The organism is Candidatus Harpocratesius sp. (genome assembly GCF_054039255.1).
Window position 1 is genome coordinate 57,672 of record NZ_JBPLBG010000030.1, and the last position, 50,742, is coordinate 108,413.

The following is a 50,742-nucleotide window of genomic DNA, read 5'->3' on the forward strand; positions in this document are numbered from 1 at the left end:
CCCTATGGTATCCATACGAATCTTCCCAATAATTAGTTACGATTTTTAAGATGAGTAAAATTATGTAGCCTTGATGAACATTCTGATATAAGTTAAGCTTATTAATTAAGATGTGCGAATAAATTTTGCAGGTTCTTTTCTATTAGATATATATAGCAAGCGTTACTTGATGAACTCATCTTGATAATGTTTAAAAAAAAAGTAAGGTACAATTATTTTTGGACCTTTTTTAATACTGCATCAATAACTTGAGCAAATTGAGGTTTTGGTGCCATTCCAACTTGTCTATGCACTAATTTCTTATTATGAATGAATAATGTTGTAGGAATTCCAGTTACCTGAAATTGTGCAGCAATCTCTTGATGATGATCAACATTTAATTTTGTAAATAGAACACCTTTTGAATGATATTCTTTTTGAAGATCGTGGTATGTTGGAGCAAAGGCCAAACAAGGTCGGCACCATTCTGCCCAATTATCCACGATTACGAGGTTATCTTTATAGTCATTAACAATTTGATTAAAATGATCAACAGATGTAATGTCGATCACTTCATTTGGGATAGTAGTTTGATTCATTTTCATCATTTTTTCCATTTTTTTTCTGCGAATAAGTTCTAATTCCATATCATCTGCCATAGTATTCACTACACTAGTTTTTATTTGCAGTTGGAATTCCAACTCTAATAAAGTTAAAGTAACCAATATATAAAAAGGTTGTGCAATTTTTTGACCATACTATGTATTAGTTTAATTATTTCTTATAATTTTTTTTAATTGTTAATTAAAAATGTATAAGTAAATTGAAGCTTAGTTAAATATAAAGATTAATGAAGGAATGGCTTAAATTTTTATTGGATGAAGTTGTTGGATCAATAGGTAATTATCATGAAGTTCTCTGAAGAAGCAATACAATTTATTAAAGAAAAAATGGAAGGAATTTCTTTCCCGATTGTATTAATTACAGAAAAAATTTATAGAGGTTGATGCGGGGAATCAAGAGTGGCGCTGACAAGCATTCTTTCACGAAATAGTATCAAAAATGATGATGAGTTCGCTAAAAATTTCACTGAAAAATTTCATGAAAAATGTTCAATTCCAATTTTAATTCAGAATTCCCTATTAGAATGGTGGAATGAGGCACAAATTGTATTAAGTGGTTGGGCTGTTTATCGAAATCTTTTTTTAATTCCGCCAAAAAATCAAAGGAAGAGGTCCCGCGCATCTGATACATAACTCCAAAATTCCCTTTAAGAATGAAATATATTCCAAAACTTTACAACACAAAAGGAGAATATATTTACACAAAGCCGATTGTCTGGGAATTTAATATTTCAGCACTTTCAACTTTTTTTTTCTAATAAAAAGAGGATAAATTTATCTTTTTTTTTCCTTTACCTATTTTGACTGTAAATGGATAAATACAAAATAGAAGATCTCCCTCTTGAATACAAAGGAAAAGATGATAAAGTGATATTCGAACGAGGGCTCTCATTATACAGTAAAGGGCAGTATCGTGAAGCCTTACTCTTTTTTCATCATATAACTTCACCGAATTTTGAAGTTTTAAAGTTTTATCATTTAGGATTGACTTATGTACAATTAGGAGAATTAAATAAAGGATTAAGTTACTATAGAAAAATACGAGAAATTCCTTCTGATGTACAAGGGATCGAATATGATAGAATAATGTACGGCTTATATCTAAATATGGGTTCAACCATGCAGGTTTTGGCAAAAAAGAAAGGAAAATCGCTTTATCGTGAGGCTATTGAATGTTATAAGTTAGCATTACAAATTAATAAGACCGATTCACGTGTTTGGAATAATTTAGGAAATGCTTATATTGAGATTGACTCTAATTCTGAAGCAATAAAAAGTTTTGAGGAAGCTCTTAAATTGGATCCGGAATATTCTGAAGCACATTATTCTATATCATTAGCATATGAATTTTCTGCACAATATCGAAAAGCATTATACCATCTTCGACAGGCTTTGAAAGAAAAACCGAATAACAAATTAATATTAAATAGAATTGCCGCTTTAGAATTTGGAACAGGAAATTTTGAAGAAGCCAAGCAATTTGCTGAAAGAGTACTTGTTTTAGATGAAAAAAATATTACCGCTTTAAAGAATATTATTCTAATTCTATATAATATGGGAAGATATTCAACTGCTTATGAATATTATTTGAAATTTAAACGTTTAGCTCCAAATTTTTCAGATAAAGAGGTTATAGGAATTTTTCGTGATTTAGAGAAGCGAATTCAATTTTCTAATAAATAGGACAGCAACTTTTTAAGGTTGAGTTTGTGATTATTCAAATATGGAGAGAGAAAAACTGGACAATTTAGATTCAATACTCCCTCCATTAGTAAAATACTTAAAAAGACGACGAATTCTTCGAAAATTTCTATATTCTCATGAAAAATTCCGTGATATTGAACGGATGGAGATTATTGAACAAAATGCTAAGAATGCGATAATCGATCTTAATATTTTATATACAACATCAGATCGTATTCCTGACAGTCGGAAATATAAATTAATTCTTTATTTGCAAGCAAAAAAACATAATCAAATGGCATTAGATTTACGACAAATAAAGACAATCAAAGATTTAGATATCTATCCTTTAGGAAAAATTTTGGTAGAATCTTCATTTCAAGTATTGGGCTTTCCTTTTTTATTATTAGAAGATCTTCCAAATGAAAATATTATTCATCATCTGAGAATTTCCTTAGGGTTAAGAAATTCGAGAGCTGTTGGAAAACGGGTAAATAAATATCTTCAACACAGAGTTTGGTTTCGTAGACGTGGTCAAGTTTTAATGGAACCAGGGGAGAAATTTATCGAAATTCTAAATTGTAAAGAATTAGCATTTGGACTAAACAATGCAGTTTTTGAAATCGTAGTTCATTATTTTAATGCTGAAAATCAAGAAAGTACTCGAATTTATATTTTACGTATTTATCCCCGTAATGAAAATCTCATCAAAGCTCAAAATGAATCGCAGAATCTACAAAAAATTCAAGATTTGGATATTCCGAAAGCTAAATTTTATCTCTATGAAGAAGATCCTTCTTATATTGGCTATCGTTTTCTTATTTTAGAAAAGTTACCTGGACAACCAGTGCTTGAAACTATTCATACATTTACACAAGAAGAAACCCGACAATTCTTGGCTGATTTGGCTAAAATTCTTGGCAAATTACATAATATCAGAACAAAAAAATTTCAATCATATTATCTTAATGTGAAATCTACCCGACGGATGATTTTTTCTGATTATATTTTCAGCGAAGTTGCCCAAGTACTAAAATCTTTTAAGGATATTAAGTTACATGAAGAATTTCATACTGATATAAAATTCTTATGGAAATGGTTTAAAGGACATAAACCATTATTACGACTTTCAGGATATTCTTTTATACATGGAGACATGCGTCCAAGTAATATTATTGTCAACGGTACAAAAATTGCAGGACTAATTGACTGGGAGATGAGTTGTTATTCTGATCCAGCTCAAGATCTTGGATGGACTTTGTTTTTCTTTAAACTCTATAAGAATTTAGAAAAGGAACGAGGATTTTTCTTTGAAGAATATTGGAAATTTTGTGAAAAGTATGATTTTGAAGCAAGAGTCTTTTTCTATGAATTTCTTGCAGCTATGAAATTATACATTTACGCACGTGCGAATAGGAGAGATAATCCTGAAAAATATGAATCAAATAAGAATTTTTTCAGTCGTGTTGAGAAAGCTTTTCCTCAGTATTTACAAACTGTCACCTATAAACTAAGTGAAGATCCTACTTCCATGCCTGAAATAATTTTCGATGAAGATACTCAGAGAGAAGTCATATTTCATATCAAAAATATTCTAACAGAATCATTACAATCTGATCTTGAAGTTTTTTCCCCAGATTTTCAAGAAAAGCTTGATAATATTGCAGAGAAAATTCTGCAGCTTTTTAAAGAATATATATAAATCAATAATCAAAGCATTTATATCTTTAAAAGATGAAATAAACAACTAAATCACAATAAAAAATATACATAAATTAATAAAAAAAAATTAAACAATACTTAAAAGGGGGAGAGTAATAATGAAAAGAGACAATTTTAGAGATTTTTCATTTAATGAATTGGTACAAATGGTGGATACAATTGCACGTACAAAACATCGTTCGAGACAAGGTGTGTGGACCGAAGGTTTCGGTTTACAATCAATAGATCATTTGGAATCGCATGTAGATGAAATCCTTGAAGAATTAGCCCATCGCATTCGACAATCATTTAATATTGCTCGAATCCAATCTAATTTTCGCCACAATAAAGAGAGTTTACCACACGATATTCTTAATTTTAATAATTTAAACGCAACCCAACTAAACGCTATGCTTTTCAAAGAAAGAGGATCTATTGGGGCTGAAATTAATGAAAATGGTGAAGAAGAAATTTTTATTTTTATTAAAGGAACTAAATATAAAATGAAGAGTAATGGTGTCATAATAATTGAAAGATAGGTTAAGGTTAAATATTGTGGATTAATATAGAAAGAAAAAGATGCTGAAGTAAAACTTCTTCACACCTAAAAAAAAAGGTATAGATTAGTTTTTTTTTTGTTGTTATTGTAATTACAATTATTTAATTGAATAATTTACTGATTAATTTCGCTAAATTTTACTGCTGATTGAATTATAGGAAGAAATTTCTCTTTAGAAAGTGATGCACCACCAATTAAACCTCCATTAATATCTTGTAATGAAAGCAAACCATCACAATTGGCTGGTTTCATTGATCCACCATATTGAAGTGGTATTTCATTTCCTATTTCTCCATATTTAGAGACTAACCATGATCGAATAAAAGAGTGGGCTTCATTTGCTTGTTCAGGTGTGGCTGTTTTAATTTCAACGTTTGGGTTTAGAAATGGGTTATTTATTGCCCAAACAGGTTCATAAGCAATTACAATATTTTTCATCTGTTCTGGTTCAATATCAGCTAAAGATTCTTCTAATTGTTCTTTATTTACTTCTTGCATTTTACCATCTATTCGTTCTTGAGCAGTTTCACCAATGCATAAGACTGGTTTTAATCCTTTTTCAAGTGCTTTTTTTACTTTTTGGTTAACTTGGGCATTCGTTTCACCAAATATTCGTCGACGTTCACTGTGTCCAAGAATAACATATTCACAACCAGAATCGATTAGTGAATCTGGAGAAATTTCTCCTGTAAATGCGCCTTTATCGCGAAAATACATATTCTGCCCTGCCAATTTAAGTTTACTCCCTTTAATTGCTTGTCCAACTGAATAAAGCGCATTATATGAAGGTGCGATAAAAACATCAACGTTTTTTAGAGTAATATCATCTAAGGCTTGCGCAATTTCCTTAGCAATGAAAACTGCCTCTTCAACCTTGATGATTTGCATTTTCCAATTACCACCCAGCACAAATTGATTCATTTTTACTTTCACCGTAATAATTACTTTGGGTTACATACAAATTATGTTGAATTCCAATAAAATTTTTCATATTCGCAATAATAGCAAGAAGAACTTATTTGCACTAAAGCAAAGGAAATTCTATTTTCTAAATTATGAAAAATGGGATAATAAAGGGTAAAAAAGAGAAAGAAATGAAAAAAGTTAAGAAATTATTATAATTCAATTCTGAATTTGCTCCGGTTGAGCAATAGGAGGTTTCATAAGTAAACTTTCTCTTAACTGATCAATTTGTGGTATTTCTTCAAGTAATACTGTGATAGGAATTGCTATTAGTGTACCCATTCCGACTTGGATAAGATTTGGGATTATTTCTGCAGCTGCACCCCATCCTAAGTTAAAGATAAAGAATTCTGCTAGAAAATATCCTCCTACCATAAAAGGAGCACCACAAATTATTGCAATAAATTTAATTCCAAATCGTTTGGTTTTATTTGGATTTTTTCGTATTTTATCATATACCCAACCAACAAAAAAACCTTCCAAACCCTTAACGATTAATGTTATTGGCGCAAACGAAAAGTAACCTAAAAACACATCTGCTAAACTAGCGCCTACTCCTCCAACAAATCCGCCTATATAGGCTCCGAAAAGAATTGCTGTAATAAAAATAATGCATTCACCTAAATTGAAATATCCATTAGTTTGAGGTATATTAACACTGAGAATGCTTGTTGCAACAGTTTCTAATGCAGTCATAAGTGCCATTATTGCGACCTTAATTGAATCATTAGCACCAATAACCTTGAAAATTGTTCTTTCTTGTGCTAAGTCTTCATTATATGGATGAGAATCATAGTTTTCAGTCATTGATTTTCACTTCATCTTCCCTATTTTGATCTTGGGAATCATGATATTAAAGTTACAACTATATATTAAAGTTTCTACTTGAGTATTGTAAAAAGTAGCAGAAATATAGTTGTTATTAAGATGTGCTATTTTTGACCATGAACTTCAATTAATTCTCTCATTCTTAGAAAAGTTTCTTTACCCTTATCGGTAAGTACGAAATTTGCTCTTTTTTTGTTAGGCTGAGTATTAACAATTAAGTTTTCTTTTTCGAGTTGAGTGATATGCTGGTAGATTGATTGAATTGAATTTCTTTTTCCCAATACGACCCAAATTCCATATCCATGCTGAGCTTTTCCTTCAGCAATTACCCTAAGTATTTCAAATTTTTTAGTAGAAGTAGCGGTTACTCCCCACAACACTTTTTTTACATTCCGCATTTGTGAAGCAAATAAATTCATTGCATTTATTCCAGAACCTGTTAATAATGTCAAGGTACGGGATAATTCAATTCCTAAATTTTCCTTCATTCTCCGTGCTCCTGCAAGTACTGATGCTGAAGCAGGTTCTATAAATATTCCTTCATTTTTTGCTAATTCAATGGCTTGTTCTGCCATTTTTTGACCAGAAATTAGTATTTCTTTTCCTCCTGTTTCCTGTAATATACGACTAACTTCAGATAGCAGCATAGGGTCATTGATATCTAAAGATTCAACCAGATGAGAATCTGCTGATTTTTTTAAAGCTACAGCAAAGATCCTTGGAATTTGATGAATCCATCCTGATTCTCGAGCATCTATAAATCCTTTATATAATGAATAAAGAAGAGTGCCAGAACCCCTTGGAACCACTACATTCTCAATATCTGGATTTTGAAGGGCAATTTCCAATCCAATTGATTTTTGACCTTCAATTGTTAAAATATTCTGATTGGGTAGTGGAACATATAATTCTTTTGAGTAGTGTTTTTTTAAATATTCTTGGGCATCTTGCATAGTTTCACCTAAATTCTTACCTTGAAATCGCACTTCTGAACCATAAATCTTCATTTGTTCAATTTTGGTCAATTCAATATTTTCTGGAATAAAATTGATCGATTTAAGTCCAGCTCGAGCAGTATATGCTGCAATACTGATGCTAAACGAACCTGTACTAACAGTAAGAATTTCTGAAAATTTTCGCGAAAATGCATCAGAAACAAGGAGTGCAGCTGCTCGATCACGAAAACTACCTGTAGGATTACGAAATTCCAATTTCATTTTGAGTTTTTTCAAGTCCGGAATATTCTTAATATCTATAATAGATGTGAATCCTTCATTTAATGTGATGCATCGCGAAAAATTAGGGAAAAATCCTGAAAAAGCCCATAATGAGTCCATTTTCGGGGTTTTTTGTGCATTAATTGGAGGAATTTCGAGTAATGAATTGCATTCTGGACACCATAAGAAAGGTTCCTCCCACTCTATTTTACATTGATTACAAAATGGTTTGCTCTTCCAAAATACTCTATTGGGTTGTCCAAGATTTTTTTTCATTTCAACATTCTCTGTTAAATATAATAAGATTAAGTGATCAAATTTACTTTAATTAATAAAGCCAAATAAAATAAATTAGAATTTTCATATTTCCTTGTACTCAATACATGTTTGCAACACTTAATAGATCTCGGAAGTACTTCTCATGACAGACGATTCTCCATTATCTGAATATACTCGCAAGGCTTTAGCCACAAAACGAATGGGATTCAATCAAATGCGCAATGCCTTATATTGGTTGCAAAGAATTATGAAACGCTTTGATCTATCCGATGAAGAAATATTTCGGAATCTAAAAATTATGGGAACCAATATAGGTGCCACTTTCTTTTTAGAAATTTCTCCTGTTTCAACAAATTTAAAAGATTTAATTAAAGAATTATATAAACTTACATTAAGTAGTAAAGTGAATGTATTTGAAAAAGGAAAACATATTTATGTTGAAGATAAGAATTGTGCCTTATGTAAATATAAATATCAAGATGTTTCAATTCCAGGGTGCAATATAAGTATTGCAATGATTCAAGAAATTTTAGAAAGACTGGGATATCAAATTGAAAGTAGTGAAGTAATAGAAAGCAAGGCATTGGGAAATAAATCTTGTATTCATGAGTTCAAAATTAAAATGGAGGATAAAATAGATGAGTAATACTTTTAAATGGATTGCATTAAAAGCAGGAACTGCTTTGGGTCGACATGTTCCATCATTATTTTACCAATTATTTTATCGTGAAATTTATCGACAACTTTATGAGATTACAAATGATCCCAAGATGGTGGTCGATTTAAGCTATAAATTAGGATTTACCGCCGCAGATGAGAGTGCTCAACGTCAAGCCGCTGTTTTCCGAATGTTTCCCTCAAATCCAGAGAAAGTACTGGAATATATTCCTCTTATGTGGCAAATTTATTTTGGAGCTCCAATGCAATCATATACAACTGAATGGGATCGTTCTGATCCAGAACGACCAATTTTGAATTACAAAATTAAGGTAGATCCCATGAGTTTTGACATCGGAAAGGATAAGGCGCGCGATAATCTGCCTTGGAACAAATTTTTCTATAATGAAAATTGTTATGGATCATTAATGGCTGGGCTATTAACCCAATGTAGCAGCTTTGTTTTAGCACTTAAAGGAAAAGATCAGCGCATTGTTTTAAAAAATACAAAAAACTCTTTACATGGTGATTCATATTTTGAATTTCAATGTCAGATAATTCCTCAAGAAGAATTTCCGGATTTTGAATTAATTGAGGGATTTGACAAAGAAAAGTATTTCCAACAATTTTTAGATCAGAAAACTGAATTTGAATCAAGAGCAGATGATCTTTGGGCAAAAATTACCGATCAAATTGATATCGATCAACTAGATGAAATGATGGAAGATTCTGCTGGATTGCTTCGGGTTCCCTTAAAAAAAATTATTCAAAAAGCAGCAAAAATGACTCCATATGAATTATTCGATCATTTCACTAATGATGAAGCAAAATTCCTGCAAGTTCTCGGTTTTATTAGTCTTCATCTTTTAAATGAGCGAGGACAATATCTTGAGAAACTACTCAAGAATGATGAAATTAAGCGCGTTTACGGTCATATTTTTCTATTTATAAAAGAAAATTCAACTAAGTTTGTTCCCTTATCTGTTATTCATGATCTAAAGGATTATATCCTAGATGTTTTAACTGGAATGGCTCCAGAGTCGTTCATTCAAAACTTTCAGAAATTTTCAGAAGAAGAAATATTAACTCAATTTTATCTTGGAACACAAAAAGCTCTATCAGATTTGGGAATCCCTTTTAATGAATTAAAATCAAATCTGTATGAAGAAATTTCACAATACGGAAAGCAATCTAACAATGAAATGACTCAATCATTCTTAGATCAACAATTATCAAAGCGAGATCAACTATATGGTCAATTAAGTCAGCAGATGATGATTATTTCAGGAGCAATTTTTAGTGTTCCTATGCAATTTAGTCTAATGCTTTTATATAAGACACTAGCAGGATCAACTGAGTTGTTAACAAGATTATTTAAAACACTGAGGGAAAGTGGCCAGAAAATTGTTGATATTCTTGATGCTTTAAAGGATTTATAATCACATTTTCTTTTTAATTCCCTTGATCTTTGCATTTTTTTATAATTTGTTTCTTTATCGTTTTACTTTTTTTAGCGTTTACTTAAAAATCCAAAAATTTTTTTTAAATCAGACTTTTAGCATAATATGGCTCAAGAGGATAATGAAGAATACGAATTTTACGAAGAAGATATTCGTGAAAAACGACAATTACCTTACACAATTACAGTAGAAAAAATCGAAGGTGATATTATTTATACCCATAATCAATGGGGGAACAATGTTGTTTATCGTCATCTTGAAAATGGAGAATACGAACTAGTGTTAGATAAAGAGTAAAAATAAATTTATTATCTTATATTTTTCATTGCTTCTTTTTTAGAAATTCATCAAAGATTTTTAATATTATTTCCCTATTTTGAATTTCATGTTGAATTAATGCATTTTCTATTGACGAAAGATTTGTTTTCTTAATTTGTTTTAGTACCATAAGAATATAGATAACAATTGCAAGAACATTGATTACAATTACAAATAAAATCATAAAACTAACTGAGATATTGGTAGATTCATTATTATTTAATGAAAAGAATAGAATGTCAAAGGTAAAATTAGATGTTTCGAGATTATTCGATTTAATTATAATTGTATGTAAAAAATATGTTAAAAATGCAATAAGTATTATTCCAATTAATAAACATATAACCAAAATAATGGATGTGTTTCGAATAAAAATATATAATATTGTATGGTTTTTTGATTGATTTTTTGATTGATTTTTTGATTGATTTTCTGGTTGATTTTTATATTTGGTTTTAAATTTTTCTTTTAGTTTTTGAAATAATTGTTTTTTTACATGTTTTTTATTTTCATGCTTAAGATACTTATTATGATTTGATTTTTTAAAATTTAAATTCTTTATTCCATTTTGGGTCTCTTTTTCAAATAATACGTAATCTGGATAATTAAAAACTTTAATTTCTTGACCAAAAAGTGAGAATATTAGAGTAATGACTATACCTAGAGAGAAAAATAGTGCTTCTAATACAAAATAATAAAAACCATACATGTTATAGAAAGATTGAAACGTAGATAACTTATTATTAAGAGAATGTTCAAAAAAATCATTAATCCATATTAAAACAATAATCTCTTGTAATATTGAACTGATAATATTAAGGCGGGCATATAGAATTATATTACCAAAAGGGTTATATGAAAAAACTGGTGATTTTAAAATTGAATAAGAGAAATTTTCATTTAAATTATAGAAAAAACTTGCAATTGTATATGAGAAAATTGGAAATATATATACAATTTTAGCTTTTACCCCATTAAAGAGCAAAAAGAAAAATCCTGATACAAATAGTATAGATAAAAGAAAAAATTCACTTTCTTTAAGTTTTTTTTTAAAATTCCCCAATTTTCTATCATCCTTTCGGTAATCTTTTTTTTTCTTGAAATTTGCAAAAAAAAATAAGTTAATCTACAAAATAGATTTAATAAGTAAAAATACCTATCTTTTTTTTTAAAAATATCTTTTTGTAAAGTTATTATAAAATTTGAATTAATAAAATATTTTAAAAAATCTTGTATTGAATATCCATAAGAAAATCATGAAGTGTGAATAAGTTTCACGTTAATCCTTCTCCCTCACCTAACATTCCGATATAATAACGCTCATTTAGATGGCGAAGATTAATGTGAAAGGTCATGATAAAATTGAATTTAAATAAAATAGGGCTTGACTTTCTGAATTAATCAATTTTCTGCAGTGAATACAAATTATTCTTTTTTTTGTTGTAATTTTTCATAGATCTATTAACTAACAGAAAAATTTTTAAAATTATAAATTTACAATTATGTTATTAAAATTATTTTGTTTTAATCTTTACTAAAATGAGGTTATCATATGTTAAATAATAGTATTATATTAAAAAAAAAAAAGTTAAGATTCAAAAGAGCGGTATTTTCTTACACAATCATTTTTCTTTTATTAATTAATGGAACTTCGCAAATAATAATGAATTCTTTGAATTCTTCTCATAAATCTGAAAGATTGTTGGATGATTCAACAAATATGGCTGATTTTTTTTCATCAAAAGATATTGATAGAAATTACAATAAAAACAATGTAGATGATAATATTATTTCTATAAATCCATCAAGTAGTAGCAGTGAACAGAATAATTCAGAAAAATTAATCCTAAATCATATCAAAAATCCAGGATTTGAGGATGTTTCTGATGAGGGTTATCCAAATTCATATAATCGAAAATATACGAGTGGATATATGAATCAAAATTTCTCGTATTCAGATATGTATTATAAAGGAGAATATTCCTGCTTGATTCAAGCTCAAGGTACTAATGTCTCTCAGGCTAATTCATATTTAAGCCATTCTTGGAATGCAAATCAAATTTTTCTATCTGATAGTATTATATTTGATTTAGATTTTTTTCTAAAACCTAATTTTTGCAATTATTCAGGCAGTTCTTTTTTTATAAGTTTTTCACTGTCAAATGGTGTAAAAAATTATTATTTTAATTATTATCTCCATTCCTATTCTTATTCCGCTTCAAATACAACTGAAACATATTATATATTTCAAAATTATTCTCTAAATCAATGGAATCACTTTAATGTAAACATTACTGATTTTTTTGTAAATAACATTGAATCTTCATCTGGATATTATCTTTATTTTTTAGAATTCCGATGTGTTTCTCCCAAATTAGCAGAAAGTATCAATGAAGTGGTTATAGATGAATGTTATCTAAATGACACTACAAATGTAAATTATATTAGTAATTATGATTTTGAATCTCCAAATACTTGGTGGTATTCAATGAGATATTCACCAGGAAAAATAGAAACATCTGAAAAAAAATTTACAGAAGGTAATAGATCCTTAAATATTTCTATTGCTAATTGCTATAATAATGTATTTTCAAACGGAATTGTCTATTTTGGAGATTATTTTAGTATTCAAGATGAAATTTCTCCAACAAAATTAAATGAAGTTATTATTTCATTTGATTGGTTTTTTCATCAAGAATTTGGGGACACTAACCAAATTTCTTATGTTTCTATGTATATGCTGAATAATCAAGGTTATCGATATATAGATATTATATTAGGAAATTATAATTCTCAAATTCAATATCTAAATTTATCCAATCACATTTATTACTATCCTTCAAATTTTGGTATTCAAGATCAATGGGTGCATGATACATTTGATTTATTTAAACTAATAGATGATGCTGGTTGGAGTAATTGTACTATTTATTATATCGCTTTTGAAATGTCATTAGGTCATCAAGTTAACTCAAGGATCGAATTATTAGTTGATAATTTTCAATTACTAATCTCTCCAATTATAAATCCAAGCTTTGAATATACTTGGGATCTTTATTCACCATTTGTCGGTTGGTTTGAAAGTCAATCTACAAATTATATTGATAAAACTTCTGATGCTTTTGAAGGGGATTGGGCATTAAATATTACTTCTCATTCTAGCATTGGAGTAGTATATGTATATCAAACATTTAATTATGCAATATTAGATTTTCCCCTTTCGACTAATTTTTGGTGGCGATTAGATGATTTTAACGATCCAAATGGATATGCTTACATTCGCCTCACTTTTAATGATACATATGAATTATATTATGTAATTGCTAAAGGATCTAATCACAATTTTGTAAATTCTTCAACGAAGAGTTATGTTTTTATAAATAATATGAATAATACAGGAAGTTGGCAACATCTTGTAAGAAATTTAACTAATGATTTAAACGCATCTTTTGGGAATTTTGTTTGGATTTTATCAAATGTTGCAATATATGTTTTTAGTACTTCAGGAAATAGGGTAAGTTTAATAGTTGATAATTTGTATTTTATAGAAAAAGAACCTCCCCAAATACATGATATCGTTTTTAGAAATATACCTTCTTATTATAGACCAGCAAAATTGCAAATCAATTGTTCCGATAATCATTCTGAAATTCTTAATGTGACACTTTTTTATCGTGTAAATACAACTTGGAATTATGTTATTGCTACCGTAAATTCGACTTATCAACAAATATATGATGTAGAATTGCCTCTTTTTAATTATGGAGTATCAGTAGAATATTATATCGAAGTTTTCGATTCTTCTTTAAATAAAAAAGTAGATAACAATGGAGGAAATTTCTATACATTCATTCCAATAGATGATATACCTCCAAATATTCAAATTATGGCTCCGATGAATAATTCTATAATTAGCGGAAACTTGGATTTAAAGGTAATTTCTTCAGATGAAGGAAGTGGAATAAATAGGATTGAGTTTTATATTCAAGATGAATTAATTGGAATTGATTATTCTTTTCCATTTGAAATTAATATTAATACTCGAATTTATGAAAATGAGATGCAAAATTTAACCGCGAAAGCATTTGATAATGCAGGTAATACTTTAATGTCTGAACCTATAATTGTCTTCTTTGATAATGATTTTGATACACCTATCTTATCAGATATCATTGTAAATAATACAAATCCTGAAGCGGGTCAAGATGTAATGGTTTCTGTAGTAGCAATTGATATTTCACAAATAATAAATGTTACATGCTTTTATTCAGTTAATGATAATCCGTGGACATATAGTTTAATGAGCGGAGACCAAAATCTTTATTCAATAATATTTACAAATCGAATTTTTGGTGATATAATTAGTTTTTATATTCAAGCAACAGATATTTTCAATCAAACAACATTGTCTGGTTCACAATTTAGTCCTTATCAAATTGAATTTGGAGATTTAACTAAACCTTCAATTAAAATCGATGGTCCATCCACCTCTGAAATTCTTGAGGGTAATCAAAGTTTTTTAATTGAGGCACAGGATGAAGGAAGTGGAATTTCTCATGTTGAAGTTGTTTTGAATGGAACTATCTACAATATAACTTCAAATCCATATTTATTCATCTGGAATACTCAAAATTATAAAAATGGTGAATATGTCATTATTTTCCGCGCTGTTGATAAAGCAGGAAATTCAATTGAGTCAACTTATACATATAATATATCCAATCCTAAAGGAATTATTCAAAATGCTGTAAGTTCTATAGATTCAATTTTGCAAAGTTATTATGGAATGTTGGTTGGTGCAGGAAGCGTTGTAATGTTAATTACAATTTTTGAAATAATAAAAAAAGCAAGAAAAAAGAAGTAAAATAGATAAAACAGAAAAAAATTGAAGAAACAAGTAAAAATGGAGAGATTTAGAAATATTAATCGAAAAGGATGAAAAAATCAATCAACAATTAATTAAGGTGCGAATTAGTTTATTTTTTTCTGAATTTTTTTTTATTAAATTTTTATTATATGTATGTAAATTAGTGCGAATTAGTTTACTTTATTGCAAATAAATGTCACTTGCACTATAATGCACTCTTCATTTGCAACATGGGTTAATTACTCTATTTATATGTGAGAAATTTATTCGCACTTAATTTCTATTATATGTATGATTTACCTTTTAGGAATTTTCTAACTTAAAGAGCATCAATTTCCATAATTGCTGGAATTATTGAATAAAGATCTTGATTTTTCTTAATTATTTTTAAGATTTTCTTAAAATCAAATAACGTAGTAAATCTATTGGTAGATTACTCAAAGATTTTAAAAATATTCTTTGATAGATTATGATAATTATTTCAAATGAAGAAATCTTATTTTTAATATAAAATATCATGGTCATTCAGGGGGATTTTTAATATTAGGTAAAAAAGAAAAAAAAAAAGAATCAACTAAATTAACTAAAAATATTTTTAGCGACAACCAAAAAAAGATAATTGATATAAATAATGATTTAAATCAGAAGGGAATGAGAACTTCTGAAGGATACATTCTTGGATTTAGAGATTTTTTCCCATATCCGAAATATCGCTCAAACCAAGAGCGTGTAATAGGACAATTGTCCGAATCAATTGCTTTAGGAAAGAATTCTATTTTAATTGCCACAAATGGAACTGGAAAAACAATAATGGCTCTTTCTGCAGCTCTCCCTATTGCTATGAAAAATAAAAAGAGAAAAATATTATTTTGTTCCCGTACTTTTACTCAGAATGCACGTGTTATTCAAGAAACCCGAAGTATAACTCAACATTTTGCTAAGAATGGTATTTCTCAAACAATTGGTGCCCTTTCTTTACGGGGTAGAAATGAGATGTGCCCCCATAAGACAATTCAACGTCTGCACTTGCCTCCAAGTGAGAGTATGTCTGTGTGCTCCCAATTACGTAAAAATAAACGATGCCATTATTTCAATAATCTGTTAAAAAAGCGAAAAACAGCCCATTTTCGAGAAGAAATAAAAAATCTCTCTTCTATGCCTTTGGACGCTAAAGAATTAATTGAATTTGCAGAACAAGATGATCTTTGTCCATATTTTTTAAGTAAATTTCTAATGGAGCATGAAAAAATCATAGTGTGTAATTATCAATGGATTTTTGAACCAAATATCAGAGAAAATTTTTTGGAAACGATAGGGGTTGAATTATCTGATTGTATAATTATAATGGACGAATGTCATAATCTTCCAGAAATGGCAAATGGAATAAACTCTTTTCGAATTACTCCATTTACATTACGACAAGCTATTAAAGACTTGGAAATTACTCGAGCGACCTATAGCCTAATTAATTTCGTAAAATTTTGTAGAGATCTTCTAAGTAAACTAAAAGATCGAATTGAAGATGAGATGAAATTTGATGTTCCAAAATTTATTCAAAGGATATTGAATGGGAATCATTTAAAATCTCTTAAAGAATTAAAAGATCTATTGGATGACTTAAGAGAATATGGAGAAGCAATTAATCAAGAAAAGATTGATCAAGGAAGAACTCCTCGTGATTATATTGCCCCAATAGTCTCTTATTTTACAAAATTAATTCAGACCATTGATGATCCTGCGTATTTTTCATGTTTTACTAGTAAATATTCTAAAAGAGGCAAAACTATTGCATTAGAGCTGAAATGCCTTTCCCCTCGTTATATTACAGATCCTATTTTTAAGGAAAGTTTTGCTACTTTATCTTTATCTGGGACTCTCCATCCATATACCTATACTCATTTACTTGGTTTGCATGAAAGCGGTAAAACTTTGAAAATTTTGAAAATGTCCCCTCCTTTCCCAAAAGAAAATGTAAAAGTATTAATTACTAAATACTTAACTACTCGAGGCGAAGATCGCACACCCACAATGTATAGAGACATACTTTCTGCATTAGTTCCTATTATCAAAAATACTCCAAAAAATGTCGGCGTATTTTGTGCTTCTTATGAAGTCGTTGAAGGTCTATGGTATGAAGGGTTTGCTGATATTGTAAATAAATGTAAAAAAAAACCGTTTCGTGAAGAAAAAGAAATGACTGCTTCAGATAATGATATCATGTTAGAACAATTTAAAGAATGCAGTCATCATGAGAAATTTGATGGAGGTGTCTTATTAGGTGTCTGTGGGGGGCGAAATAGTGAAGGTGAAGATTTTCCAGGAGATTTCATGAATACTGTTGTAATTGTTGGTATTCCATTTCAACGTCCTACTCCAAGTGGAAACGCTAAAATCGATTATTATAACAAAATTTTTCCGGGACAAGGAAGGAATTTTGGTTATACAGTTCCAGCCATGCAACGATCAAACCAAGCATGTGGTCGACCAATCAGAAAAATGAATGATAAAGGACTAATTATTTTAATGGATTTTCGATTCTTACGATATAGGAATTATCTTTCTGATTGGATAAAACGAGAAATGAGATTGATTCCATTTAATCTTCAACTACTGGAGCAAGAAGTGAATTCTTTTTTTTAAGTTAATTTTATAATTGAAAATATAGAACAAAGAATTATTTGAAAGAATAAGAGAAATTTGATGATTTCAGTTCAAAAAGTAACTGTAGGGCTTTAATTTTTATACAAGATACAATTACAAAAATTTTTCAGATACAATATCAAAGGATCTTATAATGAGTTTTCAAAAAAAACATACCTATGCAAAGAAAATATGGGTTTTTGCCTTTGAATTTTCTGGAATTGCCAAAGTTGGTGGTTTGGGAGAAGTATCTGCGAATCAATGTATTAATCTTGCCAAATCTCCAGAAATTAATCTGACAGTATTTCTTCCTTCTCATGGGCGCCATGAAACAATGAAAAATAGTTTATCCCTCCATCCTATCCTTCGTTCTAATGGTGAAACTTATATTGCTTCTGGTTCAATAAATCAGGATTATTTTAATATTTCACCAAATGATGTTAAATCGAATAATTGTTCAGATGAAGATTTGTTTAAAGTTGAATTTTGGAAAGGAGAATTTAAAGGAGTTCCTGTAATTCTTTTAGTTGGAACTAATCCATTATCTGATTATATTTTAAATTGTCATGAAGTTTACAGTGCTAAAACGCTAAATGCAAAATTAGGTCTATTTGCTTTGGCAATGAAGGAGTTTATGAGATTTTGCATTAATGAAAGGCCTGAAGATCTTCCAGATATAATTCATATTCATGATCATCATCCAGTTGCCGCCTTGTTTAACTGTCGTCAACAATTGATTCTTTCTCAACGTGATGTTCATACAGTGATTACTATGCATTTACTGACTTGGCCTCGAAAGAGTCTTCAATTTTACTGGGAGTCTGGGGTAAATAATGAAAAAATATCTGCTTATATTGGAGATTCTCGAATAATGTTAACAATGCGTGAGTTTTACAAACTTGCTCAAAATGGTTCTTCAGAATATCCGACTTTAGAAACAATTGGTTGCCTTTTAGCAGATAAAGTCATTGCTGTAAGTGAGAGTTTTCTACATTCTGATATTATACCATACTGTGGTGGAGATTTAATTAAAGATAAATGCGATTTCACCTGGAATGGATGTGATTGGTCTTATGATAATCTTTTAACCCGTGTATTCAATAAATTTCAGAAAGAATTGCCACAAGTCGATATTGGTAATTTGAGATCATGGGATTTTCGGAAATTTCTTTTAACAAAAAAAATGGGAAGATTACCAGCATCGGAACCAAAAATCAGTGATAAAGAAATATTAAAAATCATAAAGGAACAATTTTTCAAAGACCCTTATCATCCTGATGGCAGGGTTGATAATTTTTTAGAAGATGGACCTTTAGTTCTAATAACTGGAAGAGTTTCAAAACAGAAAGGAATTGAGACATTACTGTCTGCCATACCGAACGTTTTAGAACACTTTCCTAATGCGAAATTTCTGTTTCTAATGGTTCCATCTGCTTTTACTTTGGATGATATTCCCTCTTATATGAAAGTGGCTTATCAATATCCAGAAAACATTCGTTTCATATTCGGAATAGCAGGAAATATTTATTATTTATCTCATTTAGCTGCAGATGTGTACTGCTGTCCCAGTCGCTGGGAACCTTTCGGAATTGTGGCTTTAGAAGCAATGGCTTCTAAGATTCCTGTTGTCGCCACAAATGCAGGAGGATTAAAAGAATCCATTGTTTCTTTAGATCAAGATCCTGTTCATGGAACTGGATTATTGGTCCCAATTGATCAACCTAAAGAATTGTCCTACGCATTGGTTTCCTTATTGAGTGCTATGCAAATCACAGAAAAAGCTTATTTAGATCCACTTTTTACTGAAACAGAAAAAACAGTATACTTAAGTAAGATTATCTATGCCCAACTTCGAGAGCAATTTCAGAATGACTCATTTTACGCAGATAAGCTCAGGATAAATGCAGAAGCTAGAGTTGCAAATCACTTTAGGTGGAATATTGTATCAAAAAAGCTGAAAAAAATCTATTTTAACTTTTTTTAAGCAATGATGGCTTTTTAATGATAAATTTATAGCCCTCATTTTTTTAATACCTTATAGGTGAAAAAATGTCTAATCAACCAAATAACGAAAATGAAAAGTTGGAAAAAGAAGAAGTGGATATTCGATGCGCTGATCATTTAGAAGGAAAAGCATCTCGTGTGGTCATATTTAATGAACATTGTGATTTCTTAAAAAATATTGGCAAACCTCCATTATTTATTCTTGGATTTACAGGAGTCGGAATGATTGGAACGATTGTAACAAACGAAATGATTAATCAATTAAAAATGACTCAAGTTGGATATGTTCTCAGTGAGGATTTGCCCCCAATTACGCTTTTTTATGATGGAGTCCTTAAACACCCATTTCGCCTCTATTGGAGTTCTGAACATAATGTGGTAATTTCAATTTGTGAAGTTCCGTTTAATCAAGGTTCATATAGAGATTTGGCGCGCACTCTCATGGAATGGGCCCTTCTCCAAGACATCAGCGATGTCATATGCCTTCAAGGTATGGCAGATAATAATATTATTCGAACTGGTCCTGTTGAAGTATATGCTGCTGCTGAGAAAGGAATAATGAAAAAAATTCTTAATCATGATGTACAAATTCCACCACGTGGGTTGATAATGGGTGCAGAAGCAGCTATACTAAATGAGTGCTTAAACAATCAACTTAATGGTGCAGTATTTTTGACACCAGCTAATCCTCAACTTCCAAATCCAGAAGGTGCAGCAGCGATATTAGAAAAAATATCTGAAATTTATAATATTCCAATGACTTTACAACAACTTCATGAGCAAGCAAATCAGATTAAGCAGAATTTAATGGAAATCGCGAAGAAAACAGATGATGTTCATCACCAACGGGTATCTCCTGCACGGGATCTCTATTCTTAAAAAAATCTTCTATTATTTTAAGAATTATTAACTTTATATCAAGATATTTTTTTTTAGTTATTTTTTTCTATATACTTTTGTTATTGCAACTTTTTTCATGTTCATCTTTGAAATTGCTGAAAAATACCTTAATTCACAAAATTTAATATATATGGAGATTTGATCTTCTTAATTCTAACACTAAATAAAGGTCTTACGTATGTCTGAAGATATTGTTATTGGAAAAAAAGGATATATTGTTAATTATCGAAAATCAAAAAAGATTATTCATCCCCGTTTCACAGTCTTACAATTTCCTGGAATCGAAACTCGAAAAGAAGCTGCTCGAACTTTACTTGGACACACCATTGCATGGGAAACTCCAACAGGAAAGCTTAAAACCGCAAAAATTACCCGAGTTCATGGAAATAATGGTGCTGTATGCGCTCATTTTAAGAATGGTGGTCTACCTGGGCAAGCTTTTGGAACTTTTGTAAAAATTATCCGATAAACTTATTCGCACTAAAGATAAAATACTTATAATACAAAATTAATCAAATATTTTCTTTTTTTGCTAATTATAGTTAATAATATTAATATTCCAAACGAAAAATCTTGAATAATTTTTCTGAATTTAAAATAAATCTCAGAAATTAAAGAATTTAACCTCGTTCTCTAATTGCTATTCATCATCTTTTACATTATCATTGATGTGATATTATCACCGTCTTATCCTAATAATTAACACTCTTTTTATTCATCATGAGTGTTTTTATTATAGATCTGCTAGAGAATAGGTTGTCAAATCATATGCCCATTTATCCGAATGAAGTATGCCCAATTTGCAATGAAAACCCTAATCTTCAATATATCTGTGAAAGCTGTCATGAGGTTTTTTGTGAAGATTGTGTTGAATTGCGGACAGAAGAGCAGTATATTTGTTTAACCTGTGGGAGTAAAAATATTTCATTCAATAAATATGATCATCCTTATTGCGATGACTGTGGTGGGCATGAAGTTAGAATGGCTAATAAAGTTTTGCCTACATGTCCAAACTGTGAAAGTACTCAAGTTGTTCGGATAGTAGATAAACAAAGAAGTCTTATTGATACCTATAAGCAGATAATAAATAATACGCGCCAATTTTTAGCTCCGTTTGAATCTATTTTAAATAAACTTCAGACTTTTCGCAATAAAATCTTTGAAATTCGCCAAGAATATCCCCAATGTTATCACCATCCTACCTTGGAATCTGATTCTCTTCTGCTATTTAAGCTATTTGATAATGGAAAAAACAGAGTATATGATCAAGCAAACCGTTTTTTTCAAGAAATTCAACGAAATATTCATTATATTAACGAGATTCAAATAACTCATCCATCAAATCTTGCATATATTTCAGAAATATTAAACCATTTTGAAAGAGAACGTCTTAAAGTTGAAAAATTGGCTAAGAATGAAGTTGAACCTTTACTAAATCGATTAGAACCTTTGGAAGATAAAATTGGCTTCATGGAAAGGATGCAGTCCTTATTTAATAAATTTCTTCCTAAACTGCATTTAGATAATGATGAAAAAATTGTCTATGGCTTAAACTGCAAACTTTCTTCAGGTGTGAATGATAAACAAGGATATTCAAATAAAAATGGAACTATTTTGATAACCAGCAAGCGGATCTATTTTTATCACGAACAAGGGGTTTTCAAAAAACGCACAGTCTTATTATTTTCAGTCCAATTGAGTGATTTACAAGCTGCAGAAGTAAAAGGTAGGTTGAAAAAGAAAGTTTCTCTTCAATTCCTTAATTCTATGTATGATTTCTCTATTTCAAAAAATAAAAGGGAAATTATGGTTGATTGGATCGAACGCGCTCAAGAATTTGAAGTAAAAAATATAATTAATGAGACTCACTTTAAACAACTAATAAAATATCGACTAACAACTAAACTATTTAGTGAAGAATTGGAAAATGCAATTTATAATTTAGTGGGTTATCATGGAATCTTTCAAAATCGAGGTCAAGTCCGATATGACAGTCAATCAAACACAAATTTCTTCAATTCTTCAATGTTTCGCGCTAATCAGTTTACAAATCAATATGGAAATAACAACTTCTTTAACCGTCATGCATCAAAATTTCAGAATTATGACAATAATTACAACAATAACAGCAATAACAGCAATTTCCACAATCCAAGTTTTACACAATATCAAATGAATAAAGAATGGGAACCAAGAAGAGAATTTTACCAACAAAATCCAATTCATTCAAGAGGAACCTCCAATCCTTTTACTCAGAGGGTTTATCCTGGACAAACCGCTTCTTCTTCATCGCGAGATAATTATTTTTCAAGTGGGGCAAACTATTCTCAATTTAATCAAAATAACACATCATTTTACTCCGATCCTTTCTTTCAAAAAGGAATTAGAAGAGATCGTTCACAACCAGATCCAAGAGCTAATAATTATGGAAATACATATTTTGGTTCTTCAGATAAATTTAGTAAATTCAGTAAATTCAGTAAATCTGCTAATTTCGGTAATTTCAATCATTCTCGTAATTCCAACAATTCCAACAATTATAGTAATTTGAATAATTCCAATAATACCAGTAATTCCAGTAATTTCAAAAATTCTCCATTTACTTCACCAGGTTCATTTTCTCAACAATCACAATTTTCTCAAAATTCACCTTTTCGTAAAAATTCATCTGCTCCATTTGGTACATCTGGATTCAGTGCATCATCATTTCAGAGTTTTGATCAATCAATGAATAATGATCCTTTTTCCTCTGAAGAAATGAATATTCGGGCAGAATTGGAACGTTTACGAAGTGATCAATATGCTTTTCAAAATACTCTTCAAAAGCTGGAATATCAATATGATCGTGGTGTAATCAGCAATCCAGAATTTGTTAAGTCGTATCAAGATTTATTGCGTGAATATTACATTATTACAAATAAGATTCAGCATTTAGAAGGATATTTGCATGAAAACTATGAAATATAAAATTGTGAAATAGAAATTAGTGAAATAGAAATTAGTGAAATAGAAAATTATGATTTAATGTTGAAAAAAGCTTAAATTTCACGTAATGATTCTGGGCTTTCCATTATTAAATATTGGAACAGAATAGATTGTAATTCTGATAATGTTACGCTATCTTTTTCTTCCTGCATTAAATTTATGTACATTTCGAGTAATTTTTTCTTTGAAAAATGAGTCTTATTTTGATGATGCGATTTTAATACCATATCTAAATATTGAATATCTTGTGTCAATTGTGTTTGAAGTTCTGAATCTGTAATTAATTTTTGTTGATCTATGAATGGATGCAATTTTTCTCCATAAACTTTACTTAGATTCCGCATAAAATCAAGAAAATACTTCCATATACCTTGATCCATTTCAATTCGATCTATTAGGAAAATTCCCATTAAATTTTGATAGGATCGTGAAACGATACGTAGATTATGTCCACTTAAATAAAAAGAATTTAATCCTTTATAATCCATGGTTTGACCAAATTGCAGAATTTGAGCAAAAAACATAGAAATAATACCGGGCTCAGATGCACTTCGTTTATCTGTAATTAAAGAATTAAAGAATCCAGGAGAATATTCATATGTATAGAAGGGTATTCCACTTTTCTCTGCTAAAATTACGCCCTTTATGTAATTCTTTTCTGCTAAAATAACTTCTTTCACATTTGGAATAAATGCATTATCTATTTGTTCAAGTATTTCTAAGCCTTTCTCGGTAACATTAATTGTTTTCAAATTCTTATTTTGCTTTAAAAGGCCATCTTTGTACAAAACATTAATAAAAGCTAAAATTTCTAGTGGTTTTATATGTAAACGTTCTTCTATTTCTTTATATTCTGCTTTATCATGAGTAATGAAGTAGCGTATTAATTCAACTTTAATAAAAAAATCATAGTAATCTAAATTTCTTATTTTATATAATGAAGCTTTTAATGCACGAATGAATGCATAAAATGTATCATAAAGATATTTTTGTTGAATGCTTGTAGTAAAGAAATCTGTATTAAATTTAGCAGTTTTGCGAAGTTCAACAATTTTTTTTTGGAGTGACGTTAATTGATTCGCTGTTAAAAGATCGATTTTATGGAAAAAAACAGCAATTGTAGTTGATATATGTTTGTTTCGAAAAATTTCTTGTACACTATCAAATAATTCCATATTTTCTTCCCATTCATCTGTTGCAGCAAGTACTAATATAAAAACATCTGTATCTTCTAAAATATAATCATCAGTTGTTAACCATCTTTTTAATTCTTGTCCAGCCAAATCATGTACTGCAATTTCCATTCCAAAATTATATACTTGTGTTTCTGCACCAAGAGTCGGTTCAAAGGTTTGTTTTAGTAATTTAAGTGGATTTTGCTGGTCAAAAAAGATTTTACGTAATGTAGTTTTCCCAACTCCGGGTCTACCCAGAAAGATTACTTTTATTTTAGGAGATTCCATCTTGTTATATATTTCTTAATGCACCTAAAAATATTTGTAAATATAAGGGAATTCAAAAACTAATTTACACTGAATTAAAAAAAAATAAGATTAAGATTCGATCATTTGATCACAATTAGGACAATAATCTTCTTCATATTCACATCCGCAATATGGACAAATTTTCTGTTTAGGCTGTTCTTTTAATTGTGATGGGGGATGGGAATGAGTATATGTATATTTCATTATTTTACATATCCAATTCTCTTTTCAATTTTTCAATCTCTTTCTTTAATGCATCAGAATCTTTTGTTTCTTTCTCTGGTTCTGATTCTGAACTGTATAATGAAATACTTTCCATCTTTTCTTCGGGTGTTTCTGGAAGTTGACCAGCATCTTCTAGCATCAACTCTGTTTCCAACTGAGAAAGATCATCATCAATATCAATTCCCATATCAACTTCAGGATCTCCAGCAAAAAGTTCTCCTGCTTCATTAATTTGCTCAATGCTTTCTTCTGCTTCTTCTGTAATCTCTAAGGCGCGTTCTGCATTAACTGTGGTAGCTGCTGTTTTCAATTCAACTGCAGCACTTTCCATAGTTCCTGCAACATCTGAAATAACATTGGCTTGTTCTAAAGCATCTAATTGTCGTTCAGCCCGCATTATCATAGCATTATATTGTAAAATTTTATTTTGGAATTGTTTATAACGAATGAGCATTGTTTTAGCTGCTTTTTGGTTACCCGATTTAAGAAAACTCTTTGCTTTAGAACGGCATAATTGTGCTTTATTTTCGTAATCTTTAATTTTCATATCTAAATTATGCGTTAAGTTCTTTAATCGAGCTTCTGTTGTCAGTTTTTCACTTTGGGCTTTTTTGCTGGGAAATAATTTACGAAATACCATAAGATTTTTCTACCATTTTTAGTAAATTTCTGTTATATTATAATTAATTATATGCGTTTCTAAATATAATAATGTCTAGGAGTCCATTATTTATAATAAGGAGAAGATAATAATTGTATTTTTGTCAATAATTTTATTTATTATCCAATTCTTTTATTCCTATGAAAAGAGAAATTCAATTTAATGAAACACTATTAATATTCAGAGAATATGATTTTGAGAATGATCCTTCCAAAATTGTTAAATATTTATATGATAAAATGAATTCGCCAGAGGGAATTGATATTTTAAAAAAAGGAAATCTATTGTTGAAAAATAAATCGTAAAGGAGAAGGTTATTTGGATGAAAATCTATATTATATGAATCTTTAGAAGAATTTACTCTTTAAAATTAATAATATTCCAAAATGAATTTTAGAATACTAAAAAAAATATAAAGAGTATATTTATCCAGGAGAATAATGGAATATTATTTAGAACGAATTTTTATACATAATTCGTATAAATATTTTATAGAAATAATTTATAAAGGTAATTTATAGAATAATATATTTAATATACTGAAAAAATATATAGATTTCAAGATGGACATATTTTATTAATTATTGCATATTGCACAAGATTAAATTGAAAAAAATATAAAATGATGGCACATTCCTCGAACGAATCTCAAAAAAAAATTATTGTGAAAGTCTCACAAATTGACAACGAAACCCGATTGCAGACTTTTGTTCAAGCGGCTCTAAATATGGGGCTCATGCATTTTCTAATAAACAGCAGCCAAATAGCAAAATTCAAGCATTATTCTCATCTGATCTTATATGAATTTTCCGATTATCCTGTTCACTCTCAATTTGTTGAACTAAAAGTTTTTAATTCTTCTTCTTTACCTTCCTCAAAAGATTCAAAACAAGATAAAGCAATCTATGTAGAAATCGATGAACAAGGCTTGTCGGTTCAATTAGAGACTATTCAGAAGGCTATTAAACAAAAAATATTTGCAGTATTTATTCATTTTAAAGATTGGAAGGTAATTCCATTGGAAAATTTAATTGCTCTCTTTCAGCAATCTCAATCCAGAGCCCCTTTGCTTTTTGTTGATATTGACTCTCAAATCGAAGATTTTACTTTGGTAAGTAAAACATTAGAAAGAGGTGCGGATGGTGTAATATTTGCTCCTGAAACACTTCAAAATCTAAAGAAACTTGTTGATCTTACGAGAGAATCCTTTAAGTTGTCTTTAATTTCTGGTAGAATCACCAAAATTACACCTATTCCTTCAGGAGATCGAGTATGTGTAGATACATCATCTCTTCTAAATCGAGGAGAAGGTCTTTTAGTTGGAAATACTGCTCGTGGATTTGCCTTTGTGGAAGCAGAGGTGTATCCATCTGAATTTGTTGCTGCCCGCCCGTTTAGGGTTAACGCTGGCGACGTCTCTGAATATGTTCTTCTTCCTACGTTAAATGAAAACGGGAAAATGGTACTATCTACTAAATATTTAATTGAAATACAATCCGGCGATCGTATTTGGATTGCAAATACTCAAGGAAAAGGACGATTTGTTTCTGTTAGCAGAGTAAAAATCGAACGTCGACCACTGCTCTTATTTGAAATAAGCGTCCATTATGAGAATTCAGACATTATCGAATCTTTTTCAGTTACATGTCAACATGCTGAAACGGTTCGTTTTTTAGATAAAAATTTAAATTCCCGTTCTGTTTCTGAAATACGTGTTGGAGATGAAATTTTAGTATGTATCGGGCCATCTGCTACACATTTCGGAATGCCTATACAAGAAACAATTGTTGAGAAATAAAAAAAATCTACAATTATTACTTTTTTTCTATTTTTAATTTTTCAATAATCTTATCTGTAACTTGCTGGGTGTATTCATCAATTTTATCTGTAATGGGGGGTTCTATATGGTTTTCTGATACAATTTTAAACAGTTCATGTGGAGGTATTTCTAGCAATTTTCCAATGGTTTTTAGTTGTATTTCACCATTTTTATACTCTTCCAATAACTGAATTAGTATTTTTTCCTTTAAATTTTCCAATAAAAGTTCCTTTACAAAGGTAGCTTTTGCGATTTTCCTTTTATTTGCTAGATATTGAAAAAGTTGATCTGTTTGCTTGTTTATTCTAATATTTATTTGAGTCATAATTTTTAACTCATAATTTTGATTTATAATTATTGATATATTTCAATCGCTACAATAAGTATCTTACTAAATTTAATAAATTTAATATTTTTGATACTAAATTATTATTTAATGAAAATTTTTATAGATACTTTTTCCTGGGCAAAAATCGATCTTTTGATTTCAGATTCATTATTCGATTTTGAGTCCATTTACGATACTTTTGAGGTATGTATTACTCATTTTGTTTCTGAAGAACTTAATCACCGAAATTTATCTTCATATATATCTTCCAAAGTATCAATTTTACCAGTAAAGAATAAAAGGATCTATGAAGATGCAATTAGTCAAGGATTCGATAAAGCGGATGCCAGTATTTTAAGCTACGGTACAAAAAGCGATGATGTAGCCATAATTACTGAAGATAAACCATTATTACTTCTCGGAATGTGTTATAGATTTGCAATTATGCAATTAATTGATTTTTGCCGTCTACTAAACGCCATGAAACTTATTACAAAAAGGGAATTATATCGAATCAATCAAAAGTTACGCTTTCTCAAAAATATAACAAAAAAAAAAGAGAAAGAAATAAAATTCTACCTTCAACGTTGAGAATCTGATTAAAAGAATTCAGAGATTTTAAGATTCAGATATTAGTAAATTTATAGAATAGAAGACTAGAAAAAGGAAAGAAAAAGGAATAAAGAAAAACAAAAAAAATTACTTCTCTATCAATTTTTTATATTACTTTCGATAGACCGTGACAGTAATCAACCCGTTATCAGCTTTTATATCAACCTTTTTCTTAGGTTCAAAGGGAAGATGGACGCGTTTTTCATAGAAGAGTTTGTTTTTCTTTCCTGTGATTGTTAGGATCTTATCGTAAATTTTAGTTTCAACATCATTCTTTCCAATTCCAGGCATTTCAAATGTATAACTTTTTTCAGATGTGATTTCTTGCTTATCTTTCTTTGAATCTTTCTTTTTAGATTTTCCTGCAATCAAGCGTTTTATTCTATTAGTGGGAAGTGTTTTAAAGCTACGGCCAAATCGATTTTCAATGTTCTTCACGAAGTTATTTATGGTTTCATCGTCAACATTTCCTTCAATTGTAATTTCTGGTTCATCCATGCCTGTTTCATATTTATAGGTCAATGAGTAACTTTTGTTTTCATCACTGGAATCGTAGAAGTTTTCATAGTGAGAGGTAAATTGATAAGTATTTTCATCATTTTTGCTTTTTTCAATCATTTTTTCAAATTCTTCATCGAATTTATTCCATTCATCGAATATTTTGTTGAAATGAGAGTCGAATTCTTCAAAAATGTCTGGTAATTTCATACTATCACGCTCCTTCTTTCTTTTTATTTTGATTTTATTTCGAATTGAATGTTTGTTAACTTTATGTTAACAATTAGTCGAATTCATGTAAATTATATTAATACACCTATTTAAATATTTTGTAAAAAACAAATGTAAAGATTATGATTGATTTTTTCAACACATAATTGATATTTAGACAATTATGGTATGAAATGTTAATATTTTTTTGGATTTTCTATATGTTTTTGAACACATACGGTAGAAATACTCTATTTCAGCCCATCCCATAATTTTAAGAAGAACGCTTCTTTTCCATCAGTAGGTTTGCATATTATGTATTTAAGTCAACTCTATTCCATCAAGCATCCAGTATTTTCATTTGAAATTTTTCCACCAAAAAAGAATTTTCCGATCAGTCAATTAATCGATCAATTGGAATCTTTCAGTAAATTAAAGCCTGATTATATGAGCGTTACATATGGGGCCGGTGGAAGTACTCGAGATCGAACAATTGAAATCGCAGGATTAATTAAAGAAAATTTTGGGATAGAACCACTCGCTCATTTGACCTGTATTAGTTCAACGAAAAATCAAATACATCGTATTGTTCGAGATCTTGAACATCACAATATTCAAAATGTACTGGCTTTACGGGGTGATATGCCTACTGATCCTAATTTTGTTTTTCCTACTCCATTACATTTTGAATTTGCCAGCGATTTAATTCAATTTTTAAAATCCGAGGGAAAATTCTGTATTGGTGCTGCTTTTTATCCTGAAGGACATATTGAAGCTGTTAATCAAGAAACAGATTTTAAAAATGTTGCTTATAAAGTTAAACAAGGAACAGATTTTCTTATTTCACAGATGTTTTTTGATAATGCATTTTTACTTGATAGCATCGAAAAGCTTCAAATACTTGGGGTTAATTTGCCATTTTCAGCTGGAATAATGCCAGTTACAAATATAAAACAAATTAAACGAATTGCTTCGCTATGTGGTGCCACTTTTCCCCCATATTTACTTCAAGAGTTAAGTAAACGAAAAGATGATCCTCTTATGGTGGAAGAATTTGGAATTGAATATGCAGTAAAGCAAATTCAAGCCCTAATTCAAGCTGGAATCAATGGAATTCATATATATACCATGAATAAACCCCACATTGCCCAAAAAATAATTGAAAAGATCCATGATTTGCTATAAAAAATATTGTATCTTGTCATTATATTATGTTATAAATTAATAATTTAATGAGGAAAAAACTCAAATGGTTTCATCACAAATGCTATTATCTGAAGTTAAGCGCTATATTGAAGGGTTAAATTCTATAAATCAAGAAGTATTAGAAAAAAAAGGAAAAAAACCAGAAAAAAGTCAAAATCAGAGCATGGCAGAAATTAGAAAAAAAAAAAAAAATAATAAGATCAAAAATGAAATGGATCAAGAGATTTTGGAAATAATTGATGAAGTAATTTCTCATTCACGCCCACAATTTCTTTTATCATTTTTTCCAATTAATGTTTCTATGGAACTATCTCAAATTGTCTTAAAAAATTCTGATATAGTGTTTAAATCTCAAGATTTAACTAATCTATTAAAAAAAAGCACTCAATGTGGCATTGTGGCGGTGACATTGGGTTATAAAATTGATCAACAAATTGCTTATTATAATAAATTCGATTTAGCTCATGGGATAATTTATGATGCAGCTGCCAGTGCATATGTTGAAGCAGTATGTGATGAAAAACAACGTTCTGCAGAAAAACCTTATAATGATAAGGGAATGCAGTTTACTTTTAGATTTTCTCCAGGTTATGGGGACTTGAGTTTAAATGTACAGCCAATAATCCTTTCCCTATTGCAAGCTCCTGTTAAGATTGGCCTTTCTGTATCAAAATTTTATACTCTTTTTCCACGAAAGTCTATGACGGGTATTTTTGGAATCATCCCGATCAAAGTATCGGATGATAATACAGATTCTGATTCTATATCAGAATTAATTCAACGTCCTAAAAAAATTGATCACCCAAAATGCCACACATGTTTAAATTATTCTCATTGTATTTATTTAAGTGAGGGAACTTATTGTGAATATCGAAAACGAAATCTATAAACGCCTCTGCTTTTTTGACGGGGCAATGGGAACCACTCTGCAGAAAAAAGGTTTAAAAACAGGAGAAGTTCCAGAAAAGTTGAATTTTACCCACCCTGAATTGATTCGCAGTATTCATCGTGAATATGCAGAGGCAGGGGCTGAAATGATTAAAACGAATACATTTGGAGCAAATCGTTACAAGTTGCAACCAGCAGGATTAGAAGTTGAAGATGTAATAAGCCAAGCTATTAATTTAGTTCGAGATGCTGCACCAGGAAAGTTAATTGTTTTGGATATTGGACCAATCGGTCAAATGCTGGCACCTGTTGGACCCTTAAGTTTTGATGAAGCTTATTCCATGTTTCAAGAGCAAGTGCAAGCTGGAGTAAAAGCTGGCGCTGATTTAATTCTTATTGAAACTATTTCAGATTTATATGAAGCAAAAGTAGCAATTTTAGCTGCTAAAGAGAATTCTCAACTCCCTATTTTTTGCACTATGACATTTCAAGAAGACGGTCGAACATTGACAGGAACCGACCCAGAAACCTTAGTTACAGTATTAGAAGGATTGGGTGTTGATGCATTAGGGGTAAATTGCTCACTTGGTCCCGCAGAAATTTACCCCATTGCAAAACAAATAATGCAATTTGCATCAATTCCGGTTATTGTGCAACCAAACGCAGGATTACCTGTATTAAAAGACGGAGAAACTGAATTTCTCATTACTCCGGAAGAATATACTTCTGATATGGCTAAGATTCTGGAACTTGGGGTTCATATTATTGGAGGATGTTGCGGTACCACACCTGAATTTATCCAGATGATCGTTCAAGAATTTCATGATTTTATTCCAAAACCCATTACTTCCAAAATTCGGACAACATGCGCTTCTGCGGGGCATACTGTTGAGATTGGAAAAGATATTGTGATTATTGGTGAACGTATTAATCCAACAGGTAAAAAACGTATAAAAGAAGCATTAAAAAATGGCGATCTTGATTATCTACTCCAAGAAGGTATTATCCAGAAGGAAGCTGGGGCTCATATTCTTGATGTAAATGTTGGTCTACCAGAAATCGATGAATATTCTATTCTTCCCCGAATATCTCGAGAGCTACAAGAAATTATAGATATTCCACTCCAATTTGACAGTTCTAATGTGGATGCTCTTGAAAAAGCATGTCGATATTACAATGGAAAGCCGATTATTAATTCAGTGAACGGAAAAACAGAAAATATGAAAAAAATTTTTCCTATTGTAAAAAAATATGGATGTTTAGTTGTTGCTTTATGCTTGGACGAACGAGGTTTACCCAAATCCGTACAAGATCGAATTGAAATTGCAGAAAAAATAATTAACATTGCAAAATCGTATGGAATTCCTAAAGAATCACTGTTAATGGATTGTCTTACTTTAACAGCTTCTGCTCAGCAGCACTCAGTCCAAGATTCATTGGAGGCTTTGCGAATATTAACCAAAAAATATCAAATTGCCACTGTATTGGGTGCAAGTAATGTATCTTATGGATTACCTGCTCGACCTCTTATTAATCGCACTTATTTAGCTATGGCGTTACAAAGTGGATTAAAAGCTCCTATTACAGATCCATTATCTGCTGATATTATGGAAACCATCGCAGCGTTTCGTGTATTAGCCAATTTAGATCGTGATAGTAAGGATTTTATTAAAAAATATAAGGAATATTCACCTGTTTCTGCATCTGTTAAATTAAGTCAAATAAATCAATCCAGTCGATCTGGTAAATCAAATCAATCTGGTAAATCAAATCAATCTGGTAAATCCAATCAATCTGGTAAATCCAATCAATCTGATCAACCAGGTGAGTCAGAAGATGAAAGTCTACAAAGTGTTATTCTAAAAGGATTAAAAAATAAAATTGCACAACTAACTGAAAATTCCTTAAAAACCTCCACACCAATGCAAGTCGTGGATACCTTCTTAATTCCTGCTTTGGATGAAGTCGGAAGACGTTATGAAAACCATGAAATCTTTTTACCCCAACTAATTCGATCTGCTGAAACAGTTAAAATTGCCTTTAATTTAATTAAAGAAAGACTAAAACAGACTGAAAATGCGCCAATTTCGAAGGGAACAGTTATATTGGCAACTGTTGAAGGAGATGTTCATGACATTGGAAAAAATATCGTTAAAATTTTGTTAGAAAACTATGGATATCGAGTAATTGATTTGGGAAAAGATGTTCCAGCCACTAAAATAATCGATGCCATTAAACAGTACCGCGCCCCATTGGTTGGATTAAGTGCGTTAATGACGACAACAGTAATTTCCATGCAAAAAATCATTAAGGAAATTAAAAGTCGAGAATTTCAATGTCAAATTATGGTTGGAGGGGCTGTTTTAAATCCTGAATTTGCGAACGAAATTGGGGCTGATTTTTACGGCCAAGATGCTAAATCGGCAGTGAATATTGCTCAAAAAATATTTCAAGTTTAGTATATTTTTGCTTTTTTTATTCATTTAGTCTGTTTTTGCTTTTTTGCCTTTTTGCTTTTCTACTTTTTCTACTTTTTCGCCTTATTTTAGCTTAATTTCCAATTCATATTTATTATTTATATCAATGAGAAGAACAGTAACCCTTTATGGCTTCAATTCCTTGTTCATACGCTTCTTGTTCTTCTGGTGATAATTTATTCGCATCTATTCGAAAATCAACTAAGTTTTCCAATAAATGGAGGTTTTCAAGTTTAGAAATAGGATTACCACGAAGATCCAGTATTTTTAATTGAGGTAGATCTAAAGCGGGAATATTCTTAATTAAATTATCTTCCAAAATCAGTGATTCGAGTCTATTCAAATGATCTATGTTTTCCCAGCCTTTTAATTCATTTTGTGAAAGATCCAAGACTTTTAATTGTGTTAATGCTTCCAAAGGTCGCAATGTTGCATTGGTTAGCCTATTATCATGTAAATTTAACATGTTCAAGGTTTTACATCCGTCTAAATTCCGTAATTTCTTTAAGTGATTCGAAGGTAACTGCATTTTTTTTAAATAAGGAAGATATTTAAGTTGACGTGGGATAATTGCTATTCCAGCTGAAATTAACTGAACTTCTACCACATGTCCGTCAACTACAATATAATTGAAACCAAAATTCTGTTCAATCATTTCCATAATACTTTTAATAACACGTTTTTCTTCTGATGATCGAATTTGCCTAAGATTGCGTTGGGGATTGTTAAACATCGTTAATATTATTAATATACATCTGAGGTTATTTAAGAACGATCTATGCTGAAATACAAAAGAACAAAAGACACATAAGAGTGGAACTCTAAGATATGTATGATAAAAATGGAAGAAATTTTGAATATTCAAAAAATGGTAAAATCAAAAATTGTTGCCACAATTGGACCTGCAACTTCCTCTCCTGAGCAGTTAAAGGCCCTCCATGATGCAGGTGTTGATGTTTTTCGTTTAAATTTTTCCCATGCATCTAAAGAAGGCACAGAAATGAAAGATTTATTCTATCGTATCAGAACAAATACACCAGATATTGCAATTCTCTGTGACATTCAAGGACCGAAAATTCGTATTGGGAAAATGAAAGAACCAGTTATCCTTAATCACGGTGATACATTCACATTGTATGAAGAAGAAATCTTGGGAGATCAAAATGGGGCTTCAATTTCTTATCGTGGTTTTTATAAAGATGTGAATATAGGAGATCCGATTTTCATAAATGATGGATTAGTACGCTTAAAAGTAGTTGAAAAAGAACCGAATACTCGTAAAATTAATTGCACAGTAGTAGCAGGTGGACCGATCTCATCTCGAAAAGGGGTAAATATTCCTAGTGGAACATTAAGTACGCAAAATCCAACAGAAAAAGATATTCACGATTTAAAATTAATTGCTGAACTTAATCCAGAATATATAGCTGCTTCATTTATCGCAAATGCAAAAGAAGTTAAAACAATCCGTTCTATACTTCATAATGCTGGTGCTCCTCGAATAAAAATCATTTCTAAAATTGAGCGACCAATCGCCATAACAAATTTTGATGAGATTTTAGCTGAATCAAATGGAATTATGGTTGCGCGTGGTGATTTAGGTGTAGAGATTCCTGCCGAAGAAGTACCCATCAGACAAAAAGAAATGATTTTAAAGTGCAATCGTGCAGGAAAACCGGTGATCGTAGCAACCCAAATGCTTGAATCCATGATTAATAATCCTGTTCCAACCAGAGCTGAAGTAAATGATGTATTTAATGCAGTTTATGATCGATCTGATGCCGTTATGCTTTCAGGTGAAACTTCTGTAGGAAAATTCCCCATACAAGCAGTGAAATATATGGATCGAATAATTGCTAAAGCAGAAAAACACATTCCCGACATTGATCCACATTCAATTGATTCTGAAGAACCTGACATGTATGAAGCAGTTGGGCATGCAGTATATGAATTAGCTCAAGTTTTTCGTAATGTTAATTTTCGTGGAAAAATTATAATGTTCACGCGAGGGGGCAAATCTCCTCGCAAAGCGGCTAAATATAGGCCTGAATTCCCTATATATGCCATTACTCACAATACAAGAACTGCACGGCAATTAAATCTAATTTGGGGTGTGCAATCTATTTATATTCCAACTTTAAAAATGGAAGATTGGAACTCTGAAGAAATTATGCAACATGGTATTCAAAAATTAGTAGAATTTGGAATTATAGAAAATATGGAACATGTTATTTGCACAGTTCCATCACGTATAAGCCCAGGAAAATGTAGCGTGATTGGACTCTATTATGTAGATGATATTATTAAAGGTCTAAAATTGAATAAATCTCGTTATTCTCCTGATTGGATATAGGATATTCATTTAATTCTTCGAATGCTTTTAATATGTATATTTTTTTATAAAATTTTTATTGTTTTTTATTGATTTTATCAATTATATACAAATTAGTGCGAATAAGTTTGAATTTATCCGAATTAATCTGAATTTTTCTCTATCTTTCTGAATTCTTTCTAATTCTTATTCAATTAGCATATTATTTCAGTAATAAAAAAAAGAAAAACCTTTTACCTTATTCGAGTATAAATATTATTATTATTACATTATTTTTGAAATGAAATGGGATTGATTATGGTAGAGAAAATATGTAAAGTATGTGGAGGGAAAGCGTTTCGAATCGTGCACGACGAGTGGATGAAACGCACATTTCGCTTTGTTGAGAATGGAACTTTAAATATGTGTGAAGCATGTGGTGCTAAATTTCTAGTTTGTCCAAAATGCGGAAATTTAATGACAAGGGTTCATCCAGCGCTCGAAAAATGGGAAGTTGAAGATACATGTGCCAACTGTGGTTATGTTGATAAAGAAATAAAAGCTTGGGATGGTGTAAGTGCACGCTAATCCTATTTTTTCTTTCTAAATTATATATTTTCAATTCATTTTAGATTTATTTAAATCACTTAGTATTATTCTTTATTCAACTATAATATAATATTCTTAATTTTCGTTAAAATCAACAAAAAAAGTATAGATGAGTGCTAATAAGTTTATGTGGAGATTTATGCATATTACTTTGAATATATTTCTATTCTTCTTTTACAAAATCATATTTGTAATCAAAATAAATGCGCATTGCAAGAAATCCATTAATTGGATAACCAATTAAAATATAGAATAGTTGTGCAATGATTTCTAAGTTTGATACTGTCTTATATCCTATAGAATTGTTTGGGAGAACATAATATTCTAAAAAAAACAATATAATTTTAGGCAAGATAAAGATAATGTAAAAAATAAGAAAAGAAATGAAAATCCGAGAGTAATTTTTACGAAGAATGCGAAAATTTTCTTTTAAAGATTGTATTATACTATTAGAATTAACTAAGGCTGGACTACTTTCAACCAATATTATAAACCAGATTAAAGTTATCACGTTGGCTAAAATGGCGAGACCTAAATTAAGTATTTCTTGTCCTGTATATCGAACAATATAGGTAAAAATATTTACGATAATAGATAGTAGAAAGAATTTTCCCCAATATTTTCCAATATATCCTACAAAATTTTGAATTTGAGTAAAACCATCACCAGATGCTAAAATATCACGAACCATTCCCATGATTGCGCCAAAAAATCCAAATAATATCCCTTGTTGAGGAAATTTTAGTAAATTATAGATAATAATTTGATCAACGATTGAATAATTCTTCCATATAATTAAGGGAAAAATAAATGATTCTATAAGAAAATTCAGTAAATAAAATAATCCGGAGCCAATTATACCGACTGTAATTAATGGCACTAAATTCTCTTTAAGTAGAATGAAACTTAGGCGATAATCCATTTGAATTTGCTGAAAAATTGGAGACGTTTTTGTAACTGGTGAGGGGGTTTTAACCATATGAATACGGGATCTAGGTTAGTTCCCTCAAAATATATACGTTGCGTTTTTTTTTGAAGGAAAAAGAATGATGATTTTACTAAAAAATTTTTTTTTATGGAAAAAAACTTATTCGCACTTATCCGCACACAGGGATTTATTTTCAAAAATGGCTCAGTTTATTCTCGAATTTATCATCATCCTTCAATCAGGGCGAGTTTTTTCATCATTGCCAAAGAATGATAACATAGGGAGGGTAAAAATTCTTTTGAATTTGATCTCTTGGTTAATCCTTGAAATTGAACAGAAATTTACAAAAAAAAGATTACTCCCCAAATACTTATAATAATAAATAAAAAAAAGTGATATAAATCAGATACATAAAAAATATTTCAACTACGCTCTTTTTTTATCATTTTTTCTTAGTATCAGCATGATAGTTATTAAAGCTGCAAAACCACCTAAATTAAATGAAAAAGGAATCTTAGATTCATTATTTGCAGAGTCATCAGTTGATGAATCGTCAGATGTTGTATCATCAATTGTGGTTGTAGTATCGTTTGATTCTACATTAATGAAAATCATGGGTGTCTGAGCATCAATTATAAAAGAAATCACTTTGTCTGAAGAAATATTTACAATTTCAGATGGATTTAATAAATTCATCAATTGTTGATTTTCATTTAATTTTGCACTCAAATCTGCTGGAAGGGTTACCATTAATGGATCATCACCTCTATTGAAAACACAAATTGCTGTTGAATTTGGACCAGCTCCCAATTCTCTAGTATAAATAAGAATGTCTGTTTGATTACTAGGATATATATTAAAACTTCCTGATTGGAACAATTCATAATTCTTTCGCATATGAATTAAGGTTTTATAATGATTAAGAATCTCTGTATTTTCTGATCCCCAAGGAAAAGTTTTACGACAACCAGGGTCAGAACCTCCAGTCATACCAACTTCATCACCATAATACACCATTGGTACTCCAGGATATGTAAATTGTAGCGCGGAGGCCATTTTTAAACGATTAACATTTTCACCAAGTTCTGTTAAGATTCTAGCAGTATCATGGTTTCCTAAAATTGTCCATAAAGAACGAAACGCTTCAGAAGGATAATTTTCTTGAGGATATAATAATCTACCTGAATAGATGTCTTCAGATATGATTCCTTTCAACCATTCGATTGTATCTTCTCTGAAAAGCATATTTTGGACTCCATCTTGCATTGTACCTGTTAACCATGCATTTGCACGACCCCAGATTTCTCCGATAACAATTCCGTCAGGATTATTCGCTTTAACAACATCTCGAATTTTTTGATTTAAATCCCGAGATCCATGGCCATCTTGGTACATATTGGGAACATCCAAACGAAATCCATCCACACCGTGCTCTTGCCAAAAAGTAAATAGTGATGTTTCCCCTGTCACTAATAAATCTTCAACTACAGAATTTGGATCATCGTATATCAGAGTTGGAATATTTTTAAATCCCCACCAGGCATCATAATCATTAGGAAACGTATAAAATCGAAAACTATGATAATAAAGTGATCCAGGGTTTTCGTAAGCACCCAAAATATCTGGGTAGAGATCTATTACTTCTGGATGATCATTCGTATCAAACCGTTGGAATAAATAGGATTGGGCTGAAGCATGATTAATTACAGTATCATAAATCACCTTTATTCCTGCTGATTCTAATGTTTCTTGAAGGGTGTCAAATACATGAAGGCTACCTTTTTTATCACTGATTACAATACCATTAGTTCGATTTTTTATTTTTCCATAATATGGTTGAATAGAAGTATAATTATTAACTGAATAACCGTGATTATCAGGAGATTCTGAAATTGGATTAAACCAAATCATTTCAATGCCCAAATCTTCTAAGTATCCTGTTTTTTGCATAACTCCTGCAAGATCACCTCCAAAAAAGTCATTACCACCTGCAGGAGTTTCTCCCCAATTCTTTTTCTCTGCATAAACCCGAGAAAAATCGTATTCACCATCATCCCATTCAAACCAAGTAATATCACCAGATGAGCCATCCCCTATTGGATCATTGGTAGGATCACCATTAAAAAATCGATCAGTAAAAATTTGATATCCAATAGTTGATTTATGCCAATCAGGAGTATGAAATGTTGGATCGTAAAATACTATCCCCCAGTCTTGATCTGTATTACGATATCCATACATTTGACCTGCACCACCATCTTTATTATCATCATGATAATAATCAGTATTTGTTCCATCTGTAAGTTGAAAACCATAATAAAAATCATCAGGTTGTGAAGGAGAAGTAATAACGCCTTCCCAATAATCAAATCCATCTTGTGTTAAAGATACACTTAAAGTAACATAGTGTTCTGATTCTGCCATTCCATCCCAATATCGGATTTTTACATCCTCTACATCAGAGGCTAAAGTTCTAATTCTTATCGTAATATCAGTGCCAACTGGAACAGCACCACTACGCTCTATTCCTTCAGTGGTTCCCCATCCTGGATTTCGATAAAAAGGATCTCGTGAATTATGATAGACAGCAGTCCAATCAATTTCATCATCATATCGTCCTACTTTTATTGAACTTTGGGGTTTTTCGGTAAATAGACTATTATTTAAATCGTTTGTGTTGTCAATTACAATATTTTGAGAATTAATACTGGATTTCATATATATCGGAGAAAATGGGATAATTAATAACAACACAAAACACCATTTTAAAAAGTGTCTTCCTATCTTAGTGTGAATTTTGCACATCTTGAATAAAAGATACTCATACAGAATTATAAAAATTTCAATTATTGATTGTAATCATAGTGTAATTAATGAATTTTGTTAAACATAATGATTCAATCGAATTTATTAAAGATTGAAGTGAATAATAAGATTTTATATTATATAATTAAAAGATAGAATTCTTGAAGTATATGTATACAAATTTGTGAAAGAATTTTCCCAATCGGGATTTAATTATATTTACAATTTCATTTCTTGTTAAACAAAAAAAATATTTTTTTGAAATAAAATTTACATTATAAATTATCAACATCTAGTGCCTAATTTTTGGAAAAATATAAAGCGATCTTTTACCAATAATTGAAACATGCTATTACAAACGGATAATAATTATGATTATGCTGGACTTTTAAATAGCGGATTAACATTATTATTTACGTTTATTGGAATTGTAATCATGATTCGATGTTGGATTTATATTCAGCAAGAATTAAAAACATCTCCGATATATACGAAAGGACAGAAAATTCGTAATACAATTAGTGCTATGACATTTTCAATAATGGTATCATTTGCGATTATTTTTGCTTTAGCAATGATCAGTAGTATTTTTGCCCGTAATGCGTTACTTATTTTACCAAGTGTTCAAAATACTATATGGACAGAAGAAATGGTCAAAGCGTTTCAATTTCCTAATTTCTTGCCAATTACGCTATTTGTTATAATGGGATTCTCTTTTTTCTATCCAGTTTATGAATATTACTTACTTTCAAAACCATCTCAAGAAGGTGCAACTGAAATTCAACAGGCAATAGAAAATAAACTTATAGATCGATTTGAATCTCCATGGAATACTTTAGCTGCTATGGTTTTATTCTTTTTTATAGTGTTATTGGCACCTTTAGTTACATCATATATAGCTTTGAACTATTGGAATATTCCTAGTAATTTATCCAATGGGTGGACTGTGGGGATTATCTTTCTTGTTTGGCTTCTTTTAGGACCAATGTTCTATCTAAGTTATTATACATATAATGGGACTGCTCATGCAATTTATCGTGGGCGGCGCGTAATCTTGAAAAAAGAACCTCAAATTTTAATTTTTTACATTATTGCTATTTTAGGAATAATCTCTACAATTTATTCTCTAATTAGTTTTTCCATCGACTATATCCCAATATTTTGGGGAAAGGTTCCTGAAAGTGTATCAAATCCAAGTGTTACTCGCTCCGGTGCAGTTGAGGAAATAGTTACTTTTCTCGCCCAAATCAATCCCGACATCACATCTGAAGAAATTGAACAAATACAAATGTTTTTCATTCTATTTCCATTGGACTTTCTCGGTTTTATTTTTACAACATGTTTATTCGGTTTATTTGGATTCTACAAAAAATTTCTTAGCAAAGAACCTCTTAATACCTCAAAAATGGTTCTTTTCGCAGCATACATAATTACTGGAATTGCCTTTTCAATTTTTATGAATGCTATGTATAAGTATCCTGATTTCTTTCCTGATGATAACTTAGGATTAATTGGATTGAATTTAGATTTTTCTCGAACAACTGACCGCGAATTAATATATCGAACATTTGGTTTTGCAATTTTAGTTCAAAAAATCTTAAATATTTACTTTTTAGTTTATTTCCTTTTTTGGGATAAAAGTATTCCACAGAATGCAGATGAATGGGTCTTAAATCGTGCAATAATTGCTAATGACTTTGAAACTCTTAAGAAGTATTCATCTCACGAGAATGTTGAAATGCGTTTGCTTGTTACTGATACTGTTATTAAATATGTTCAAATGAAAGATCATCTCTCTAAACAAACAGCAAAACATATTTCAGTAATAATTGGTGAACTACTTTCTGATGAAAATCCTGATATTGTTCATAAATTAAAATCTGAAATCGATAATATAATTCTAAAACTTGATAAAAAATCACTTACAACAACTTTAATTGAGTTACTAGAGTCAAAAGAAAAACAGAAAATAAAACAAGCTCGTAATGTTTTGCGTCAAATAGTGCGTCGAAAAATTATGAATCCTTTAGAATTATGTACAGAATTAATTCAAAAGAATTTATCTGCTGAAGGATTTAAGGTAGTTTTCCAAATTGTTGGACTTTATGAAAAAGAAGAACATAAAGCGGTTTGGAAATTTATTCGACCTCTTCTTAGTACAACTAGCAAAATTAGCGTCATTTTGGGAGCATTAGATGTGATTGATAAAGTTCCTCGAAATTTTAACCAAGAAAGTAATGATCTCAATAATATATTTATAGAATTATTAAAGCATAGAGAAACAAGAGTAATAGTATCAACTTTAAGAACCTTTGGTAATTATGCTGTTATGGTTCCTGATATAATCCCAAAATTAATGGAAACTTTTAATGAAATTAGAGATTCTGATGATGAAATTGTTCGTCAAAAAATTGGTATTGTTGTTAAATTAACAAGTGTGAAGCCAGAATGGTTTGAAAATTTCTTTCAATATATTGAACAATATCTGAAATCCTCTATTTTACAATATAAAAGTGATGCTGCTGTGGCTCTAGGAAGTCTAGCTGACAGTATCAGTGTTGATTTATTTAAGAAACTTCTCTATCCTCATTTTCAATTATTTGTGAATTCACCGAGTGTAGATGTTAGAAAAGCGACTGTTTCTTCATTGATTGTAATTGCGAAGACTCGAGAAGATATTTATTCTCAAGAATTCTTCCTACATCTCTTTAGTCCTCTTCTTATTGATGAAATTAAGGATATTCGACATCAAGTTCATAGATTCTTCATTGAAGGTGATTCTCCTCATTATTTATTGGATGATATTGCAATTTTGTTAAAAACTCCTTTAAGTACTTTAGTGCGCATTGATTTACTTAATATTTTAACTCAAATTGCTGAAAAAATCGTTCCGCATTTAGATAAAGTTGAGTTGCTACCAATTCTCATTTCATCTGCTGATGAAATTGATGGTTCTCTTGAATATGCTGAAATCCAAGAATTAAAAGATGAAAATACTACTTTCTTCGGTTTTAAAGAAGATTTTCAAACAATGACTGTTTACGGCACCACTATGGCGTTAATTGCTGAAATTTTCTATCATGCTCCCCAAAAATATGATGACCTATTTGTTTATTTAGAAGCTCATTATTCTAAAGGCGGAGAAATTGCATTAGCTAAAACCTTAGATGTATATTCAAGAATATTTTTAGAAAAGATCTCTAAAAAACGCATCGGTTATCCAGATATCACAATGGATAACATATTATTCAAAATTAGGGAAAATTTTAGAAAGATTACTGCAAATATCAATGGTATCTTGATTGGACATTTGAAAACTCTGTATTCAATAGATACTGGTTATTTCAATGAAATTTTTGAAGTACTATATAATTTGCTTCTACTAAATCTTCCAGTTTCACCAAAAGTAATGAAACAAACGTTAATTTTATTTGCGACTTTAATTGGTGATCATTCTAAAAAAGGTTTTAAAACACATAAAATTCTTAACTACAAAACCAATCAATCTGAAAAAGTTAATCCTTATGAAGAAACCTTTAAACCTTTAATATATAAACAAATGCAATCTAGAGAATCTTTAGTACAAGAGGGCGTTTCTGAAGCGCTTAACCGACTTTTGCAAGCAACTAATCAAGAAAAGTTAGTAAGAAATCTAATTGTTGATACTATTCGAACTTCCAAAGATGCGCGAACAAAAATTACAGCAATGAATGTGTTAATGTCTATTCCTATGGAGAGTGAATCATCAAAAGTCCTTTCAATTATTGTACATCAAATCTCACAGAATGATCCAGATGTTAAAGCAAAAGCTATAGAAGTTTTAGGCTTCTTTATTCGCAGATTTCCCACTTTATCCAGGAGAGATGATAGAAAGAAGTATAAACGTATCAAATCGCTTATCTATACATATTTTGTAAAACTCTATAATGTTAACAATCCACCTGCTGTTAAAAAAGCAATCATACAAGAAATGAGTAAAATAACTTTGGTACAAATAAATATACCTATATGTTTGAAACTTATAATAAGAGCGGTGCAAGATCCGCTTTCTGAGGTAGCAACTCAAGCCTTAGAGACTTATTTTGACTTTGCAGAGAAGAATAATATTCACAAGATAAGATTTCAGCAAGATATTCGTTCTTTTGCAAACACATCTGTTGTTAAAGTTCATAAGATTTTGGTAACAAAATTACTTGAATATCATCAAAAAGGCACTAGAATGCAAATTGTGATTCCAACTTTGCTCAAATTGGCCTCTTCTGATAATCATGAAATCAGATCTACTACTCATGGCGTTTTCATGGCAATCTTCCGCACAAATCCAGAAGATTTCTTAAACTACTTTGATATTATTTTTAAACTTATTTCAGATCGCAATCCAGCTGTGAGAAAAGATGCAGGGAAAATGATACTTCAAGTTCTTTTCATGAATCCAGAGTTATTTGCTGAAAATAATCGAATTTTCTACAGTTTTCAACGGTTGGCTTTTGATTCTAATGAAGATGTCAGATTCATGTTAGCTTCTAATTTGGATACATTAGTTTCTAAATTTCCAGAGAGGACAAATGATGTTCTAAACATGTGTTATAATTTACTCAGATTTAATGATGAAGAAGTGATTCATATAATTTCTTTAGTTTTAAAAGATATTTGGCAGAAACAACCGAATTTTCAAACAGATATTTTCTCAAAATTGACTCGATTTTATAAGAAAACACAAGATGCTGAGCTATTGACATTATTAGCTGAATTAGATCCAAAGAAAAGTCAATTCTTGAAGAGGCGAATTGAAAAATTCAAATCTAAAAAAGAAAAATTAGAGTGGAAGCGTCAAGAAAAACAAGAACAAAAACGAAAGCTAGAAGAACTGAAATCCAGACGAGTCAAGAAATACAAAGAACTCTATCGAGAGAATCCACCTTTTGATTTAGAAGGTTTTGAAATTTTTGGACGATTCCACAGAATAAGTGAAGGAATTTTAGTCATTCTATTTATGATTTTCTTCGGTATTGGAATTTGGAGTGTATATGTAATTGGTTTGGATGTCTCTATAAAATATGCAGGCGTAGATTTAGATCAATTAGAAGGAATGTCAAAAATTATTGGGAAATATTCTGTCGTGAGTTTGTTGGTTATTATAGGGATTTACATCGTTTCCCTTCTTTCTGCGTATTTCATTGTTCGAGTTTTTGCAGAACTTGCAATGATTGTCATGTATTTGGTATTATTTGTACAAGTTGCATTATATTATATTTTATATCGATATGTTGAATTTGAATATAATGGACAAAATTACAATTGGGTCTTTTTAGTGCTTATAATACCCTCTATTTTATTTTTAACCATTTGGCATAGAAAATTCAAATTAGCAAGTAAATTTCTTAAAATGTCATGTTTAGTTGTAGTAAAAGAGAAACAGATGTTAATTCCACAATTTTTCCAGACACTTTGGGTTAATTTGCTCTCCTTCTTTTATGGTGTAACTGCATGGAAATTCTTCTTTAAGGTAGAAAAAGATGGACCTACCGTAATATATCAAGAAGTTTCAAAATTAGGAGTAAGCGATACATATATGTTTATCGGTTTCACTGCTCTATTTGTATTCTTAATGTATATTGTATTTTATTCCTCTTTAGGAATGAAACAATTGATGATCCATCATTGGTATAGAGGTGGTAGTCTTTCATTTGGAAAGAGTTTTAGAATCCTACGCAGACGATGGTGGGGATTAATGGGTTATGCGTTTACTTCTACAATTATTCATATGATACAATTTGTAACCAAATTCCTAAAGGGAGATTATCATCCAAAAACACCTAAAGAAGCAATGGAATTAGCTGCAAAAGTGAAACCTGTTGATCCACAATCATTTGATAAAACAAAGAAAGTTAAAGGAAAGAAAAAGAAGGCTCCATTAATTGAACGTTTATGGATGCAATTAAATATGTTTACCATGCCTGCAATTGTAATCGAAAATCGACCATACAGTTTGGCTTTACTACGCTCTATCCGAATGATTGTCACTAATACTGTAGATCTTTTTATCAAACGGTCAAACATAAATAAAGTATTCCGGGTAATACAATATACCATGTGGGCAACTAATGCGTTGATAGGTGGATTTGTTGGAGCACTTTTCGGTTGGATTTATGATGTGAACATGATACTTACTGTTGGTATTGCAGTTCCACTCTTTTTATGGGTGGGAGGTGCAACTCAGACTTTGATTATAAACGATTTAAACACATCTTATATAACTATTATGTATATTCACACACTTGATATTATTCATAAAAAATACGGATATACTCGCTATAAACTGGAAAAACCAAAAGAAATCGAACAATGGGAAAAACGCCAAGAAGCTAAAGCCAAACGAAAATCAAAACGCCAAGAACGAAAAGAACGTCGGGAAGAACGCCGAAGAGAGAAAAGAGCTGCTAAAGAGAATAATCCATAAGCAATACTCTGATCATTTTTCTTTTTTTTCAATTTCTAATAATTACTTAGTAATTAATTCTCTTTTTTTTACTCTGAATTTTCTCTTTTTTATTCTTTTTCAAGATTTAATTTGATACTTTTCAAGTCATTATCTTAGGTGTAAATTAGTTTGATAAGTTGGCTAAATTGCCTCGATTTGAGTAAAAACTTTAACTATTTCAAATCTGTTTTTCTTATCGAAAAATCTTAATTTAGTCTATTCCTATTTTGTGTGTGGAATACAATATTTGCGAGATCTTCGATTCGATACAGGGCGAAGGAACATGGTTGGGAATTCCTTGTACGTTTATACGTTTTGCTGATTGTAATCTTCGATGTTCTTGGTGTGATACAAAGGAATCATGGAATGATGGAATTTTGATGACTGAAGACGAAATAATTTTGCGCATTCATTATCCTCATGTCATTTTTACAGGTGGTGAACCTACACTTTATTCTTTGCAATCTTTATCTAAGAAAATTCATCAACTTTCTTGTTTTTCACAAAAACCTCAAATTGCTATCGAAACAAACGGAACTAATCCTGTTCCTACAGGGGATTCTGGGGTTGATTGGATTGTATGCTCACCTAAACCAATGGCAAATTATATTATTAAATGTAAGCCAAATGAGTTGAAATATGTTGTTGATAAAGAATTCACACCAAAAGTGATACCACCTAATTTTTTTGGGAAAATCCCTATATGGCTTCAACCGAACAATGCTGATTTTGATTTTTCTGTTCAAAAATGTTATCAAATTGTTATGCAATACGACAATCTAAGAGTAGGTGTGCAGCTTCACCGATTATACAATTTAAAGTAAAAATAACTAATCAAAATCCGAAAAAATGAATAAATTATGTTTTCTCGCTTAAATTCTACATAATAAACTATAAATATGAAAATTTTGACCAATTTAAAGAATTAAAAGAAAATTATTTAATTTGCATGAGATGCTGGAAATGTTGTTGAGAAAATTCACTTAAAATTTGTTTTATATAAAAATTAAAAAAAAAAAACATGACTTTTCACATTAATCTTCACCATCTACATGAAATAGTATTATGTCAAGTTGATAGATAAGTGAGAAAGATTATTGTGAAACCTCATGAAAAAAGAACTCTTTCTCTTTTTAAACAAATCTACATAATAATTTCAAGTGTTCTTTTTATTCCAATTACAAATACGAAAAATAATATTTATTTATGTAAATCACTATATATTATTTTAACATTTTTTACAAACAAAATGTTAGTGGTTTAAAATGAAATATGAAAAATCAAATCTATTAAGAAAGACAGGTATTTTGATAATATTATCTGTATTTATTAGTGTATTTGCTTTTCAGCAGAATTTTGCGTTAATTTCTAATTTAGATCAAAAAAGAATAGAAAAGATCGAATCTACTCATAGACATCTTTCGGAATTTTTTCCAAATAGTCAGAGTGCTGATTATGTGGATATAGATATTAGTGATAAGGGAACTATAAGTGCTTCTGCAGCAGAAGCTCCCATAGAAAAAATAAATGATAAAATTTATCCAAACGAAACAGATTTTGATAATGTCCCATGGCTTTATCCTTATAATAGCCCATCAGAATATTTTGGAATGTCGAAAAATCAATCATTTTATTCAAGTATGAATTTTTATACTGATTATTCCAGTGCAGCAAAATGGATTAGAGTCGAATTTCCTGAACAATTTAACTTAACACGGATGGAATTGTACCCTTATATTTCAACAAATGGCGAACATATATATTTTCCAATTGATTTCAATATTGAAATATCAAATGATAGTATAAATTGGAATCAGCTGATATCAATAACTGGAAATTCTGAATGTTTTCTTAATTATTCTTTCTCTGGAATTGGTAGATTCCTTAGGTTGAATGTTTCTAATGGAAGAGGAACAACTATTTCTGATACAAATTGGCGAATTGGATCGGTGGAATTAAAGATTTTTGCGAGTATATCAATTTTTGAAATCGATACTGATAATGATGGATTAAGTGATGGTGAAGAGAAATATAAATTTTTTACTAATATAACTAATCCAGATACTGATTTTGATGGTTTGACTGATTATGAAGAATGTATTGATGACCTTGCTTTAAAATTTGATGGTGTTGATGATTATATAAATACGTATTATAATTTAAATCCCGATTTATCAAATACTTTTAGTATTGCATTTTGGCTATTTGTTCCTAGTAGTGGCAACGATGGTGTTGTTTTTGGAGCAGACCAAGGATCGCTAACAACAGATGGGTATCGCTTTAATATACTACGCTCTACGAATCAATTCCTTTTTAGAGCTTATGGTGGAACTGGACAATATCTCTACGTAGACATTCCTAAATATGACGAATGGCTTTATATTGTTTGCATGATGGATAAAGAAGCAGATCTTTCAGGAGGTTATCGTAAAGTTGTATATATTGATGGCCAAATTGCAGGTGGAAATTCCTTGATTGATACAGCAGGGTCTTTATCGAATTCACGCAGTATGTTTATTGGGTGTGAAAATTTGTTTGGAACTGCGAGTAATTTTGCCACTTTTCATATTGATGATTTTCGCATTTATGAACGAGAATTGTCCTTAACTGAAATTATAGATTTAAAGAATAATACAAATCCAGCAGATGATATGGTTTTATATTATAACTTTGAAAATGCTACAGGAGATATTTGCATTGATCAAAGTGGAAATGGTTATAATGGCAATTTATACAATTTTCCAGTTTCTGATCGAACTACAAAAAGAATTACAACAAATACAGATCCACTTAATCCTGATAGTGATTCAGATAATCTCCTTGATGGTGATGAAATAAATGTGTACTTTACAAATCCTGCGAATCCTGATAGTGATGGGGATGAACTCTATGATGGTGATGAAGTATTTATTTATAATACAGATCCAAATAAACCTGATAACATTCCGCAAGTAGATTTTACTTATAGTCCTATCAATATTAAGGTGAATGAGACGGTCAGCTTTACCGATTTGACTAGTCGAGGAAATAAACCCTTTTCAGAATATTTTTGGGATTTTGGAGATGGAGACATTTCATATCTTGAAAACCCAACTCATATTTTCAATTTCTCTGGGGATTATGTTGTATATTTATCAATTACAGATAATGATGGTGATGTAAATTCAACATCCAAAATTATTCATGTTGAAGAAATTAACTGCTCGATTTATATTGACCAACCTACATATTTATCTGCGAATGTTAATGAAACTTTAATCCTTTCGTGGACACCATATTTATATGGGCCATTAACACCTGCAAATTACGAAATCGTAGATGTATGGGGTGGTGGTACAATTTTAGGAGGTGACTCAATTTATTTCAATGGGACAACTGTTAATTTCGATATGACTGGTTGGTCTCCAGGACTTTACTGTATCGGTGCATATTTCTATACAGCAGAGAATATCACTGGTTTTTGCAATATTACAGTTGAAATATTTGATGTTTTAAGTCCTGAAATTTACATTGAGCAACCTGCATATATATCAGCAA

37 protein-coding genes are annotated in these 50,742 nt (G+C 30.2%); 24 read left to right on the top strand and 13 right to left on the bottom strand.

The window, feature by feature from the left end; translation table 11 throughout:
• Positions 1-212: 212 nt before the first annotated feature.
• Positions 213-638 (bottom strand): thioredoxin family protein, encoded by a 426-nt coding sequence (locus ACXLDF_RS05955; protein WP_457557583.1) that lies wholly within the window; start codon positions 636-638, stop codon positions 213-215.
• Positions 639-1,001: 363 nt separating this feature from the next.
• Here ACXLDF_RS05955 and ACXLDF_RS05960 point away from each other — a divergent pair, with 363 nt between their 5' ends.
• The 4 genes from ACXLDF_RS05960 to ACXLDF_RS05975 all read left to right on the top strand — a co-directional run bounded on the left by ACXLDF_RS05960 (position 1,002) and on the right by ACXLDF_RS05975 (position 4,525).
• The gene (locus ACXLDF_RS05960) at positions 1,002-1,235 is read left to right on the top strand and encodes a hypothetical protein (protein WP_457557584.1); all 234 of its coding nucleotides are present in this window, start codon (positions 1,002-1,004) and stop codon (positions 1,233-1,235) included.
• A 177-nt stretch (positions 1,236-1,412) separates the two neighbouring features.
• Entirely contained in the window at positions 1,413-2,285 is an 873-nt protein-coding gene (locus tag ACXLDF_RS05965; RefSeq protein ID WP_457557585.1) for a tetratricopeptide repeat protein, read from the top strand.
• Positions 2,286-2,325: 40 nt separating this feature from the next.
• A complete protein-coding gene (locus tag ACXLDF_RS05970; protein WP_457557586.1) occupies positions 2,326-3,987 on the top strand; it encodes a phosphotransferase family protein in 1,662 nt (553 codons plus the stop codon).
• Between the two features lie 118 nt (positions 3,988-4,105).
• A complete protein-coding gene (locus tag ACXLDF_RS05975) occupies positions 4,106-4,525 on the top strand; it encodes a hypothetical protein (RefSeq protein ID WP_457557587.1) in 420 nt (139 codons plus the stop codon).
• Positions 4,526-4,659: 134 nt separating this feature from the next.
• Here ACXLDF_RS05975 and tpiA read toward each other — a convergent pair whose 3' ends face one another.
• From tpiA to ACXLDF_RS05990, 3 genes are all read right to left on the bottom strand, one after another.
• Positions 4,660-5,466: a triose-phosphate isomerase gene (tpiA, locus tag ACXLDF_RS05980; RefSeq protein WP_457557588.1), complete on the bottom strand. Its 807-nt coding sequence runs from the start codon at positions 5,464-5,466 to the stop codon at positions 4,660-4,662.
• Positions 5,467-5,667: 201 nt separating this feature from the next.
• Entirely contained in the window at positions 5,668-6,315 is a 648-nt protein-coding gene (locus ACXLDF_RS05985; protein ID WP_457557589.1) for an ECF transporter S component, read from the bottom strand.
• A gap of 125 nt (positions 6,316-6,440) precedes the next feature.
• The gene (locus ACXLDF_RS05990) at positions 6,441-7,829 is read right to left on the bottom strand and encodes a pyridoxal-phosphate dependent enzyme (protein ID WP_457557590.1); all 1,389 of its coding nucleotides are present in this window, start codon (positions 7,827-7,829) and stop codon (positions 6,441-6,443) included.
• 145 nt (positions 7,830-7,974) lie between these two features.
• Here ACXLDF_RS05990 and ACXLDF_RS05995 point away from each other — a divergent pair, with 145 nt between their 5' ends.
• From ACXLDF_RS05995 to ACXLDF_RS06005, 3 genes are all read left to right on the top strand, one after another.
• A complete protein-coding gene (locus tag ACXLDF_RS05995) occupies positions 7,975-8,478 on the top strand; it encodes a hypothetical protein (RefSeq protein WP_457557591.1) in 504 nt (167 codons plus the stop codon).
• Positions 8,471-9,928 (top strand): hypothetical protein, encoded by a 1,458-nt coding sequence (locus ACXLDF_RS06000; protein WP_457557592.1) that lies wholly within the window; start codon positions 8,471-8,473, stop codon positions 9,926-9,928. Before ACXLDF_RS05995 ends, ACXLDF_RS06000 begins: the two co-directional genes overlap by 8 nt.
• Positions 9,929-10,054: 126 nt before the next feature.
• Positions 10,055-10,246 carry a hypothetical protein gene (locus tag ACXLDF_RS06005; RefSeq protein WP_457557593.1) on the top strand — a complete coding sequence of 64 codons (192 nt, stop codon included), beginning with the start codon at positions 10,055-10,057 and terminating at the stop codon, positions 10,244-10,246.
• 25 nt (positions 10,247-10,271) lie between these two features.
• Here ACXLDF_RS06005 and ACXLDF_RS06010 read toward each other — a convergent pair whose 3' ends face one another.
• The gene (locus tag ACXLDF_RS06010; RefSeq protein WP_457557594.1) at positions 10,272-11,330 is read right to left on the bottom strand and encodes a hypothetical protein; all 1,059 of its coding nucleotides are present in this window, start codon (positions 11,328-11,330) and stop codon (positions 10,272-10,274) included.
• Positions 11,331-11,930: 600 nt separating this feature from the next.
• Here ACXLDF_RS06010 and ACXLDF_RS06015 point away from each other — a divergent pair.
• The 6 genes from ACXLDF_RS06015 to ACXLDF_RS06040 all read left to right on the top strand — a co-directional run bounded on the left by ACXLDF_RS06015 (position 11,931) and on the right by ACXLDF_RS06040 (position 23,645).
• Positions 11,931-15,131, top strand: a complete 3,201-nt coding sequence (locus tag ACXLDF_RS06015; RefSeq protein WP_457557595.1) for an Ig-like domain-containing protein — start codon at positions 11,931-11,933, stop codon at positions 15,129-15,131.
• A gap of 654 nt (positions 15,132-15,785) precedes the next feature.
• Positions 15,786-17,774: a helicase C-terminal domain-containing protein gene (locus ACXLDF_RS06020; RefSeq protein ID WP_457557596.1), complete on the top strand. Its 1,989-nt coding sequence runs from the start codon at positions 15,786-15,788 to the stop codon at positions 17,772-17,774.
• 154 nt (positions 17,775-17,928) lie between these two features.
• Positions 17,929-19,758: a glycosyltransferase family 4 protein gene (locus tag ACXLDF_RS06025; RefSeq protein ID WP_457557597.1), complete on the top strand. Its 1,830-nt coding sequence runs from the start codon at positions 17,929-17,931 to the stop codon at positions 19,756-19,758.
• A gap of 65 nt (positions 19,759-19,823) precedes the next feature.
• Positions 19,824-20,657, top strand: coding sequence for a proteasome assembly chaperone family protein (locus tag ACXLDF_RS06030; RefSeq protein ID WP_457557598.1), 834 nt, complete (start codon positions 19,824-19,826; stop codon positions 20,655-20,657).
• 199 nt (positions 20,658-20,856) lie between these two features.
• Positions 20,857-21,147, top strand: a complete 291-nt coding sequence (locus ACXLDF_RS06035; protein ID WP_457557599.1) for a 50S ribosomal protein L35ae — start codon at positions 20,857-20,859, stop codon at positions 21,145-21,147.
• Between the two features lie 299 nt (positions 21,148-21,446).
• Entirely contained in the window at positions 21,447-23,645 is a 2,199-nt protein-coding gene (locus ACXLDF_RS06040) for a PH domain-containing protein (protein WP_457557600.1), read from the top strand.
• 71 nt (positions 23,646-23,716) lie between these two features.
• On the opposite strand, the gene ACXLDF_RS06045 is transcribed toward ACXLDF_RS06040, so the two are convergent.
• The 3 genes from ACXLDF_RS06045 to ACXLDF_RS06055 form a co-directional block, all read right to left on the bottom strand.
• Positions 23,717-25,126, bottom strand: a complete 1,410-nt coding sequence (locus tag ACXLDF_RS06045; protein WP_457557601.1) for an ADP-ribosylation factor-like protein — start codon at positions 25,124-25,126, stop codon at positions 23,717-23,719.
• Positions 25,127-25,216: 90 nt separating this feature from the next.
• Positions 25,217-25,351: a hypothetical protein gene (locus ACXLDF_RS06050; RefSeq protein WP_457557602.1), complete on the bottom strand. Its 135-nt coding sequence runs from the start codon at positions 25,349-25,351 to the stop codon at positions 25,217-25,219.
• A gap of 4 nt (positions 25,352-25,355) precedes the next feature.
• Positions 25,356-26,012, bottom strand: a complete 657-nt coding sequence (locus tag ACXLDF_RS06055; RefSeq protein ID WP_457557603.1) for a Snf7 family protein — start codon at positions 26,010-26,012, stop codon at positions 25,356-25,358.
• A 161-nt stretch (positions 26,013-26,173) separates the two neighbouring features.
• Between ACXLDF_RS06055 and ACXLDF_RS06060 the strand changes: the two genes are divergently transcribed.
• Together ACXLDF_RS06060 and ACXLDF_RS06065 are read left to right on the top strand one after the other, a co-directional pair.
• On the top strand, positions 26,174-26,338 hold the full coding sequence (locus ACXLDF_RS06060; RefSeq protein ID WP_457557604.1) for a hypothetical protein: 165 nt from the start codon (positions 26,174-26,176) through the stop codon (positions 26,336-26,338).
• Between the two features lie 317 nt (positions 26,339-26,655).
• Complete coding sequence (locus ACXLDF_RS06065; protein ID WP_457557605.1) at positions 26,656-27,831, top strand: 3-dehydroquinate synthase II domain-containing protein; 1,176 nt, start codon at positions 26,656-26,658, stop codon at positions 27,829-27,831.
• Positions 27,832-27,847: 16 nt separating this feature from the next.
• On the opposite strand, the gene ACXLDF_RS06070 is transcribed toward ACXLDF_RS06065, so the two are convergent.
• Complete coding sequence (locus ACXLDF_RS06070; protein ID WP_457557606.1) at positions 27,848-28,177, bottom strand: DUF6290 family protein; 330 nt, start codon at positions 28,175-28,177, stop codon at positions 27,848-27,850.
• Between the two features lie 111 nt (positions 28,178-28,288).
• Here ACXLDF_RS06070 and ACXLDF_RS06075 point away from each other — a divergent pair, with 111 nt between their 5' ends.
• On the top strand, positions 28,289-28,771 hold the full coding sequence (locus ACXLDF_RS06075; RefSeq protein WP_457557607.1) for a hypothetical protein: 483 nt from the start codon (positions 28,289-28,291) through the stop codon (positions 28,769-28,771).
• Positions 28,772-28,903: 132 nt separating this feature from the next.
• On the opposite strand, the gene ACXLDF_RS06080 is transcribed toward ACXLDF_RS06075, so the two are convergent.
• Positions 28,904-29,500, bottom strand: a complete 597-nt coding sequence (locus ACXLDF_RS06080; RefSeq protein WP_457557608.1) for an Hsp20/alpha crystallin family protein — start codon at positions 29,498-29,500, stop codon at positions 28,904-28,906.
• A gap of 315 nt (positions 29,501-29,815) precedes the next feature.
• Here ACXLDF_RS06080 and metF point away from each other — a divergent pair, with 315 nt between their 5' ends.
• From metF to ACXLDF_RS06095, 3 genes are all read left to right on the top strand, one after another.
• The gene (gene metF / locus ACXLDF_RS06085; RefSeq protein ID WP_457557609.1) at positions 29,816-30,685 is read left to right on the top strand and encodes a methylenetetrahydrofolate reductase [NAD(P)H]; all 870 of its coding nucleotides are present in this window, start codon (positions 29,816-29,818) and stop codon (positions 30,683-30,685) included.
• A gap of 64 nt (positions 30,686-30,749) precedes the next feature.
• Complete coding sequence (locus tag ACXLDF_RS06090; RefSeq protein WP_457557610.1) at positions 30,750-31,595, top strand: hypothetical protein; 846 nt, start codon at positions 30,750-30,752, stop codon at positions 31,593-31,595.
• Complete coding sequence (locus ACXLDF_RS06095) at positions 31,570-34,053, top strand: homocysteine S-methyltransferase family protein (protein ID WP_457557611.1); 2,484 nt, start codon at positions 31,570-31,572, stop codon at positions 34,051-34,053. Before ACXLDF_RS06090 ends, ACXLDF_RS06095 begins: the two co-directional genes overlap by 26 nt.
• Before the next feature lie 121 nt (positions 34,054-34,174).
• On the opposite strand, the gene ACXLDF_RS06100 is transcribed toward ACXLDF_RS06095, so the two are convergent.
• Positions 34,175-34,804, bottom strand: coding sequence for a leucine-rich repeat domain-containing protein (locus ACXLDF_RS06100; RefSeq protein WP_457557612.1), 630 nt, complete (start codon positions 34,802-34,804; stop codon positions 34,175-34,177).
• 99 nt (positions 34,805-34,903) lie between these two features.
• Between ACXLDF_RS06100 and pyk the strand changes: the two genes are divergently transcribed.
• Positions 34,904-36,424, top strand: coding sequence for a pyruvate kinase (gene pyk / locus ACXLDF_RS06105; RefSeq protein WP_457557613.1), 1,521 nt, complete (start codon positions 34,904-34,906; stop codon positions 36,422-36,424).
• 276 nt (positions 36,425-36,700) lie between these two features.
• Positions 36,701-36,970, top strand: a complete 270-nt coding sequence (locus ACXLDF_RS06110; RefSeq protein ID WP_457557614.1) for a hypothetical protein — start codon at positions 36,701-36,703, stop codon at positions 36,968-36,970.
• A gap of 184 nt (positions 36,971-37,154) precedes the next feature.
• Here ACXLDF_RS06110 and ACXLDF_RS06115 read toward each other — a convergent pair whose 3' ends face one another.
• Positions 37,155-37,970 carry a hypothetical protein gene (locus tag ACXLDF_RS06115; protein WP_457557615.1) on the bottom strand — a complete coding sequence of 272 codons (816 nt, stop codon included), beginning with the start codon at positions 37,968-37,970 and terminating at the stop codon, positions 37,155-37,157.
• Between the two features lie 375 nt (positions 37,971-38,345).
• Complete coding sequence (locus ACXLDF_RS06120) at positions 38,346-40,724, bottom strand: glycoside hydrolase family 13 protein (RefSeq protein ID WP_457557616.1); 2,379 nt, start codon at positions 40,722-40,724, stop codon at positions 38,346-38,348.
• A gap of 346 nt (positions 40,725-41,070) precedes the next feature.
• Between ACXLDF_RS06120 and ACXLDF_RS06125 the strand changes: the two genes are divergently transcribed.
• The 3 genes from ACXLDF_RS06125 to ACXLDF_RS06135 all read left to right on the top strand — a co-directional run.
• Complete coding sequence (locus ACXLDF_RS06125; RefSeq protein ID WP_457557617.1) at positions 41,071-47,184, top strand: hypothetical protein; 6,114 nt, start codon at positions 41,071-41,073, stop codon at positions 47,182-47,184.
• Positions 47,185-47,438: 254 nt separating this feature from the next.
• Positions 47,439-48,029 carry a 7-carboxy-7-deazaguanine synthase QueE gene (locus ACXLDF_RS06130; protein ID WP_457557618.1) on the top strand — a complete coding sequence of 197 codons (591 nt, stop codon included), beginning with the start codon at positions 47,439-47,441 and terminating at the stop codon, positions 48,027-48,029.
• A 441-nt stretch (positions 48,030-48,470) separates the two neighbouring features.
• Positions 48,471-50,742 (top strand): LamG-like jellyroll fold domain-containing protein (locus ACXLDF_RS06135; RefSeq protein ID WP_457557619.1); only part of this gene is annotated, 2,272 nt, incomplete at its 3' end.

Coding starts and splice junctions, on each gene's coding strand:
- ACXLDF_RS05955 (WP_457557583.1), bottom strand. CDS start 638: ATGGCAGATGATATGGAATTAGAACTTATTCGCAGAAAAAAAATGGAA.
- ACXLDF_RS05965 (WP_457557585.1), top strand. CDS start 1,413: ATGGATAAATACAAAATAGAAGATCTCCCTCTTGAATACAAAGGAAAA.
- ACXLDF_RS05970 (WP_457557586.1), top strand. CDS start 2,326: ATGGAGAGAGAAAAACTGGACAATTTAGATTCAATACTCCCTCCATTA.
- ACXLDF_RS05975 (WP_457557587.1), top strand. CDS start 4,106: ATGAAAAGAGACAATTTTAGAGATTTTTCATTTAATGAATTGGTACAA.
- tpiA (WP_457557588.1), bottom strand. CDS start 5,466: ATGAATCAATTTGTGCTGGGTGGTAATTGGAAAATGCAAATCATCAAG.
- ACXLDF_RS05985 (WP_457557589.1), bottom strand. CDS start 6,315: ATGACTGAAAACTATGATTCTCATCCATATAATGAAGACTTAGCACAA.
- ACXLDF_RS05990 (WP_457557590.1), bottom strand. CDS start 7,829: ATGAAAAAAAATCTTGGACAACCCAATAGAGTATTTTGGAAGAGCAAA.
- ACXLDF_RS05995 (WP_457557591.1), top strand. CDS start 7,975: ATGACAGACGATTCTCCATTATCTGAATATACTCGCAAGGCTTTAGCC.
- ACXLDF_RS06000 (WP_457557592.1), top strand. CDS start 8,471: ATGAGTAATACTTTTAAATGGATTGCATTAAAAGCAGGAACTGCTTTG.
- ACXLDF_RS06005 (WP_457557593.1), top strand. CDS start 10,055: ATGGCTCAAGAGGATAATGAAGAATACGAATTTTACGAAGAAGATATT.
- ACXLDF_RS06015 (WP_457557595.1), top strand. CDS start 11,931: ATGAATTCTTTGAATTCTTCTCATAAATCTGAAAGATTGTTGGATGAT.
- ACXLDF_RS06020 (WP_457557596.1), top strand. CDS start 15,786: ATGAGAACTTCTGAAGGATACATTCTTGGATTTAGAGATTTTTTCCCA.
- ACXLDF_RS06025 (WP_457557597.1), top strand. CDS start 17,929: ATGAGTTTTCAAAAAAAACATACCTATGCAAAGAAAATATGGGTTTTT.
- ACXLDF_RS06030 (WP_457557598.1), top strand. CDS start 19,824: ATGTCTAATCAACCAAATAACGAAAATGAAAAGTTGGAAAAAGAAGAA.
- ACXLDF_RS06035 (WP_457557599.1), top strand. CDS start 20,857: ATGTCTGAAGATATTGTTATTGGAAAAAAAGGATATATTGTTAATTAT.
- ACXLDF_RS06040 (WP_457557600.1), top strand. CDS start 21,447: ATGCCCATTTATCCGAATGAAGTATGCCCAATTTGCAATGAAAACCCT.
- ACXLDF_RS06045 (WP_457557601.1), bottom strand. CDS start 25,126: ATGGAATCTCCTAAAATAAAAGTAATCTTTCTGGGTAGACCCGGAGTT.
- ACXLDF_RS06050 (WP_457557602.1), bottom strand. CDS start 25,351: ATGAAATATACATATACTCATTCCCATCCCCCATCACAATTAAAAGAA.
- ACXLDF_RS06055 (WP_457557603.1), bottom strand. CDS start 26,012: ATGGTATTTCGTAAATTATTTCCCAGCAAAAAAGCCCAAAGTGAAAAA.
- ACXLDF_RS06060 (WP_457557604.1), top strand. CDS start 26,174: ATGAAAAGAGAAATTCAATTTAATGAAACACTATTAATATTCAGAGAA.
- ACXLDF_RS06065 (WP_457557605.1), top strand. CDS start 26,656: ATGATGGCACATTCCTCGAACGAATCTCAAAAAAAAATTATTGTGAAA.
- ACXLDF_RS06070 (WP_457557606.1), bottom strand. CDS start 28,177: ATGACTCAAATAAATATTAGAATAAACAAGCAAACAGATCAACTTTTT.
- ACXLDF_RS06075 (WP_457557607.1), top strand. CDS start 28,289: ATGAAAATTTTTATAGATACTTTTTCCTGGGCAAAAATCGATCTTTTG.
- ACXLDF_RS06080 (WP_457557608.1), bottom strand. CDS start 29,500: ATGAAATTACCAGACATTTTTGAAGAATTCGACTCTCATTTCAACAAA.
- metF (WP_457557609.1), top strand. CDS start 29,816: ATGTATTTAAGTCAACTCTATTCCATCAAGCATCCAGTATTTTCATTT.
- ACXLDF_RS06090 (WP_457557610.1), top strand. CDS start 30,750: ATGGTTTCATCACAAATGCTATTATCTGAAGTTAAGCGCTATATTGAA.
- ACXLDF_RS06100 (WP_457557612.1), bottom strand. CDS start 34,804: ATGTTTAACAATCCCCAACGCAATCTTAGGCAAATTCGATCATCAGAA.
- pyk (WP_457557613.1), top strand. CDS start 34,904: ATGATAAAAATGGAAGAAATTTTGAATATTCAAAAAATGGTAAAATCA.
- ACXLDF_RS06110 (WP_457557614.1), top strand. CDS start 36,701: ATGGTAGAGAAAATATGTAAAGTATGTGGAGGGAAAGCGTTTCGAATC.
- ACXLDF_RS06115 (WP_457557615.1), bottom strand. CDS start 37,970: ATGGTTAAAACCCCCTCACCAGTTACAAAAACGTCTCCAATTTTTCAG.
- ACXLDF_RS06120 (WP_457557616.1), bottom strand. CDS start 40,724: ATGTGCAAAATTCACACTAAGATAGGAAGACACTTTTTAAAATGGTGT.
- ACXLDF_RS06125 (WP_457557617.1), top strand. CDS start 41,071: ATGCTATTACAAACGGATAATAATTATGATTATGCTGGACTTTTAAAT.